This is a genomic window from Streptomyces sp. NPDC002573, assembly GCF_042889625.1.
Taxonomy (GTDB): domain Bacteria; phylum Actinomycetota; class Actinomycetes; order Streptomycetales; family Streptomycetaceae; genus Streptomyces; species Streptomyces gibsoniae.
This window is the reverse complement of sequence record NZ_JBIARC010000002.1, coordinates 288358-345529: the sequence shown is the minus strand read 5'-3', so window position 1 is coordinate 345529 and position 57172 is coordinate 288358. Positions and strand designations below refer to the sequence as shown.

49 protein-coding genes and 1 riboswitch (2 of these 50 running past the window's edge) are annotated in these 57172 nt (G+C 71.3%); of the genes, 23 read left to right on the top strand and 26 right to left on the bottom strand.

The window, feature by feature from the left end:
- A protein-coding gene (gene lipB, locus ACFYX0_RS03680) for a lipoyl(octanoyl) transferase LipB (protein ID WP_388965899.1) crosses the window boundary here: on the bottom strand, nt 1-576 show its 5' portion. Its footprint begins 222 nt before the window's first position; 576 of the gene's 798 nt are visible here — the first part of the coding sequence; it begins with the start codon at nt 574-576; the stop codon falls past the left edge of the window.
- 300 nt (nt 577-876) lie between these two features.
- Between lipB and ACFYX0_RS03675 the strand changes: the two genes are divergently transcribed.
- Nucleotides 877-2352, top strand: coding sequence for a regulator (locus ACFYX0_RS03675; RefSeq protein ID WP_355924201.1), 1476 nt, complete (start codon nt 877-879; stop codon nt 2350-2352).
- A gap of 89 nt (nt 2353-2441) precedes the next feature.
- Here ACFYX0_RS03675 and ACFYX0_RS03670 read toward each other — a convergent pair whose 3' ends face one another.
- Complete coding sequence (locus ACFYX0_RS03670) at nt 2442-3833, bottom strand: NAD(P)/FAD-dependent oxidoreductase (RefSeq protein ID WP_388965896.1); 1392 nt, start codon at nt 3831-3833, stop codon at nt 2442-2444.
- Between the two features lie 219 nt (nt 3834-4052).
- Nucleotides 4053-4955, bottom strand: coding sequence for a TIGR01777 family oxidoreductase (locus tag ACFYX0_RS03665; protein WP_388965893.1), 903 nt, complete (start codon nt 4953-4955; stop codon nt 4053-4055).
- A gap of 92 nt (nt 4956-5047) precedes the next feature.
- On the opposite strand from ACFYX0_RS03665, the gene ACFYX0_RS03660 reads away from it, so the two are divergent.
- Nucleotides 5048-5536 (top strand): GNAT family N-acetyltransferase, encoded by a 489-nt coding sequence (locus ACFYX0_RS03660; protein ID WP_388965890.1) that lies wholly within the window; start codon nt 5048-5050, stop codon nt 5534-5536.
- A gap of 53 nt (nt 5537-5589) precedes the next feature.
- Here the strand turns inward: ACFYX0_RS03660 and ACFYX0_RS03655 are convergent, their stop codons facing one another.
- The gene (locus ACFYX0_RS03655) at nt 5590-6774 is read right to left on the bottom strand and encodes a MarP family serine protease (protein WP_388965887.1); all 1185 of its coding nucleotides are present in this window, start codon (nt 6772-6774) and stop codon (nt 5590-5592) included.
- A gap of 308 nt (nt 6775-7082) precedes the next feature.
- Here ACFYX0_RS03655 and ACFYX0_RS03650 point away from each other — a divergent pair, with 308 nt between their 5' ends.
- The gene (locus ACFYX0_RS03650; RefSeq protein WP_388965934.1) at nt 7083-7775 is read left to right on the top strand and encodes a peptidoglycan recognition protein; all 693 of its coding nucleotides are present in this window, start codon (nt 7083-7085) and stop codon (nt 7773-7775) included.
- Between the two features lie 417 nt (nt 7776-8192).
- Here ACFYX0_RS03650 and ACFYX0_RS03645 read toward each other — a convergent pair whose 3' ends face one another.
- The 8 genes from ACFYX0_RS03645 to ACFYX0_RS03610 form a co-directional block, all read right to left on the bottom strand.
- Complete coding sequence (locus ACFYX0_RS03645; protein WP_311691037.1) at nt 8193-8711, bottom strand: DUF4240 domain-containing protein; 519 nt, start codon at nt 8709-8711, stop codon at nt 8193-8195.
- Nucleotides 8712-8768: 57 nt separating this feature from the next.
- Nucleotides 8769-9743, bottom strand: coding sequence for a helix-turn-helix transcriptional regulator (locus ACFYX0_RS03640; RefSeq protein WP_388965884.1), 975 nt, complete (start codon nt 9741-9743; stop codon nt 8769-8771).
- Nucleotides 9744-9836: 93 nt separating this feature from the next.
- Complete coding sequence (gene aceE / locus ACFYX0_RS03635) at nt 9837-12539, bottom strand: pyruvate dehydrogenase (acetyl-transferring), homodimeric type (RefSeq protein ID WP_388965881.1); 2703 nt, start codon at nt 12537-12539, stop codon at nt 9837-9839.
- Nucleotides 12540-12962: 423 nt separating this feature from the next.
- Nucleotides 12963-13586 carry a GntR family transcriptional regulator gene (locus tag ACFYX0_RS03630; RefSeq protein ID WP_311690679.1) on the bottom strand — a complete coding sequence of 208 codons (624 nt, stop codon included), beginning with the start codon at nt 13584-13586 and terminating at the stop codon, nt 12963-12965.
- A 196-nt stretch (nt 13587-13782) separates the two neighbouring features.
- Entirely contained in the window at nt 13783-15543 is a 1761-nt protein-coding gene (gene sucB, locus ACFYX0_RS03625; RefSeq protein WP_388965879.1) for a 2-oxoglutarate dehydrogenase, E2 component, dihydrolipoamide succinyltransferase, read from the bottom strand.
- A 60-nt stretch (nt 15544-15603) separates the two neighbouring features.
- Nucleotides 15604-16992: a dihydrolipoyl dehydrogenase gene (gene lpdA / locus ACFYX0_RS03620; protein WP_355919534.1), complete on the bottom strand. Its 1389-nt coding sequence runs from the start codon at nt 16990-16992 to the stop codon at nt 15604-15606.
- 346 nt (nt 16993-17338) lie between these two features.
- Nucleotides 17339-18868 (bottom strand): leucyl aminopeptidase, encoded by a 1530-nt coding sequence (locus tag ACFYX0_RS03615; RefSeq protein ID WP_355919532.1) that lies wholly within the window; start codon nt 18866-18868, stop codon nt 17339-17341.
- Between the two features lie 226 nt (nt 18869-19094).
- Complete coding sequence (locus ACFYX0_RS03610; RefSeq protein WP_388965875.1) at nt 19095-19877, bottom strand: adenosylcobinamide-GDP ribazoletransferase; 783 nt, start codon at nt 19875-19877, stop codon at nt 19095-19097.
- A gap of 90 nt (nt 19878-19967) precedes the next feature.
- Between ACFYX0_RS03610 and ACFYX0_RS03605 the strand changes: the two genes are divergently transcribed.
- Entirely contained in the window at nt 19968-20729 is a 762-nt protein-coding gene (locus ACFYX0_RS03605; protein WP_388965872.1) for a hypothetical protein, read from the top strand.
- Here the strand turns inward: ACFYX0_RS03605 and ACFYX0_RS03600 are convergent.
- The 3 genes from ACFYX0_RS03600 to cobT form a co-directional block, all read right to left on the bottom strand.
- Nucleotides 20669-21370: a hypothetical protein gene (locus ACFYX0_RS03600; protein ID WP_355919543.1), complete on the bottom strand. Its 702-nt coding sequence runs from the start codon at nt 21368-21370 to the stop codon at nt 20669-20671. The genes ACFYX0_RS03605 and ACFYX0_RS03600 overlap by 61 nt on opposite strands.
- 27 nt (nt 21371-21397) lie before the next feature.
- On the bottom strand, nt 21398-23191 hold the full coding sequence (locus ACFYX0_RS03595) for a phosphatidylglycerol lysyltransferase domain-containing protein (RefSeq protein ID WP_388965869.1): 1794 nt from the start codon (nt 23189-23191) through the stop codon (nt 21398-21400).
- Nucleotides 23192-23354: 163 nt separating this feature from the next.
- Nucleotides 23355-24422 carry a nicotinate-nucleotide--dimethylbenzimidazole phosphoribosyltransferase gene (gene cobT / locus ACFYX0_RS03590; protein WP_388965866.1) on the bottom strand — a complete coding sequence of 356 codons (1068 nt, stop codon included), beginning with the start codon at nt 24420-24422 and terminating at the stop codon, nt 23355-23357.
- A 201-nt stretch (nt 24423-24623) separates the two neighbouring features.
- Between cobT and ACFYX0_RS03585 the strand changes: the two genes are divergently transcribed.
- On the top strand, nt 24624-25694 hold the full coding sequence (locus tag ACFYX0_RS03585) for a class I SAM-dependent methyltransferase (RefSeq protein WP_388965864.1): 1071 nt from the start codon (nt 24624-24626) through the stop codon (nt 25692-25694).
- Here ACFYX0_RS03585 and ACFYX0_RS03580 read toward each other — a convergent pair.
- A complete protein-coding gene (locus ACFYX0_RS03580; protein ID WP_388965861.1) occupies nt 25683-26882 on the bottom strand; it encodes a bifunctional adenosylcobinamide kinase/adenosylcobinamide-phosphate guanylyltransferase in 1200 nt (399 codons plus the stop codon). The genes ACFYX0_RS03585 and ACFYX0_RS03580 overlap by 12 nt on opposite strands.
- Nucleotides 26883-26994: 112 nt before the next feature.
- Here ACFYX0_RS03580 and ACFYX0_RS03575 point away from each other — a divergent pair, with 112 nt between their 5' ends.
- Nucleotides 26995-27207 carry a hypothetical protein gene (locus tag ACFYX0_RS03575; RefSeq protein WP_355919514.1) on the top strand — a complete coding sequence of 71 codons (213 nt, stop codon included), beginning with the start codon at nt 26995-26997 and terminating at the stop codon, nt 27205-27207.
- A gap of 85 nt (nt 27208-27292) precedes the next feature.
- Here ACFYX0_RS03575 and ACFYX0_RS03570 read toward each other — a convergent pair whose 3' ends face one another.
- The 3 genes from ACFYX0_RS03570 to ACFYX0_RS03560 all read right to left on the bottom strand — a co-directional run bounded on the left by ACFYX0_RS03570 (nt 27293) and on the right by ACFYX0_RS03560 (nt 29838).
- The gene (locus ACFYX0_RS03570) at nt 27293-28357 is read right to left on the bottom strand and encodes a S1C family serine protease (RefSeq protein ID WP_388965858.1); all 1065 of its coding nucleotides are present in this window, start codon (nt 28355-28357) and stop codon (nt 27293-27295) included.
- Between the two features lie 69 nt (nt 28358-28426).
- Nucleotides 28427-29128, bottom strand: coding sequence for a class I SAM-dependent methyltransferase (locus ACFYX0_RS03565; protein WP_388965855.1), 702 nt, complete (start codon nt 29126-29128; stop codon nt 28427-28429).
- Between the two features lie 83 nt (nt 29129-29211).
- A complete protein-coding gene (locus tag ACFYX0_RS03560) occupies nt 29212-29838 on the bottom strand; it encodes a DUF3043 domain-containing protein (protein WP_388965852.1) in 627 nt (208 codons plus the stop codon).
- A gap of 298 nt (nt 29839-30136) precedes the next feature.
- Here ACFYX0_RS03560 and ACFYX0_RS03555 point away from each other — a divergent pair, with 298 nt between their 5' ends.
- The 5 genes from ACFYX0_RS03555 (at nt 30137) to ACFYX0_RS03535 (ending at nt 36832) form a co-directional block, all read left to right on the top strand.
- Nucleotides 30137-30934, top strand: a complete 798-nt coding sequence (locus tag ACFYX0_RS03555; protein ID WP_311690704.1) for a PspA/IM30 family protein — start codon at nt 30137-30139, stop codon at nt 30932-30934.
- A 65-nt stretch (nt 30935-30999) separates the two neighbouring features.
- Entirely contained in the window at nt 31000-31278 is a 279-nt protein-coding gene (locus ACFYX0_RS03550) for a hypothetical protein (RefSeq protein ID WP_311690706.1), read from the top strand.
- 181 nt (nt 31279-31459) lie between these two features.
- Nucleotides 31460-32728 (top strand): sensor histidine kinase, encoded by a 1269-nt coding sequence (locus tag ACFYX0_RS03545; protein ID WP_388965848.1) that lies wholly within the window; start codon nt 31460-31462, stop codon nt 32726-32728.
- Nucleotides 32729-32750: 22 nt separating this feature from the next.
- On the top strand, nt 32751-33428 hold the full coding sequence (locus ACFYX0_RS03540; protein ID WP_388965846.1) for a response regulator: 678 nt from the start codon (nt 32751-32753) through the stop codon (nt 33426-33428).
- Between the two features lie 278 nt (nt 33429-33706).
- Nucleotides 33707-36832: an efflux RND transporter permease subunit gene (locus ACFYX0_RS03535; RefSeq protein ID WP_388965843.1), complete on the top strand. Its 3126-nt coding sequence runs from the start codon at nt 33707-33709 to the stop codon at nt 36830-36832.
- 92 nt (nt 36833-36924) lie between these two features.
- On the opposite strand, the gene nadA is transcribed toward ACFYX0_RS03535, so the two are convergent.
- Nucleotides 36925-38109 carry a quinolinate synthase NadA gene (gene nadA, locus ACFYX0_RS03530; protein ID WP_388965840.1) on the bottom strand — a complete coding sequence of 395 codons (1185 nt, stop codon included), beginning with the start codon at nt 38107-38109 and terminating at the stop codon, nt 36925-36927.
- Between the two features lie 391 nt (nt 38110-38500).
- Between nadA and ACFYX0_RS03525 the strand changes: the two genes are divergently transcribed.
- The gene (locus tag ACFYX0_RS03525) at nt 38501-38857 is read left to right on the top strand and encodes an iron-sulfur cluster assembly accessory protein (RefSeq protein WP_311690716.1); all 357 of its coding nucleotides are present in this window, start codon (nt 38501-38503) and stop codon (nt 38855-38857) included.
- A 79-nt stretch (nt 38858-38936) separates the two neighbouring features.
- On the opposite strand, the gene ACFYX0_RS03520 is transcribed toward ACFYX0_RS03525, so the two are convergent.
- Nucleotides 38937-40481, bottom strand: a complete 1545-nt coding sequence (locus ACFYX0_RS03520) for a hypothetical protein (RefSeq protein WP_388965837.1) — start codon at nt 40479-40481, stop codon at nt 38937-38939.
- A 178-nt stretch (nt 40482-40659) separates the two neighbouring features.
- Nucleotides 40660-40869: a hypothetical protein gene (locus tag ACFYX0_RS03515; protein WP_355919487.1), complete on the bottom strand. Its 210-nt coding sequence runs from the start codon at nt 40867-40869 to the stop codon at nt 40660-40662.
- A 133-nt stretch (nt 40870-41002) separates the two neighbouring features.
- Between ACFYX0_RS03515 and ACFYX0_RS03510 the strand changes: the two genes are divergently transcribed.
- Nucleotides 41003-41977, top strand: a complete 975-nt coding sequence (locus ACFYX0_RS03510) for a carbohydrate kinase family protein (RefSeq protein ID WP_388965835.1) — start codon at nt 41003-41005, stop codon at nt 41975-41977.
- 21 nt (nt 41978-41998) lie between these two features.
- Here ACFYX0_RS03510 and ACFYX0_RS03505 read toward each other — a convergent pair whose 3' ends face one another.
- A complete protein-coding gene (locus tag ACFYX0_RS03505) occupies nt 41999-43375 on the bottom strand; it encodes a cysteine desulfurase/sulfurtransferase TusA family protein (RefSeq protein ID WP_388965832.1) in 1377 nt (458 codons plus the stop codon).
- Between the two features lie 258 nt (nt 43376-43633).
- Here ACFYX0_RS03505 and coxB point away from each other — a divergent pair, with 258 nt between their 5' ends.
- The 4 genes from coxB (at nt 43634) to ACFYX0_RS03485 (ending at nt 48121) form a co-directional block, all read left to right on the top strand.
- Entirely contained in the window at nt 43634-44593 is a 960-nt protein-coding gene (gene coxB / locus ACFYX0_RS03500; RefSeq protein ID WP_311690726.1) for a cytochrome c oxidase subunit II, read from the top strand.
- Nucleotides 44590-46326 carry a cytochrome c oxidase subunit I gene (gene ctaD, locus ACFYX0_RS03495; RefSeq protein ID WP_355919478.1) on the top strand — a complete coding sequence of 579 codons (1737 nt, stop codon included), beginning with the start codon at nt 44590-44592 and terminating at the stop codon, nt 46324-46326. Before coxB ends, ctaD begins: the two co-directional genes overlap by 4 nt.
- Entirely contained in the window at nt 46323-46721 is a 399-nt protein-coding gene (locus tag ACFYX0_RS03490) for a cytochrome c oxidase subunit 4 (protein ID WP_311690730.1), read from the top strand. The genes ctaD and ACFYX0_RS03490 overlap by 4 nt, the downstream gene beginning before the upstream one ends.
- A gap of 128 nt (nt 46722-46849) precedes the next feature.
- Nucleotides 46850-48121, top strand: coding sequence for an Ig-like domain-containing protein (locus ACFYX0_RS03485; RefSeq protein ID WP_355919475.1), 1272 nt, complete (start codon nt 46850-46852; stop codon nt 48119-48121).
- A 146-nt stretch (nt 48122-48267) separates the two neighbouring features.
- On the opposite strand, the gene ACFYX0_RS03480 is transcribed toward ACFYX0_RS03485, so the two are convergent.
- Nucleotides 48268-48669, bottom strand: a complete 402-nt coding sequence (locus ACFYX0_RS03480; RefSeq protein ID WP_388965829.1) for a hypothetical protein — start codon at nt 48667-48669, stop codon at nt 48268-48270.
- Between the two features lie 178 nt (nt 48670-48847).
- On the opposite strand from ACFYX0_RS03480, the gene ACFYX0_RS03475 reads away from it, so the two are divergent.
- The 6 genes from ACFYX0_RS03475 (at nt 48848) to ACFYX0_RS03450 (ending at nt 56095) form a co-directional block, all read left to right on the top strand.
- Nucleotides 48848-49468, top strand: coding sequence for a heme-copper oxidase subunit III (locus ACFYX0_RS03475; protein WP_311690736.1), 621 nt, complete (start codon nt 48848-48850; stop codon nt 49466-49468).
- Between the two features lie 113 nt (nt 49469-49581).
- Entirely contained in the window at nt 49582-50394 is an 813-nt protein-coding gene (locus tag ACFYX0_RS03470) for a c-type cytochrome (protein WP_388965827.1), read from the top strand.
- Nucleotides 50391-51449: a Rieske 2Fe-2S domain-containing protein gene (locus tag ACFYX0_RS03465; protein WP_388965824.1), complete on the top strand. Its 1059-nt coding sequence runs from the start codon at nt 50391-50393 to the stop codon at nt 51447-51449. The genes ACFYX0_RS03470 and ACFYX0_RS03465 overlap by 4 nt, the downstream gene beginning before the upstream one ends.
- Nucleotides 51446-53083, top strand: a complete 1638-nt coding sequence (locus tag ACFYX0_RS03460; protein WP_388965821.1) for a cytochrome bc complex cytochrome b subunit — start codon at nt 51446-51448, stop codon at nt 53081-53083. Before ACFYX0_RS03465 ends, ACFYX0_RS03460 begins: the two co-directional genes overlap by 4 nt.
- A gap of 134 nt (nt 53084-53217) precedes the next feature.
- Nucleotides 53218-54282 (top strand): anthranilate phosphoribosyltransferase, encoded by a 1065-nt coding sequence (gene trpD / locus ACFYX0_RS03455; RefSeq protein ID WP_388965819.1) that lies wholly within the window; start codon nt 53218-53220, stop codon nt 54280-54282.
- Between the two features lie 136 nt (nt 54283-54418).
- A riboswitch (SAM riboswitch) is annotated at nt 54419-54535 on the top strand.
- 198 nt (nt 54536-54733) lie between these two features.
- Nucleotides 54734-56095, top strand: a complete 1362-nt coding sequence (locus ACFYX0_RS03450; RefSeq protein WP_388965816.1) for an aminotransferase class V-fold PLP-dependent enzyme — start codon at nt 54734-54736, stop codon at nt 56093-56095.
- 21 nt (nt 56096-56116) lie between these two features.
- Here the strand turns inward: ACFYX0_RS03450 and ACFYX0_RS03445 are convergent, their stop codons facing one another.
- Both ACFYX0_RS03445 and ACFYX0_RS03440 read right to left on the bottom strand, forming a co-directional pair.
- Nucleotides 56117-56398, bottom strand: coding sequence for an Lrp/AsnC ligand binding domain-containing protein (locus ACFYX0_RS03445; protein ID WP_311690748.1), 282 nt, complete (start codon nt 56396-56398; stop codon nt 56117-56119).
- 133 nt (nt 56399-56531) lie between these two features.
- On the bottom strand, nt 56532-57172 hold the 3' portion of the coding sequence (locus ACFYX0_RS03440; RefSeq protein WP_355919457.1) for a rhomboid family intramembrane serine protease. 55 nt of this gene lie beyond the right edge of the window; the window shows 641 of its 696 coding nt (coding positions 56-696); the start codon falls outside the window, past its right edge — the gene reads right to left on this strand; it ends in the stop codon at nt 56532-56534.

Genomic DNA, 57172 nt, shown 5'->3' with positions numbered 1-57172 from the left:
GCCCTTGGCGACCCGGATGCCGATCTGGGCGAGCTTGCGGTCCTCCCGGCGCTGGCCGGCATTGGAGGGCGCGTACTCCGGGCCGTTCAGCCGCGGGTCGAACTCCTCGTCGGTCAGGCGCGGGTCGAAGTCGAGGGAGAGGCCGCCGAGGGCGGGGCGCTGGTCCACCGGGTCGCCGAGCACCCAGACGCCGCTGCGGCCCTCCACGCGGGTGGTCTCCACGCCGAACTCCGCGCAGGTGCGGATCAGGGCCTCTTCGAGACGGCGCACATGGGCGACGACGTCGACCGGGCGCGGGAGCTTCTGGATGGGGTAGCCCACCAGCTGGCCCGGGCCGTGCCAGGTGATCTTGCCGCCGCGGTCGACGTCGACGACCGGGGTGCCGTCCAGGGGGCGCTCGTCGGGGGCCGTGCGCCGTCCCGCGGTGTAGACCGGCGGGTGCTCCAGGAGCAGGCAGGTGTCGGGGACCTCGTCGGCGAAGCGTGCCGCGTGCACCCGACGCTGCTCGTCCCAGGCCTCCTGGTAGTCGACGGCCTCGGCACCGAACCCCATACGGACGAACCGCAACTCACTCACGGCAAGCGCCTCCCTAGAAGCTTCGTAAGGCGCGAAAGGCGCCCACGTCACTGTACGTCCAGCCCTGAGGTCGACAGGGCCCGGTGACCCGTCAGCCGGACGGGGCAATCCTCACACGATCGGATGAATGCATGCCGAACGCTGCGATCGGCCGCTCACTCTCAGCTACATTCACGCCGTTCACGAGGCCATAAGGGCTGCTCACCAAGGCGATACGGGTACCGCGGCGACCCGGGATGCAGGCATGCCATCCCGGGAGCTCCTGCGTCGGTGCCCGGGAGGCAGGAGACCGCACCGCAGATGACGGAACGACCCGCGCAGCGCACCCCCAACCGACAGCTCGCCGCGCTCATCGCAGAAGCGGGGTTCTCCAACGCCGGTCTCGCCCGTCGCGTCGACCAGCTGGGTCTCGAACACGGGCTCGATCTCAGATACGACAAGACATCCGTGACCCGCTGGTTGCGCGGGCAGCAGCCGCGCGGCACGACTCCCGCGCTCATCGCTGAGGTGTTCACCCGGCGGCTCGGCCGCCGGCTCACCGCGCAGGACCTCGGCCTCGACGCCTGCGCACCGGTGTACGCGGGCCTGGAGTTCGCCGCCACCCCGGAGGAGGCTGTGGACATCGTCAGCGGTCTGTGGCGCAAGGACTCCGGCAGCCATGCCGAGCTGCGCAAGATCGCGTTCACCCCGGCCGGTCTCGTGGTGCCGAGCCGGGACTGGCTGATCGGCCGGGCCGACGACCGGGTCGGCCGCGGCGAGACCCTCGCCCGGGTGCCCGCCCAGGGCCGCCCCGCGTCCCCCAAGTTCTCGACCGCGCCCGAACCGGGAGGGTCCGCGTCCCGGCAGCGCAGCCAGTCCGAGCGGGGCCCCGGCCAGAAGGTCACCGGCGGGGACATCGCCGCCCTCCGCTCGGTCGGCGAGCTGTTCCGGGCGCTCGACCACGCCTACGGCGGGGGTCACGCCCGCCAGGCCCTCGTGCGCTATCTGGAGCACGAGGCCGAGCCGATGCTCCGCGGCAGCTACGGCGAGCAGACCGGCCGCCGGCTGTTCGCCGCAGCCGCCGATCTGACCCGGCTCGCGGGCTGGACGTCGTACGACATCGGCGCGCACGGTCTGGCCCAGCGCTACTTCGTCCAGGCGCTGCGGCTCGCCCAGGCGGCCGGGGACCGGATCTACGGGGCCTACGTGCTGATCACCATGAGCCGGCAGGCCGTCTACCTCGGCCACGGCCGCGAGGCGGTGCAACTCGCGCGCGTGGCCCAGCAGGGCGTGGGCACGTCCGCGCCCCCCGTCATCCAGGCGCTGCTGCACTCCGTGGAGGCGCGCGGCCACGGCGTGCTCGGCGAGGTACGCGCGTGCACCGCCTCGCTGGTGCGGGCCGAGCGGGCGCTGGAATCCGCCCGGCCGGGCGACGAAGTCCCGTACTGGGCCCGGTTCTTCGACGAGGCACAGCTCGCCGACGAGTTCGGGCACTGCCACCGGGATCTGCAGCAGTACCGGGCCGCGGTGCAGCACGCCGAGCGCTCGCTCCAGCTGCGGGCCCCCGGCTACGCCCGCAGCCGGCTGTTCTGCCGGGTCGTGCTCGCCTCGGCGCGACTCGGCCTCGGCGAGCTGGACCTCGCCTGCCAGCTGGCGGCCGAGGCCGCCGGACAGGCGTCGGAGATGCGGTCGGTGCGGGCGGTGGAGTACGTACGGGACTTCGAGCGCCGGCTGGAGCCGTACCGGGACGCGGCACCGGTGCGCGGGTACCGCGACAAGGTGGCCGCGCTGAGCTAGGGCTGCGACCGGAAAGGGGCACCGGCTGGAGCTGCGAACGAAATGGGAGTCCGCGAGCCGGGCGCCCGTTTCGTTCGGAGCTCCCGGCCTCAGGCCGCCGTGGGCAATGGGTCCGCCAGCCGGGTCGGACCCGTGCCCAGGTCCGCGAGGAGGGCGGACGCGGCCCGGCGGCCCGAGTGCAGCGCGCCCTGGACCGTACTCGTGTCCCGGTGGTCGCCGCACACGTACAGCCCGGCCAGCAGCCGTACCGGCCGGCGCAGATCGTGCGGCGGCCGCATCGCCGGCACGGCCCGCGCGGTGTGGTGCACGGCCAGCGTCTCCCAGCGTGTGGTCGAGGTGCCGTACAGCCGTGCCAGATGGGCCCGTACGGCACCGTCCACGTCGTCGGGGGGTGTGTCGAGGACCGTGGAGGAGACCAGGGCGCGGCCCACGGGCGCCCGGGACGGGTCCACGAGGCTGACCACCGACGTGTGGGCCACCGGACCGTCGCGGTCCGCGTCCAGCAGCAGCGAGGTACCGGTCGACGGCGGCTCCTCCATGGTGTGGTGGACGACGGTGACGGGATGGAAGTCCGGCACGCGCAGCCCCGGCAGCAGCTCGGCGGCGGCGGACGCGTCGGTGGCCAGCAGCACGGCCTGGCACCGCAGTTCACCGTGTTCCGCGGTGGTCACCCTGGTCGTGGAGACGGAGGTGGCGCGCACCCCGGTGTGCACGGTGCCCGGCGGCAGTGCCCGGGCCAGCAGCTCCGGCAGGACGTCCGCGCCGCCCTCCGGCATGCACAGCCGGCCGGTCACGAAGGAGCGCAGCGCCAGATCGGCGCAGCGGCTCGACGTGGTCAGCTCCGGATCGCACAACAGGGCGGCGAGCAGGGGGCGGAGGAAACCGTCGACGGCACGGGCGGGGATCCCGCGCGCCGCGAGCGCGTGCCGGGCGGCGGACTCGGGCCGGGCCAGCAGCCGTTCCATGGGGGACGTGGCGATCCGGGCCAGCTCGGCGCGGAGCCGGAGGGGCGCGACGATGGCGGAGGTCCGTGATCCGCTCGCCAGCGAACGGGCCGTGCGGCCCAGGCCGGTTGCGCTCACCGGCCGGGGCGCGGACGCCGTACGGGGAACGGCCGCGAGGGCGCGCACGGCGCTCAGCGCCTTGCGTGCGCCCCCTGCGCCCCCGCCCCCCATGGGGGCACCCGCACGATGGTGGCGCCCCTCGCTGTGCACCAGGACACCTGGTGCGAAGGAGCGAAGGACGAGGGACTCGAGCCCCGGCGTCAGACGCAGTTCGGGGTACGCGGTGGACAGCAGCTGTCCGATCCGGTCGAGCCGGAAGCCGTCGACCTTCTCGGTCGACATGCGCCCGCCGACGTAAGGGGCGGCCTCCAGGACCGCGGTGGTGACTCCTGCGCTGGTCAGCCGATGGGCCGCCGCGAGGCCGGCGACCCCGGCGCCGACTATGACGACGTCCGCCTGATACACGGGCTGTAGCACGTGCCCCTCCTCGAGGTTGTGCGGCCGGTGGAGACGTCATGCCCCCGACTGGCTGGTGAAATACCCGAGTTCGGATCGAGCGTAGGTCCGTGAACGGTCAGGTGTAGTCGCGCATCAACAGAGCACGGTCGCACGGCGGTCGCATGCGGTCGAAATCGACGTTCTCCTGTCTCTCCCCGCCTCCCGCACCCCGCCGAACCGCCGCGGCCGCACCGTCCGCTACTGCTGCAGCGCGGCCCGCAGCGCCTCCTCGATCCCCGGGAACGCGAAGGAGAACCCCGACTCCAGCAGCCGCTCGGGCACCACCCGCGCACTGCCGAGCACATCCCCGGACATCTCACCGAGCGCCAGCCGCAGCGCGGGGGCGGGCACCTGGAAGAGGGTCGGCCGGTGGAGCACGCGCCCCATGGCGTCGGTGATCTGACGGTTCGTCAATGGTTCGGGGGCGGTCAGGTTGAACGGCCCGGACAGGTCCTCACGGTCGATGAGATGGCGGAGCGCCGCCACCTCGTCGTGCAACGCGATGTACGACCAGTACTGCCGTCCGTCCCCCATGCGCCCGCCGAGCCCCGCCTGGAACAGTGGGAACAACCGCCCCCAGGCCCCGCCCTCGCGGGCCACCACCAGCCCCGTCCGCGCGAACACCGTCCGCACGCCCGCCTCCTGAGCCGGGGCCGCGGCCTCCTCCCACTCCACGCACAGCGAGGGCAGAAAGCCGTCCCCGGGCGGTGCCGTCTCGTCGACCGCGCGGTCCCCGGTCTCGCCGTAGTAGCCGATGGCGCTGCCGCTCACGAACACCCGCGGCGGCTCGGGCAGTGAGGCGACCGCCTCCGCGAGCGCCGCCGTGCCCAGCACCCGGCTGTCGCGGAGCGTCTTCTTGTACGCGTCCGTCCAGCGATGGTCGCCGATGCCGGCCCCGGCCAGGTTCACCACGGCGTCGCACCCGATGAGTCCCGCCGCGTCGACGTACTGCTCCTCGGGGTCCCAGCACACCTCCTCCTCGCCCCGGGCCGAGCGCCGTACCAGACGCACCACCTCGTGTCCGTCCGCGGTCAGCGATCGCACCAGGGCACTGCCGATCAGACCGGACGCACCGGCCACGGCGATTCGGGAACGTTGCATGCGCCCATCCTGCCCCGTGCGTCACTCCCGACCCGTCCGGCACCCGGAAAAGCACAGGACGGATTGTCGTGGCCCGGCCGTACAGTGACCGCATGTCCGATCTCCGCATACGCCTCGCCACGTCCGACGACGAGGACGTACTCGGCCGTCTCGACCGTGCCATCTGGTCCCCGCTGCACTCCGTACAGCCGCGCCCCGAGCCGCCGTACGACCCCTTCTTCACCGAGCGGGTCCCGCCGAGCGGCCACCTCGTGGCCGAACTCGGCGGCGCCGTCGTCGGCTATCTCCGGCTCGGCTTTTCGACCCCGCTGGCGTGCAACACGCACGTCCTGCAGATCCGGGGGCTCGCCGTCGCCGACGAGGCCCGTGGCACCGGGGCCGGCCGGGCGCTGCTGCGAGCCGCTCAGGAGGAGGCGCGGCGGCGCGGAGCCCGGCGTCTCACCCTGCGGGTCCTCGGACACAACACCCCGGCCCGGCGGCTGTACAAGTCGGAGGGGTTCACGGTGGAGGGGATCCTGCCCGAGGAGTTCCTGCTCGACGGGAAGTACGTCGACGACGTGTTCATGGGCATGTTCCTGTGACCGCGCGCCCCGGCGGACGTGCCCGCCGGCCGGGGCCCTGAGATCCCGGGCTCCTACGGCGTGACGAGATCGCCCGTGTCCACCGGTGCGGTGGCATGCGCCGCGCGTCCGGCGTCGCCCGCGACCTCGTCCGCCGTCAGCACGTAGCCCGTCTCCGCGTTCGAGGTGGAGCGGGCGAAGACGACGCCGTAGACCCGGCCGTCCTTGGTGAGCAGCGGGCCGCCGGAGTTGCCGGGCAGCACGGTGGAGCGGATGGAGTAGATGTCCCGGGTGACGGTGTTCGAGCTGTAGATGTTCTGGCCCGTGGCCCGGATGCGGCTCGCGACAGTGGCGGCCCGCAGCGTCAGATCGCCGTCCTCCGGATAGCCCGCGACCACGGCCGAGTCACCGCGCTTGGCCTCGCCGTCGAAGCGCAGCACGGGCGCGCGCAGATCCGACACGTACAGCACGGCCACGTCCCGGTCCGGATCGAAGAGCACCACCCGGGCCCTGTACGACGGGCCGACACCGCCGACGCGGACCGTCGGGTGACCGATGCCCGCCACCACATGGGCGTTGGTCATGACATGCCCGGTCGCGTACACGAAGCCGCTGCCCTCACGGCCCTGGGTGCCGGCGGCACCCTCGATCTTCACCGTGCTGAACTTGGCGGCGTTCGTCGCGCTCGGGGTGACGTCGTCCCCCGACGGCTTGGGCACCCCGGCCGTCGGTTCGTTCTCGAACGGGTTGAAGACCTGGGGGAAGCCCGCCTGGGCGAGGGCGGTCGTGGCGCGCGAGAACCAGGCCGGGGTGGTGTCCGGCATCACGCTCTGTACGGAGCCCAGCAGCCGGGAGTCCCGGATCGAGTCCGTGACCAGCGGGGAGGAGGAGGCGCCCAGCACGCTCGCGGCCACCCACGCCACGATCAGCACGGCCAGCGTGTTGGCCGCCGCGCCGCCGATCCCGTCGGCCACCCGCAGGGGCCCGTGGTCCAGCTCGCGCCGCAGCTTCAGCGCGAGACGCCCCGCCAGCTCGTGGACCATCACGGCCGGGACCAGCACCGTGAACACCGCGGTGACCGTCGCCGCCGTCGTCCCCCGCGTCACCAGGTCCATGACCCACGGCAGGATCCACACACCGATGACGGCTCCGCCCACGAAGCCGGCCAGGGAGACGCAGCCGGCCACCAGCCCGCGCCGGTAGCCGGACGCCGCATAGGCCAGGATGACCAGCATCAGCAGGATGTCGAGCAGGTCCACGAAGCCGCCTTTCTCTAGGACCCCTTCAGTACGCGTAAGTACGCGCCACACGGGCCCAGTGATCAGCCGCGCGCGGGGGGCGCCCGAAAAGCAGCCACGCGCGTCGACCTGTTAAAACGTCCCGGACCGGGACAATGGTTCCGCCAGGTGGCACAGCGCACATCGCGCGGGCGGTGGGAGCGGCCGAGAGTGGGGCCATGCGTGTCTTGCCAAGAGCCGGTCTGGTGCGACCAGGGCGTGTACGGGTTCCGGGGACCACCCTGCTGCTGCTCGCCTGTGTGCCCGGGTTCGCCGCCTCCCTGACCCTGATGACGTGCGCGTCCCGGGTCGAGCAGACGGTGGCGCTTCAGCGCTCGTATCCGGTCGAGGCCCGGTCCGCCGCACTGCACCAGGCGCCCAGGCCGCGGATCGTGCCGCGGTCGGCCTGGACGGGCGGGGGCCTGCCGGGCCAGCCGTCGCCGCGCTACGACGACAAGGTCATCGCGGTGTTCGTGCACCACACCGACTCGCCCAACCGCTACGCCTGCGCCGACGTGCCCCGCATCATCAGGGCGCTGGACGCGGGCCAGATCGGCAACCGGCGGTGGGACGACATCGGCTACAACTTCCTCGTCGACCGCTGCGGCATTATCTACGAGGGCCGCGCGGGCGGCGTGGAACGTCCCGTCACCGGCGCGCACACCCTGGGCTTCAACCACCGCACGGCCGGCATCGCCGCGATCGGAACCTTCACGGCGGGCGTGCCCGTGCCCCGGGCCATGACCGACGCGATCGCCGCCCTGGCCGCCTGGAAGCTGGGCCTCGCGGACATCGACCCGCGCACCAAGGTCCGGCTCGTCTCCAGCAGCGGCAAGAGCCTCTACAAGGAGGGCGCCGCGGTGATGCTGCCCGCCCTCGCGGCCCACCGGGACGGCTATGCGACCAGTTGCCCGGGCGCGGCCCTCAGCGCCCTCCTCCCGGCGATCCGGGAACGGGCGGCGCATCTGCAGGGCAGACGGTGACCGCCCGGGCCAGGCGGCCCGGGGACCCACCTTGAGGGCGCCGCACGGCCCAAGGGTGTGCCCCGTGCCACCGGGAGGCCTATAGGCCCCTCACAGGCCAGGCGGAGAGTGCTCCGATCTTTGCGCCCTACGGTCGTGCGCGGAAGCCGGCCGGAGGTGGGGATCATGAGCAGCGTCAGCCGTACGGAGACGAAGAGGACACGCACCTGGGCCGGGGCCGTGCCCAACCCCTGGACGGCGGTCTGCGCGGTGGCGACGGTCGTCCTGGGTCCGGCCGCGGCCACGGCCTCCGCCCTAGGCCCTGTCGTCAAACTCCCGCCTGCCCTGCGGGCGGACGACGGGAGTTTGACGACAGGACCTGGACCAGGCCAACCGGGCGCCGCTGCACCACGCGGCCGAGACCGGCCGGGAGCCGGTTCAGTCCTTGAAGCGGTCCCACAGTCTCGGGTAGCGCTCGGCGAGCGCGGACTCGTTCTCCAGGTCGAACGGTGTCCCCTCCGGCTCGGAGGCCGTCGGCGGGATGCCCAGATCGGGCGCCACGGTCCCGGTGAGCTGCTCGTACGCCTCGTCCGCCGCGTAGCCGAGCTCCTCGCCGTCCCCGTCGACCTCCTCGTCGAAGTCCCCGAGCAGACCGGCCAGCGCGTCGGGGTCGTGCAGGGCTCCCTCGTAGACCTCCCGGCCCTGGCCGATCAGCCAGCAGCGGAAGAAGTCGAACGCGTCGTCGCTCGCCCCGTCCAGCAGCACCCAGGCGGCGCCCCACAGGTCCCAGCGGTAGGCGCGGTTGTAGCGGCCCTCGAAGTGACGGGCGAAGTCCAGCACGGTCTCCGGGTCCAGCTGGAGCAGCCGTTCGACGAGCTGGTCGGCCTGCTCCTCGGGGTCGCCCCCGGCAGCCTCCCGGCTCGCGTCCACCAGCTCCCAGAACTCCGTCTCGTCCATCACGGGAACCAGCATCGGCCCTCGGCGGGTGCGGCGCACGCGGAGTGCGCCGGTATCTCAGGGGGCGTAGAGCCGGGCGATCCGCTGTGCGTCCCGGGCGAACAGGGCGCGCAGCCCCGGGGGCGAGAGCACCTCGACCTCCGGGCCCAGCGCCGTGAGTTGTGCGTGCGCGACCTCCTCGGACTCCACCGGCAGGGTCACCGCCACCCACCCCTGCCCGTCCGGGGCGTCCGCGGCCGCAAGCGCCGCACGGGCCGACACGGGATCCACGGCGTACGGCAGTCTGCGCACGCCCTCCCCGGACAGCCGCACCACCACCTCGGCCAGCAGGAGGGACCGTGCGAACCGCTCGGCCTGCTCCGCCCAGAAGGCCGGCAGATCGAACTCCTCGTCCCGTTCGAACCGCTCCTCGTGGAGGTCCACGGCCGTGCAGCGGTCGACGCGGTACACCCGGAAGACCCCGGCCCGCGTCGCCCGCGCGCACAGGTACCACACACCCGCCTTGAGCACGAGCCCGTAGGGTTCCAGCTCCCGCTCCACCTCCTGCCCGCCGCGCCGGTACCGCGCGGTGATCCGCCGGTCGTCCCAGACCGCCTCCGCGACCTCGGGCAGCAGCGGCGGGGTCTCCGGGTCCGTGAACCAGGCGGGGGCGTCCAGATGGAACCGCTGCGCCGCCGTACGGGAGGCGTCGCGCAGGGAGGGCAGCAGGGCCGCGGACACCTTCAGCCGGGCCGCGAAGGCCGCGTCCGCCAGACCCATCTCGCGCAGCGCGCCCGGCACCCCGCTGAGGAACAGCGCCTCGGCCTCGCCGCGCGCGAGCCCGGTCAGCCGGGTGCGGTAGCCGCCCAGGAGCCGGTAGCCCCCGGCCCGCCCGCGGTCCGCGTACACCGGGACCCCCGCCTCGGCGAGGGCCTGCGCGTCCCGGGTGACGGTCCGCTCGGACACCTCCAGCTCCCGGGCCAGCTCGGCCGCCGTCATCGAGGTCCGGGACTGGAGCAGCAGCACCATGGTGATCAGACGAGCGGCACGCATACGGCCATCATGCCGTCGCCCACCGACAGCGAGGGGTACGACGAAGGGGTACGGCAGCCGCCGTACCCCTTCGTCTCACCGCATCACGAGCCCTTACAGGCCGTACTTGTCCCGGGCCTCCTTGACGGCCGTCGCCTTGACCTCGCCGCGCCGGGCGAGCTGGGCGAGGGCCGCGACCACGATCGACGGGGCGTCGACACCGAAGTGGCGGCGGGCCGCCTCACGGGTGTCCGAGAGGCCGAAGCCGTCGGCGCCCAGCGAGGAGTAGTCCTGCTCCACCCACTGCGCGATCTGGTCGGGGACCTGGCGCATGTAGTCGGACACCGCGAGGACCGGGCCCTCGGCGCCCTGGAGCGCCTGCCGGATGTACGGCACCCGCTCCTCGCCGCGCAGCAGCGCGGCGTCCGCCTCCAGGGCGTCCCGGCGCAGCTCGCCCCAGGACGTCGCCGACCACACGTCCGCCGCGACGCCCCACTCCTCGGCGAGGAGCTTCTGCGCGTCGAGCGCCCAGTGGATCGCGGTGCCGGAGCCCAGCAGCTGGATGCGCGGGGCGTTGGCCGCGGGGGACAGGCCCGCCGACTCCGCCGTGTTGTATCGGTACAGGCCCTTGACGATGGCCTCGTCGATACCGAGGCCGGACGGCTTCGCCGGCTGCGGCAGCGGCTCGTTGTAGACCGTGAGGTAGTAGAAGACGTTCGGGTCCTCACCCGGCGCCGTCTCGCCGTACATACGGCGCAGACCGTCCTTGACGATCACGGCGATCTCGTACGCGAAGGCCGGGTCGTAGGTCAGCGCGGCCGGGTTGGTGGCCGCGATCACCGGGGAGTGGCCGTCGGCGTGCTGCAGGCCCTCGCCCGTCAGCGTCGTACGGCCGGCCGTGGCGCCGACGAGGAAGCCGCGGCCCAGCTGGTCGCCGAGCTGCCACATCTGGTCGGCGGTGCGCTGCCAGCCGAACATCGAGTAGAAGATGTAGAACGGGATCATCGCCTCGCCGTGCGTCGCGTACGACGACGATGCGGCGATGAAGTCGGCCATCGAACCGGCCTCGGTGATCCCCTCGTTGAGGATCTGGCCGTTCTTGGCCTCCTTGTAGTACATCAGCTGGTCACGGTCGACCGGCTCGTACGTCTGGCCCTTCGGCGAGTAGATGCCGAGGGACGGGAAGAGCGACTCCATACCGAAGGTGCGCGCCTCGTCCGGGACGATCGGCACCCAGCGCTTGCCCGTCTCCTTGTCGCGGACCAGGTCCTTGACCAGGCGGACGAAGGCCATGGTGGTCGCCATGTTCTGCGAGCCGGAGCCCTTGTCGAAGGCGGCGAAGGCCTTGTCGGCGGGCGCGGGCAGCGGCGCGAGCGGGTGGACACGGCGGGCCGGGGCCGGACCGCCGAGGGCCGCGCGGCGCTCCTGGAGGTAGCGGACCTCGGGGGAGTCGGCGCCCGGGTGGCCGTAGGGCACCACGCCGTCGGCGAACTGAGCGTCGGAGATCGGCAGCTCCAGGCGGTCGCGCATCGCCTTGAACTCGTCCACCGTCAGCTTCTTCATCTGGTGGTTGGCGTTCTTCGAGGCGAAGCCCGTGCCGAGGGTGTGGCCCTTGACCGTCTGCGCCAGGATCACCGTCGGGGCGCCCTTGTGGGCCAGGGCAGCCTTGTACGCGGCGTACACCTTGCGCGACTCGTGACCGCCGCGGGAGAAGTGGAAGCAGTCGAGGATCTTGTCGTCGCTCAGCAGCTTCGCCATCTCGACGAGCGCCGGGTCCTTGCCGAAGAAGTCCTGGCGGATGTAGGCGGCGTCGCGGGTCTGGTAGGTCTGGACCTGCGCGTCCGGTACCTCGCGCAGCCGGCGTACCAGCGCGCCCGTGGTGTCAAGGGCGAACAGCTCGTCCCAGGCGCTGCCCCACAGCGTCTTGACGACGTTCCAGCCGGCACCGCGGAACTGGGCCTCCAGCTCCTGCACGATCTTGAAGTTGGCGCGGACCGGGCCGTCGAGGCGCTGCAGGTTGCAGTTGATGACGAAGGTCAGGTTGTCCAGCTGCTCACGGGCGGCCAGCGCGAGTGCGGCCGTCGACTCCGGCTCGTCCATCTCGCCGTCGCCGAGGAAGGCCCAGACGTGGGACGCCGAGACGTCCTTGATGCCGCGGTTGGTGAGGTAGCGGTTGAAGCGCGCCTGGTAGATCGCCGACAGCGGGCCGAGACCCATGGAGACGGTGGGGAACTCCCACAGCCAGGGCAGCCGGCGCGGGTGCGGGTAGGAGGGCAGGCCGTTGCCGCCGGCCTCCTGGCGGAAGTTGTCGAGGTGGTGCTCGCTCAGCCGGCCGTCGAGGAAGGCGCGGGCGTAGATGCCGGGGGAGGCGTGGCCCTGGATGTACAGCTGGTCGCCCGAACCATCGCCCTCCTTGCCGTGGAAGAAGTGGTTGAAGCCCGTCTCGTAGAGCCAGGCCGCGGAGGCGAAGGTGGCGATGTGACCGCCGACGCCGTGCTTGCTGCCACGGGTCACCATCGCGGCCGCGTTCCAGCGGTTCCACGCGGTGATCCGGGCCTCCATGGCCTCGTCACCGGGAACGGCCGGCTCGGCGGCGGTCGGGATGGTGTTGACGTAGTCCGTCTCGAGGAGCTTCGGCAGCGCGACGCCGGTGCCCTCGGCTCGTTCCAGTGTGCGGCGCATCAGGTACGCGGCACGGTGCGGCCCGGCCGCCTTGGTGACGGCGTCCAGGGAGGCCTGCCATTCGGCGGTCTCCTCGGGGTCGCGGTCCGGGAGCTGGTCGAGCTCGCTCGGCTGGATGGCCTTGGGGTCGGTCATGTCGCCGCCTTCCTCAGTCGAAGGGGGTTCCCTCATCGGTAAGGGTCAGGGGGTGCCCTTGTGTCTTTGGCAGGACAGGGCGATGGACTTCGGTGGAAGTCCATCGGCGACTGTAACTCCCTGATCGATGATCGATCAAAGGATCGACGGCCAAAACCTCTCGATTTCGAGAAAGTCGGCACGCGGTGCCTTCGAACGAGACACCGAGTGTCGCGTTTTCCTGCGGTTTTCGCAGGTCCGCGTGCGTCTGAGCGGGGGAATGCTCGGGTGACGCGGGCCCGCTTTCGCGGGAGCGAACGGGCCTGGCCTCCGGGTCCGGGGGGCCCGGCTTCCCGGGGCCGTGAGGTCCGGCTTCCCGGGGCCGTGAGGTCCGGCTTCCCGGGTCCGCGGGGTCCGGTCTTCCGGGTCCGCGGGAACCGCTTCCTAGGCGCGTGGGGCGCATCCCAGGACGTGTGCCTTCACGATCTCCGCGATCCGGGGGTCGCGCCGCTGGAACGCGGCCACCAGCTCCTCGTGCTCCTCCGCGTACGACTGCTGCACCGTGCCCAGCCAGCGGATCGACAGGGCCGTGAACACCTCGATGCCCAGGCCCTCCCAGGTGTGCAGCAGCACCGAGTTCCCGGCCGCCCGCACCAGTTCCCGGTGGAAGGCCACCGTGTGCCGCACCTGCGCCGTGCCGTCCGCCCTGCGGTCCGCCTCGTAGAGGGCCGTGACGTGCGGTTCCAGGGCCGAACAGTCCTCCGCCAGTCGGCCGGCCGCCAGCTCCGCCGCGATGGCCTCCAGGCCGGCTCGGACGGGGTAGCTCTCCTCCAGGTCGGCGGCCGTCAGATTCCGCACCCGTACGCCCTTGTTGGGCGCCGACTCGATGAGCCGCAGCGACTCCAGCTCCCGCAGCGCCTCCCGGACCGGGGTCTGGCTGACCTCCAGCTCGGTGGCGATCCGCCGCTCCACGATCCGCTCGCCCGGCTTCCAGCGCCCGCTGACGATCCCCTCCACGATGTGCTCGCGGATCTGCTCGCGCAGCGAGTGGACGACGGGCGCGGTCATGGGGGCTCCTCAGTCGGGGCGTTCGACGCTTAGACAATACGGCCGAGAGCCCAGGAGGGAAGGGCGCATGCGGGGGCTTTCCCGCAGGTGAGACGAGGCTTACACGTCGCTGTAAAGGGCAAACACGACGCCCCCGCCCGGAACGTCCGGACGGGGGCGCCGTGGATCAGGCCGGCTGTCGGTGGCCCGGAGAGGATCAGAGGCCGAGCTCGACCTCGAACTCGCCGGCCTCCAGGATCGCCTTGACCGCGGTCAGGTAGCGGGCGGCGTCGGCGCCGTCCACCAGACGGTGGTCGTAGGAGAGGGTCAGGTAGGTCATGTCGCGGACGCCGATGACCGTGCCCTCCTCGGTCTCGATGACCGCCGGGCGCTTGACCGTGGCACCGATGCCGAGGATCGCGACCTGGCCCGGCGGCACGATGATCGTGTCGAACAGGGCGCCGCGCGAACCGGTGTTGCTGATGGTGAAGGTCGCGCCGGACAGCTCGTCCGGGGTGATCTTGCTGGCCCGGACCTTGCCCGCCAGCTCGGCCGTGGCCTTGGCGATGCCCGCGATGTTGAGGTCGCCGGCGTGCTTGATGACCGGGGTCATCAGGCCCTTCTCGGAGTCCACCGCGATACCGACGTTCTCGGTGTCGAAGTAGGTGATGGTGCCCTCGGCCTCGTTGATCTTGGCGTTGATGACGGGGTGGGCCTTCAGCGCCTGGGCCGCCGCCTTCACGAAGAACGGCATCGGGGAGAGCTTGACGCCCTCGCGGGCCGCGAACGTGTCCTTGGCCTGGGCGCGCAGACGCATCAGGCGGGTCACGTCGACCTCGACCACCGAGGACAGCTGGGCCTGCTCGTGCAGGGCCTTGACCATGTTGTCGCCGATGACCTTGCGGATCCGCGGCATCTTCACGGTCTGGCCGCGCAGCGGGGAGACCTCCAGGACCGGAGCCTTCTTCGCGGCCGGGGCGGCGGCGGGAGCGGCGGCCGGAGCCGGAACCGCGGCCTTCGCGGCCTCGGCGGCGGCGATGACGTCCTGCTTGCGGATGCGGCCGCCGACGCCGGTGCCCTTGACGGTGGACAGGTCGACGCCGTTCTCGGCGGCGAGCTTGCGCACCAGCGGGGTCACGTACGCGCCCTCGTCGGTCGCCTGGGCGGCGGCCGGGACCGGGGTGACCGGGGCGGGCGCCGGGGCGGCCGGAGCCGGAGCGGCAGCGACGGGAGCCGCCGGAGCCGGAGCCGGAGCGGGGGCCGGGGCCGGAGGCGCGACCGGAGCCGCGGGGGCGGCGGGAGCCGGGGCGGCAGCGGCGGGAGCCGGAGCCGGGGCGGCCGGGGCCGGAGCGGCGGCGGGGGCGGCACCCGGCTGGCCGATGACGGCGAGCTTGGCGCCGACCTCGGCGGTCTCGTCCTCGCCGACCACGATCTCCAGGAGCACGCCGGAGGCGGGCGCCGGGATCTCGGTGTCGACCTTGTCCGTGGAGACCTCGAGCAGCGGCTCGTCGGCGTCGACGGAGTCGCCGACCGCCTTCAGCCAGCGGGTGACGGTGCCCTCGGTGACCGACTCACCGAGCGCGGGCAGGACCACGTCCGTGCCCTGGGCGGCACCGGCCGGAGCGGCGGGGGCGGCGGCAGGGGCCGGGGCGGGAGCGGCCGGGGCCTCGGCGACCGGCGCCGGGGCGGGCTCGGCGGCCGGGGCCTCGGCGGCGGCCGGGGCCGCGGCGGGGGCGCCCGTGCCGTCGTCGATGACGGCCAGCTCGGCGCCGACCTCGACGGTCTCGTCCTCGGCGACCTTGATCGAGGTCAGCACGCCGGAGGCGGGGGCGGGGATCTCGGTGTCGACCTTGTCGGTGGAGACCTCGAGCAGCGGCTCGTCGGCCTCGACGCGTTCGCCCTCGGCCTTCAGCCAGCGGGTGACGGTGCCCTCGGTGACGCTCTCACCGAGCGCCGGAAGGGTTACGGAAACCGGCATGGTTTCGGTTGCTCCTTACGAAGTGCGGAAGTCTGTGTCGTCGCGTTCGTCGACCGAGGGTCAGTCGTGCATGTGGAGAGGCTTGCCGGCCAGGGCCAGGTGGGCCTCGCCGAGCGCCTCGTTCTGCGTCGGGTGGGCGTGGATCAGCTGGGCCACCTCGGACGGCAGGGCCTCCCAGTTGTAGATCAGCTGGGCCTCGCCCACCTGCTCGCCCATGCGGTCGCCGACCATGTGGACGCCGACCACGGCACCGTCCTTGACCTGGACGAGCTTGATCTCGCCCGCGGTCTTCAGGATCCGGCTCTTGCCGTTGCCACCGAGGGGGAACTTGATGGAGACGACCTTGTCCGCGCCGTAGATCTCCTTGGCCTTGGCCTCGGTGATGCCGACGGAGGCGACCTCGGGGTGGCAGTACGTCACCCGCGGCACGCCGTCGTAGTCGATCGGGACGGTCTTCAGGCCGGCCAGGCGCTCCGCCACCAGGATGCCCTCGGCGAAGCCGACGTGCGCGAGCTGGAGCGTGGGGACCAGGTCGCCGACGGCGGAGATGGTCGGCACGTTGGTGCGCATGTACTCGTCGACGAGGACGTAGCCGCGGTCCATGGCGACGCCGGCCTCCTCGTAGCCCAGGTTCTGGGAGACCGGGCCGCGGCCGACCGCGACGAGGAGGAGCTCGGCCTCGAACTCCTTGCCGTCGGCGAGGGTGACCTTGACACCGTCCTGGGTGTACTCGGCCTTCTGGAAGAAGGTGCCCAGGTTGAACTTGATGCCGCGCTTGCGGAAGGCGCGCTCGAGAAGCTTGGAGGAGTTCTCGTCCTCGACCGGGACGAGGTGCTTCAGACCCTCGATGACGGTGACGTCGGCACCGAAGGACTTCCAGGCGGAGGCGAACTCGACGCCGATGACGCCGCCGCCGAGGATGATCGCGGACTTCGGCACACGGTCCAGGACGAGGGCGTGGTCCGAGGAGATGACGCGGTTGCCGTCGATCTGCAGGCCGGGCAGCGACTTCGGCACGGAACCGGTCGCCAGGAGGATGTGGCGGCCCTGGATCCGCTGACCGTTGACGTCGACGGAGGTGGGGGAGGACAGCCGGCCCTCACCCTCGATGTAGGTCACCTTGCGGGAGGCGATCAGGCCCTGCAGACCCTTGTACAGGCCCGAGATGACCTCGTCCTTGTACTTGTGGACTGCCGGGACGTCGATGCCCTCGAAGCTGGTCTTGACACCGAACTGCTCGCTCTCGCGGGCCTGGTCGGCGATCTCGCCCGCGTGGAGCAGAGCCTTGGTGGGGATGCAACCCTTGTGCAGGCAGGTGCCGCCGACCTTGTCCTTCTCGATCAGGGCGACGTCCAGACCCAGCTGCGCCCCGCGCAGGGCCGCGGCGTAACCACCGCTACCACCGCCGAGGATCACTAGGTCGAAAACGGTGCTGGCGTCGTTCGCCACGTCACGTCCTCCATGCATGTGCGCCGTGCGCCGGTCTCCGATGACCGGCAGGCGGCTGGTGTCCGGCCGCTTGATGCTTCGGCCCTTCGGTGGGGGCCCTGTCCTGCCGAGACCCCATCTTTGCACTTGTCGGCAGCCGAGGAGACGCCGGGCCGCTGTCTGGGACGTCTGATCCATCACGTCGGGAGGTCGTGGCCGCCCGGCCCGTACGGATTTCGTCGAGGGCGTAACGACCCTGCGGCCGGAGCGCGGTCCGGGGCGTTCCCGGTGTGCGCCGACGAGGGCGGCCCCGGATGCCGTGGCATCCGGGGCCGCCCTCGTGTGGTGCGTCGTCTACGCGCAGACGTCAGCCGAGGTCGCCCGCGGCGGTCAGCTCCGCGAGCCGCACCAGGGTGCGGACCGCCGAACCGGTGCCGCCCTTCGGGGTGTAGCCGAAGGGGGCCTGCTCGTTGAAGGCCGGGCCGGCGATGTCGAGGTGGGCCCAGGTGATGCCCTCGCCCACGAACTCCTTCAGGAACAGACCGGCGACCAGGCCGCCGCCCATCCGCTCGCCCATGTTGGCGATGTCGGCCGTCGGCGAGTCCATGCCCTTGCGCAGGTGCTCGGGCAGCGGCATCGGCCAGGCCTCCTCGCCGACCTCCTCGGCGGCCTCGTGGATCGCGCCGCGGAACGCGTCGTCGTTGGCCATGATCCCGAAGGTGCGGCTGCCGAGCGCCAGCATCATCGCGCCGGTCAGGGTCGCGACGTCCACGATCGCGTCCGGGTTCTCCTCCGAGGCCGCCCACAGCGCGTCGGCGAGCACCAGACGGCCCTCGGCGTCCGTGTTGAGGACCTCCACGGTCTTGCCGCTGTACATGCGCAGCACGTCGCCCGGACGGGTGGCCGAACCGGACGGCATGTTCTCGGCCAGGGCGAGCCAGGCGGTCACGTTGACCTCGAGGCCCAGCCGGGCGGCGGCCACGACCGCGGCGAAGACCGCCGCCGCGCCGCTCATGTCGCACTTCATGGTCTCGTTGTGGCCGGCCGGCTTGAGCGAGATGCCGCCCGAGTCGTAGGTGATGCCCTTGCCGACCAGCGCCAGGTGCTTGCTCGCCTCGGGGTGCGTGTACGACACCTTCACCAGGCGGGGACCGGAGGCCGAGCCCGCGCCGACGCCGAGGATGCCGCCGTAGCCGCCCTTGGTCAGCGCCTTCTCGTCGAGCACCTGGACCTTGAGGCCGTGCTCCTTGCCCGCGGTCTGCGCGATGGACGCGAAGGCCGCCGGGTTCAGGTCGTTGGGCGGCATGTTGATCAGGTCGCGGGCGCGGTTGAGCTCCTCGGTGACCGCGACGGCGCGCTCGACGGCCGCCTTGTAGGCCTTGTCGCGGGGCTTGCCGCCGAGCAGGACGATCTCGGCGAGGGGAGCCTTGCCGTTCTTGGCGTTCTTGGAGTTCCTGCCGTTCTCCTTGTACGCGTCGAAGGAGTACGCGCCGAGCAGCGCGCCCTCCGCGACGACACCGGCGTCCGCGGCGTCCGCGACCGGCAGCGCGAAGACGGCCTTCTTGGAACCGGCGAGCGCGCGGGCGGCGGCGCCGGCGGCCCGGCGCAGCGACTCGGCGGCGTAGGTCTCGTCCTTCTCCGGGGCGGCACCGAGCCCCACGGCCACGACGACGGGAGCCTTGAAGCCGGAGGGTGCGGGCAGCTTCGTCACCTCGCCCTCGGCACCCGAAGCGCCCAGGGTCTCCAGAACGACGGCGAGCCTGCCGTCGTACGCCTGGTCCACGGCCTCGGCGCCCGGCGCGACGACCGGGCCCTCGGCGCCCTTCGCGACACCGACCACGATCGCGTCGGCGCGCAGGCCGGCCGCCGCAGCGGTGCTGAGAGTGAGAGCAGTCACGGTGGTGAAATCTCGCTTCCGATTGAGTTTCGGTGGCCGAACAGGATGGGGTCGACCGCCCCGGGACCCGACCCTAGATTGCTCCGATCGTTCGGTCTTCACCTGGGCAGGGAAACACCCGGCACGAGCCTACGCTCGGTGGCCGACCCACCGAGTCCTGTGGGTGTTCACCTCTTCGTGGTGCCTCGGCCTTCTGCCGCCCCCTGTCCCGGTGGTCCGGGGGCGGTCAGCCCAGGGTCAGCACGACGAGCGCGGTCGTCGCGGCCGTTTCGGCGAGGCAGCCGAAGACATCACCCGTCACCCCGCCGAACCGCCGGACGCAGTGGCGCAGCAGCAGTTCCGCGGCGGCCACCGCGAGCACCACCGAGGCCGCCGTGCGGACGGCGCCGTAGGGGCCGAACAGCGCGCCCCCGCCCGCCGCCGCCGCGGTCACGGCCAGCCCCACGGCGAGGGCGGCGCCCACCGGGACCACCCCCGCGACCGCGGCCCCCAGTCCCTCGGGCCGTGCGGCCGGCACCCCCGCCCGCGAGGCCAGGGTGAGGGCGAGCCGCGCGGCCGCCGCCGAGACGACGGCGGCGAGCAGGCCCCGGGTCCAGGAGGCGTCGTAGGCCCGCGCGAGGGCCGCGACCTGGGCCAGCAGCACCAGGACCAGAGTGATCACGCCGAAGGGGCCGATGTCCGACTGCTTCATGATCCGCAGCGCGTCCTCGGCGGGCTTCCCGCTGCCGAGTCCGTCGGCGGTGTCGGCGAGCCCGTCCAGATGCAGGCCCCGGGTCAGCACGGCCGGTACGGCGGCAGCGGCGACGGCGGCGGTCAGCGGGCCCGCGCCCAGCAGGAGCAGGGCCGCGCCGAGCAGCCCTGCGAGGACCCCGACCACCACTCCGGCCAGCGGCGCGCACGCCATGCCGCCGCGTGCGGCCTCCCGGTCCCAGCGGGTCACCCTGACCGGCAGGACGGTGAGGGTGCCGAAGGCGAAGCGGAGGCCGTGCAGCTGCGGGGTCCTGGACACGGGCGAAGGGTACGTGAGCGGTGCGGCCGTCCTTCCGAGGGGGCGGCCGTGAGCAGGCAGTACGGGGCCGTCACGGGCACACTTTTGCCCATGGGCCAATGGCTGGAGCGCAACATCGTCGAGCCGGGCAAGCTGCCGCTGCTGCTCGCGCTGGCCTCGTTCGTGCTGACGTTCGTGGTCACCCGGGTCGTCACCCGTCTCATCCGCGCGGGCAGAGGCCCGTTCGGCAATGTGAGCGCCGGGGGTGTGCACATCCACCATGTCGTCCCCGGTGTCGTCCTCGTCGTGGTGGGCGGCTTCGGCGCGCTCGCCAGCCGCCACGGTCCGGGCTCGGGCGTGTGCGCGGTCCTCTTCGGCGTCGGGGCGGGTCTGGTCCTGGACGAGTTCGCCCTGATCCTGCACCTCGCCGACGTCTACTGGACGGAGGACGGCCGCAAGAGCGTCGAGGTCGTGGTGGTCACGGCGGCCCTGGTCGGCCTGGTACTCGCGGGCTTCGCGCCGTTCGGCGTCAACGACGTCTCCACGGACGAACTGCACGACCGCGCCGCCGTCGCCGTGAGCGTCGCCGCGAACTTCCTCTTCTCGCTGCTCGCCCTGAGCAAGGGCAAGGCGCGCACCGCGCTCTTCGGGGTGATCGTCCCGCTGGTCGCCGTGATCGGCGCCGTGCGGCTGGCCCGCCCCGGCTCCCCGTGGGCCAGACGGTTCTACCGCCGCCGGCCGCGCGCCCGGGCCAGGGCGGGCCTGCGCGTCTACCGCCACGACCGCCGCTGGGCGGTCCCCAGCCGCAGACTTCAGGACTGGATCGGCGGCAGGCCCGACTCGCAGGACACCCGGGTGCCCCAGCGCCAGTAGCGGCCGAGCGCGGACATCCCGCACAGCACCAGCACCGCGGCGATCGCGGCGAGGTGCTCCTTGCCCGCGAGGTTCTGCTTGACCAGGAGTTCGCCGACCATCGCCGCGACCACCACGCCACCGGTGACATAGGCCTGATAGCGCCAGCACAGGTACAGGGCCAGCCCGATCACCGCCGCCGACGGACCGGTGTCGACGACCTGCGCGTCCGTTGCGGGCAGCCCCAGCGGATGGTGCGCCCCCAGCTGGATGCCCACGCGCGCGTAGAGCGTGCCGGCCAGGGTGGCGGCGTACGCGATGCCGAGCGTGCGCCACCAGCCGAGACAGATCTCGGCGATCCCGAACACGAACAGGATCTGCAGCAGCGCTCCCCACACCGGCAGATCGAGCGCCGGTACGAACAGGGAGAGCGGGGTGCGCAGCAGGGCCAGGGAGAGCGGCTCCTCCGCCCGTACGGATCCGATGTGCTGCACGAACCCGAAGCCCCACGACTGGTTCTGCACGAACTGCAGGACCGAGGTCAGGCACACGGCCGTCAGCGTCATCGGGACCGCCCGCCGGTTCCGTCGCGCGAGGTCCTGACGCACGGTGACGTACAGCAGTTCCCATTCGGCGCGGGCCAGGCGGGCGAGCGCGTTCATCCAGCGTTCCTCATCGTCCACCGTTCCTCATCGGTGCGATTCCAGGTGCTTGCGGTGCAGCCACTTCGGCAGTCCCGGAGCCTCCAGGAACCCCTCGGCGCGCGCCGAGGCGACGCCGATGCGCAGCAGGTCCGCGCTCTTCTCGAAGAGCAGGAACCGGGGCTCCCAGATGGGCCGGTACTTCGCGTTGGCCCGGTACAGCGACTCGATCTGCCACCAGCGCGAGAAGAAGCTGAGCAGCGAACGCCACAGCCTGAGCACCGGTCCGGCACCGAGGCGCGCACCACGTTCGAAGACGGAACGGAACATGGCGAAGTTGAGCGAAACCTGGGTGATCTCGATCTCCCGGGCGCGGCGCAGGAGTTCGATGACCATGAACTCCATCAGCCCGTTGTCCGAGTCGCGGTCACGCCGCATCAGATCGAGCGAGAGTCCGTGCGGTCCCCACGGCACGAAGGACAGCAGCGCCCTCAGCCGGCCGTCGGAGTCCAGGCACTCCAGCATCATGCACCGGCCGTCCCGCGGGTCGCCGAGCCGCCCCAGCGCCATGCTGAACCCGCGCTCGGTGGCCCCGTCCCGCCAGTCGTCGGCCTTCTCCAGCAGCTGTGCCATCTCGCCCACGGGGATGTCCTCGTGGCGCCGGATGCGCACCGTGTACCCGGCGCGCCGCACCCGGTTGTGGGCCTGGCGGACGGTGCGCATGGCCCGCCCCTCGAGGGTGAACTCGCCGATCTCCACGATGGCTTCGTCACCGAGTTCGAGCGCGTCCATCCCGTGCCGCGCGTACACGGTGCCGGCCTCCTCGCTCGCGCCCATGACGGCCGGGATCCAGCCGTGCGCACGGGCCTCGGCGAGCCAGGGCTCGATGGCGCCGGGCCAGGCCTCGGGGTCGCCGATCGGGTCGCCGGAGGCGAGCGAGACCCCGCCGACGACCCGGTAGGCGACCGCGGCCTTGCCGGTGGGCGACCAGATCACGCTCTTCTCCCGGCGCAGCGCGAAGTACCCGAGCGAGTCCCGCTCGCCGTGCCGGGCGAGCAGCGTCCGCAGCCGCTTCTCGTCGTCCTCGGTGAGCGGGTCGACCGCGCGCCGGGAGCGGAAGGCCGCGTACAGCACGGCGAGCACCAGCAGCGTGCTGAACACGTTGATGGCGACGTTGACCCAGTTCGGCGTGGAGATGCCGGGGTAGTGCGACTCGTCGGCGGCGACCGAGACCAGCCGCAGGGTGCCGTAGCGCCAACGGTCCAGGAAGGTCGAGCGATGCGGGTCGTGCGCGGTGTTGGTGACGGTCACCAGGAGCGCCGCGAGCAGCGAGGAGGCGAGCAGGCCGCCGACCGCGACCACGGCGGCGAGCCGCGGGTTGGAGCGGTCGCCCTTGGCGTAGAACTCACGCCGCCCGACGAGGAGGGCACCGGCGAAGCCCGCGGTGAGCACCAGGGAGACCCAGTTCTGCGCGTACTGCCGGATCTCCGGGAAGCTCATGGCGAAGGCGAACAGCAGCAGGAACGGCCCGCTGAGCGCCAGGTTGAGGATCCACGCGGCCCGCTTGCGCCGCCGCATGGTGACGGCGAGGAACATCGTGAAGACGCCCGAGGCGAAGCCCGCCGTCAGCAGGTACGGGGTGAAGAGGTTCTCCTGGTTGTGCCTCCGTACGTCCTGCCCCAGCGAGACCCACGCGGCGGAGAGGAAGTTGATGAAGGTGACGGCGCGCAGGTACCAGACGGCGCTCGCGGCGGCCCGCCGGGAGGCCCGACCGGACGACCGCGCCTGGCCTCCCGGCCGAACCGTGCGCTCCTGTTCCATGGTGAAACGGGCATCTCCCATGAAGGGCGATGATATGGGGCGTCCGGGTGCGCGCGGGGGAGCGGTGCGAGGCGGAATCGAGTGGAATCGATCACGCGTCACATACGGCCGCCCTCAAGCTACCTGACTGGACGTCAACTCCGCGTGCCCGGACGTGTGTCGCCCGGGCCCTTCCCGCCCTCGGCTACTCGTCGCCCTCGGCCTTCGCGGGCGTCTCCGGAAGTTCCGCCGCCAGTGCGGCCGCGGCCTGGACCAGCGGCAGCGCCAGCAGGGCACCGGCCCCCTCGCCGACGGTCACACCGTGGTCGAGGAGCGGCTCCAGCGCCATCCGGTCCAGCGCCTTGGCCTGCGCGGGCTCCCCGCTGTTCTGCCCGGCCAGCCACCAGTCCGGCGCGCGGAAGGCGATCCGCTGCGCGACCAGCGCGCACGCCGCCGACACGACCCCGTCCAGGATCACCGGGGTCTTGCGCACCGCGCACTGCAGGAGGAAGCCCGTCATCGCGGCCAGATCGGCCCCGCCGACCGTGGCGAGCAGCTGCAACTGGTCGCCCAGCACCGGCCGGGCCCGCCGCAGCGCGTCCCGTACGGCCGCGCACTTGCGCATCCATGCGAGGTCGTCGATGGCGAGACCCCCGCGCCCGGTCACCACGGACGCGTCCGTGCCGCACAGCGCGGCGATCAGCACGGCCGCCGGCGTGGTCCCGCCGACGCTCACGTCACCGAGGACCACCAGGTCGGTCCCGGCGTCCGCCTCCTCGTCCGCGACCGCGACCCCCGCCAGGAACGCAGCCTCCGTCTCCTGGGCCGTCAGCGCGTCCTCGACGTCGATGCGTCCGCTGCCGCGCCGCACCCGGTGCCGTACGACGTCCCCGGGCAGTTCGTCCGGGTCGCAGTCGAGGGCCATGTCGACCACGCGCACGGGCACGTCGAGCTGCCGCGCCAGGATCGACGCCGGGCTCGCGCCCTCCAGCACCGCCCGCACCAGCCGGTCCGCGCTGCCCGCCGGCCGCGCGGACACCTCCAGCGAGGCGATGCCGTGGTCGCCCGCGAACAGCACCACGCGCGGTCGCTCGATCGGCCGCACCGGCACGGCGGACTGCGCTGCCGCCAGCCACTCACCCAGGTCGTCCAGCCTGCCCAGTGCCCCGGGCGGCACGATCTGACGCTCCCTGCGCGCCTCGGCGTCGCGGCGCACCCCGCCGTCGGGGCGCTCGATCAGATCGGTGAAGTCGTCGAGATTAAGCGAGCTCATTCGCCGAACAGTACCGGCCCTGAACGAACGCCGAGGCGCCACGTCGACGGCACGTCATTGCACCTCCGAGCGGTGTCCCGTACGTACCTTTTGGGCATGTATGGTCACGCGCCCCGTGCGTACGGCCGTACTCCCTGTCGCCGCGGTCGTCCGTCGTCCCGCCCACCCCAGCCGCCACCCCCGTCGCCACAGGAGCCGCCCATGCGCCGTACCCCACGGACGGCCGCCGCGCGCCGCGCCGAGCGCCGCGGTCACGCCGTCCCGGACCCCGCCCGGTCGCAGGAGCCGCGCCGCGAGGACTGCCCGTGGTGCGGCTCCGCGCGGCTGCGCACCCGGGTCCAGGCCCGGAGAAGCGCCCCGGAGGCGGTCCGGCCGGGCGCCTTCGGCGTCGACGAGTGCCGGGACTGCGCCCATGTCTTCCGCAACCCCTGCCCCGCCGCCGAGGAGAGCGCCCGTCGCGGCCACCACGACGCCCCCGACGGCCGCCCCGCGTACGACCGGTTCACCGAACGCCTCCTCGGCGCCCGCGAGAGCGCCCGGCGCCACCGGGCCGCGGCCCGCGCGCTCGGGCCCCACCAGGAGCCGGAGAGCTGGCTCGACGTCGGCACCGGGCACGGCCACTTCCCCGAAGCGGCCAAGGAGATCCACCCGTACACCTCCTTCGACGGACTGGACCCCACCCGGCGTGTCCACCAGGCACGGGCCGCGGGCCGCGTCGAGGAGGCCCACCGCGGCCACCTCACCGACCCGGCGGTCCTCGCGCGGCTGCGCTCCCGTTACGACGTCCTCAGCATGGTCCACCACCTGGAGCGCACCCCCGACCCGCGCGCGGAACTGCGCGCCGCCCTGGCCGTGCTGCGCCCCGGCGGCCATCTGCTCATCGAGGCCGCCGACCCCGGCTGCGCGTTCGGCCGGCTGCTCGGCAGGCGATGGGTCCCCCACGGGAGCCCGCACCACCTCCACCTCGTGCCGCCGGCCAACCTGCTGACCGAACTCGAGGCGCTGGGCTGCGCGATCGTCGCCACGGACCACCGCGAGCCGCATCTGCCGTACGACCTGGCGGGCGCCCTCGCCCTGACCCTGGCCCGTGCCCTGCCGACGCCGGACACCCGGGGGCGCACCGCACCCCTGCGCACGGCCCTGGCGAGGGCCGCCGTCCCGCTCGCGGCCACGGCCACGGCGGCGGACCACGTACTGGCACCGCTGCTGCGGCGCACCCGCTTCGCCAACGCCTACCGGGTCATCGCGCGCACGCCGCCGTCATCCGCGTAGCGTCAGCGCCTGCCCGGCCACCACCAGCAGCACATGCTCGCACTCCGCCGCGAACGCCGCGTTCAGACGGCCGAGTTCGTCGCGGTAGCGGCGCCCCGACGCTGTCGCCGGGACGATCCCGGAGCCGACCTCGTTCGAGACGGCGACGACCGTCCGGCGGGTCTCCCGCACCGCCGCCGCCAGCTCCTGCACCCGTGCCCGCAGGGCCCGTTCGCCGCCGCTCGCCCACTCCGCGTCGTCCCACGCGTCCACCGCGTCCATCGCGTCGGTCAGCCACAGCGACAGACAGTCGATCAGCAGCGGGGGCCCCTCCTCCTTCAGCAGCGGTACGAGGTCACAGGTCTCGGTGGTCTGCCAGGACCCGGGCCGTCGCTCCCGGTGCGCGGCCACCCGCGCCGCCCACTCCGTGTCCCCGCCCCGCGTTCCGCCCGTCGCGACGTACAGCACGTCCGGGAACGCCTCCAGCCGCCGTTCGGCCTCCACCGACTTGCCCGAGCGCGCCCCGCCCAGCACCAGCGTGCGCCGGGGTACATCCGGCACCTCGTCGTACGCGCCCACGGCCAGCGTCGTCCCGTCCGGCACGGCTCGCGCCCCCGCGGCCGCGAGCCGGCGCCGCAGCTCGGCGCCCGGTGCCACCTCGTGGTCGAGGTGCACGGCGACCACATCGGTGGCCGGCCCGAGCGCCCCCACCGCCCGCAGCCGCGCGACCGCGTCCGGCCGCCCCATCACATCGGCGACCACCATGTCGTACGGCTCCACCGGCCCCGCGAGGCCCGCGGGCGCCCCGCCCGGCGGCAGATACAGCAGCCGCATCCCGTCCGGGCCCGTCACCGCGTAGCCCGTGCCCGGCGCGTCCATCGCCAGGGCCCGTACCCGGTGCCCGGTCAGCAGCGCCAGCTCCCGCCCGTCCGGCACCCGAGCGGGCTGCGGCAGACCCGCGGGGACCTCCACCGGGGGCCCCTCGTGCGGGTGGGTGAGGAGCACCTGGCGCACCCCGGCCAGCGAGTGCCCGGCGCGCGCCGCCGCGAACGCCGCACCCGGCGTCAGATCCAGCAGCAGCGTGCCGTCCACCAGCAACGAGGTCGCCGCGCGCGCCTCGGGCCCGAGCGCACGCGCGCAGACCGCACAGGGACAGTCGAGGCGGGGAAGTCCCGCGGGGGCACCGGTGCCGAGCAGAGTCAGTTCCACGGACCCGATTTTCCCGGGTCGCCGCAGGTCTTGCGCGTCCGGTTAGGCTCGGAACAATGGCTGGACCAAGATCCGGCCGGTGCTCTGCATGTGCTCACATTGGGAGGCGTACATGGCGGCATGGACGTGGCGGTTCGAGAAGGCCGACGGGGCGGAGGTCCAGCCCGCGGTCGTGCCCGAGGAGTTCACCACGCAGGGGGACGCCGAGTCCTGGATCGGGGAGCACTGGAGGGACCTGCTCGACGGCGGCGCCGACCAGGTGCGGCTGTACGAGGACTCGACGGAGATCTACGGGCCCATGAGCCTGCGCGCCGACGAGTCGTAGCCGAAAGAGGCACCCGCGTACGCGCGCGGGCGGGGCGGGCGAGGGCCGTACGGTCGTCACCCGCCCCTCGTCCGGCTCACCCGCGCTACTGCTCGCCCAGGGTGACGTCGACCGTCCGCCGGCTGCCGTTGCGGGTGTAGGTCACGGTCGTGCGCTGTCCCGGCTTGTCGCCGGCGAGCGCCTCGGCGAGCGAGGTGATCGTGGTGATGTCCTGGCCGCCCAGCTCGGTGATGACGTCCCCGGCCTTCAGGCCCGCGCGGTCGGCCGCGCCGCCCCGTACGACCTCGACCACCGCGACCCCGGCCGGCTGATAGGCGCCGTTCACCACCGTGCGGCCGGTGATGCCGAGCGCGGCCCGCCCCGAGTCGGTGACCCGGCCGGTCTTGATGATCTGGTCGGCGATCGTCTTCACGAGGGACGCCGGGATGGCGAACCCGATGCCGGGCGCCGCGCCGTTGCCGAGCTCCGGGTCGACGGCGGCGAGCGTGGGGATGCCGATGACCTGGCCGTTCAGATCGACCAGCGCGCCCCCGCTGTTGCCGGGGTTGATGTCCGCCGAGGTCTGCACCATGTTCGCGATGGTGGCGCCCGTGCCGCCCTCGCTGTTCCCCTCGCTGACGGTCCGCCCGGTCGCCGAGACGATCCCCTCGGTCACGCTCGACGACAGCCCGAGCGGTGAGCCCATGGCGAGGACGATCTGCCCCACCTCGACCTTGGCCGAGTCGCCGAAGACGGCCGGCCGCAGACCCCGCGGCGTCCGGTCCAGGCGGATGACGGCGAGGTCCTGCTGCGGGTACGAGAAGACGAGGCCGGCGGTGAGCACATCCTGGCTGTTGGCGGTGGTCACCTTGAACCTTTTGCCGCTGCCCACCACGTGGGCGTTGGTGACGATGTGCCCCTTGTCGTCGTAGACCACCCCGGACCCGAGGGCCTCACCGGCCTGGATCTGCACCACCGACGGCAGCACGTTCTTGATGACCCGCTGGTAGTCGCTCTGCAGATCGTTGGCCGTCGTGGGGGAGGGGGCCCGGGCGCTGGTCGGGCTCTTGGCCCGGGCCGGCTGCCCGGAGCCGGTGCATCCGGGCAGGACCAGACACCACAGGAGAAACGGAACGCACCGCCGAACGGTACGGGCACGGGTAGCGTCCATGCCCCGAGTCTCTCCTCGGGAGGGACTCCCGGCGCTTCCTGCGCGTCCGAACGAGGGGCAGGCCCCGATTCAGCCGCGCACTCCGCACAGATGCAGCAACGCGGCCACACCCCGGTACGGATCCGTCCGCCCCGCCCGTTCCTCCGCGGCCAGCAGCCGCTCCACGTCCTCGGGGACCGGAGCGTCGTCGGGCGCCGTGTCCGTGAAGACCCGCACCCCGTACCAGGTGTGCAGCGGCGCCCCGATCCCGGCGAGCGTCGCGGTCAGCGTCGCCAGCCGGTCGGCGCGCACGGCCAGGCCCAGACGGTTGGTGTAGGCGGTGGTGTCGAAGGAGGCGAGCGCCGTGTCCCAGTCCCCGGACAGCCCCGGCCGCAGCGCCAGCGCGTCCCCGTTCCGTACGAGCAGCGACAGCAGTCCCCCGGGCGCGAGCATCCGCGCCAGCCCCGCCAGCAGCGGATCGGGCTCGTCCACGTACATGAGCACCCCGTGGCACAGCACCACGTCGAAGCTGCCCGGCAGGAAGTGCACCCCCGTGTCGCGCCCGTCCCCCTCGATGATCCGCATCCGCTCCCGGATGCCCTCGGGTTCCCCCGACAGGGCCCTGCGGGCCACCTCGATCATCGTCGGGTTCTGTTCGAGCCCGGTGACCCGGTGCCCGGCCCGGGCCAGGCGCAGCGCCTGGGTGCCCTGGCCCATCCCCACGTCCAGCACCCGCAGCCGCTGCCCGACCGGGAACCGCCCGGCTATCTGCTCGTCGAGCTGCCGGGCCACCAGCTCCTGCCGTACGACGTCACGCAGGCGGCCCAGCCGGTCCAGCCACGCTCCGGCCGCATCCCTGGAGAAGGAATCCGCGCTCAGGGCCGCTCTCCGCGCTTGACCTGCGCCTTAGGCAGCCGGAATCGGCGCATCTGCAGGGAGCGCATGAGCGCGTAGGCGACCGCGCCCTTCTTGTTCTGGTCGGGGAAGCGCTCGTTCAGCCGCTTGCGCAGGCGGAACCCGGAGAGGATCGAGTCGAGCACGATCATCACGATGACCACGAGCCACAGCAGCAGCGCGATGTTCTGCAGCGAGGTCGTCTTCACCAGGCTCAGCGCCAGGATGATCACGGCCATCGGCAGGAAGAACTCCGCCACGTTGAAGCGCGCGTCGACGTGGTCGCGGGCGAACTTGCGGACCGGGCCCTTGTCCCGCGCCGGCAGGTACCGCTCGTCACCGCCGGCCAGCGCCTGGCGCTGGCGCTCCATCTGGACGCGGCGCTCGTCGCGCTGGCGCTTGGAGGCGTCCTTGCGCGTCATGGGCGTGTTGGCGACGCTGCGGCGCTGGGACTGGGCCTCACTGCGCTTGGGCGTGGGCCGGCCCTTCTTGGCCTGCGGGTCACGGGTCTGCTTGGAGTCGGTCACCGGCGCCTTGTCGGCGGGGGCCTTCTCTTCCTTGGCACGGCTACGGAACACAAAACCCAAGGGTACGGGGTTCCCCCGCATGGACCCCAGCCGAGTGGGGAACGATCCGGCAACACCGGTCGTCTGTAGTGGGACAGAGGGCCTCAAAAGGAGGACCACCGGCGTTCTTCCGCAGGCCGGCTGAGGGAATCCCGGAGTCACCCCGTACGTAACCTCGGGGGACACCTACTCCCTACGCCGGAGCGGGACCGTACGCAGTCGTCCTTGGGGATGACCGCATCCGTCCCCGAACAGTGCGGTAATGGATGCAGGGCCCGTACTGTGGGTCCTGTCGCAGACCTGTGAGCTGGAGTCCGTCAGAAGGGGGCGCGCGAAGCCCATGAGCGGTGTCATGAAGCGTATGGGGATGATCTTCCGCGCGAAGGCGAACAAGGCCCTTGACAGGGCCGAGGACCCGCGCGAGACCCTCGATTACTCGTACCAGAAGCAGCTGGAGCTGCTACAGAAGGTGCGTCGCGGAGTCGCGGACGTGGCGACCAGCCGCAAGCGCCTGGAGCTCCAGCTCAACCAGCTGCAGCAGCAGTCCACCAAACTGGAGGACCAGGGCCGCAAGGCGCTGGCGCTCGGTCGGGAGGACCTGGCCCGCGAGGCGCTGTCCCGGCGCGCCGCGCTCCAGCAGCAGGTGACGGACCTGGAGTCCCAGCACCAGACCCTGCAGGGCGAGGAGGAGAAGCTGACCCTGGCGGCCCAGCGCCTCCAGGCCAAGGTGGACGCCTTCCGCACCAAGAAGGAGACCATCAAGGCGACGTACACGGCGGCCCAGGCGCAGACCCGGATCGGCGAGGCGTTCTCCGGCATCTCCGAGGAGATGGGCGACGTCGGCCTGGCGATCCAGCGCGCCGAGGACAAGACGGCCCAGCTCCAGGCCCGCGCGGGCGCGATCGACGAGCTGCTGGCCTCCGGCGCCCTGGACGACCCCTCCGGCATGGCCAAGGACGACATCCAGGCGGAGCTGGACCGGCTCTCCGGCGGCACGGACGTCGAGCTGGAGCTGCAGCGCATGAAGGCGGAGCTGGCGGGAGGCACCTCCGACCAGCGGCAGGCACTGGAGGGCGGCACGGGCCAGGGGCAGTCCCAGTCCCAGCCGCAGGACACCCCGCGCTTCGACAAGCAGTGACGCTCGGCAGGCCGTAACCTCACGTAACGCTGTCATCCACCGGGTCCCACGTACAGGAGGGCCACATGATCGTGCGGATCATGGGGGAGGGGCAGGTGAAGCTGGACGACGCCCACTTCACCGAACTCAACAAGCTGGACGACGAGCTGCTCCAGGAGATGCAGAGGGACGACGAGGAGGGCTTCCGGCGCACGCTGAACGCCCTCCTGGACGCGGTGCGCCGGCTGGGCACCCCGCTGCCGGACGAGTCCCTGGAGCCGTCGGAGCTGATCCTGCCGTCGCCGGACGCGAGCCTCGCGGAGGTCCGCGAGATGCTGAACGACGACGGCCTGATCCCTGGCTGACGGCGGCCCGCTCCCGGGCCGGAGGGGGCCGGCACCTCAGGTGCCGGCCCCTCTCGTACATCGCGGGGCCCTCCTTCGGCGGGCCCCGCGTCTTCCGGGTGCCCCCATCAGGGCCCCGCGTCTCCGGGGTACCCCCACCACCCTGGTTCCGCCTGCCGCGGGCCCCCCGTACCGTGAATCCGTGAGCACCCTTGAACGCACCTGGTGCCGGATCAGCGCCCATCCCCTCGCGCTGGACGCCGCCATCGCCTTCGGCGTCCTGGTCTCCATGGTGGCCAGTTCCTTCGTGGACCCCCATGGCGAGCACGGCGCCCACTGGGGCGCGCGCAGTCCGGGTGTGCTCAGCCTCGCCCTGATGGTGCTCGGGGCGGCGGCGCTCGTCCTGCGCCGCCGGCGTCCGCTGGCCGTCCTCGCGGCCACGGTCGCCCTCTCCCTCGTGGAACTCGTCGTCGCCGACCCGCGTGCCCCCGTCTCGATGTCCGCGGTCGTCGCCCTCTACACCGTCGCCTCCACCACCGACCGCCCCACCACCTGGCGGGTCGGCCTGCTCACCATGACGGTGCTCACCGGCGCGGCCATGCTCACCGGTCCCCTGCCGTGGTACGACCAGGAGAACCTCGGCCTCTTCGCCTGGACGGGCATGGCCGCCGCCGCGGGCGACGCCGTCCGCAGCCGTCGTGCCTTCGTGCACGCCATCAGGGAGCGCGCCGAACGCGCGGAGCGCACCCGCGAGGAGGAGGCCCGCCGCCGGGTCGCCGAGGAGCGCCTGCGCATCGCCAGGGATCTGCACGATGTGGTCGCCCACCACATCGCCCTGGTCAATGTGCAGGCCGGGGTGGCCGCGCACATCATGGACAAGCGTCCCGACCAGGCGAAGGAAGCCCTCGCCCATGTCCGCGAGGCCAGCCGCAGCGCGCTCAACGAACTGCGCGCCACCGTCGGTCTGCTGCGGCAGTCCGGGGACCCCGAGGCACCCACCGAGCCCGCCCCCGGTCTCGCCCGTCTCGACGAACTCGCCGACACCTTCCGCAACGCCGGGCTCCCCGTGGAGGTCGCCCGCGCCGACCACGGCACGGCCCTGCCCGCGGCCGTCGACCTGGCCGCGTACCGGGTGATCCAGGAAGCCCTCACCAATGTGCAGAAGCACGCGGGCCGGACGGCGAAGGCCGAGGTCAGCGTGGTCCGGGTGGGGCCCCATGTGGAGATCACGGTCCTCGACGACGGCAGCGGCGAGGACACCGGGCCCGGGCACGACGACGGACGCGACGGACCTGACGGGCGCGGCGAACACGACGGGCACGGCGGGCACGGACTGCTGGGCATGCGGGAGCGGGTCACCGCCCTCAGCGGGGCCCTCACCACCGGTCCCCGGTACGGCGGCGGGTTCCGGGTCCATGCGATCCTGCCGGTCGAGACGCGCACGACGACCGCGGCCGGGGAGAACGTGTGACCGCCGCCCAGAAAGGGCCCGTATGACCATCCGTGTCCTGCTCGCCGACGACCAGGCACTGCTGCGCAGCGCCTTCCGGGTGCTTGTCGACTCGGAGCCGGACATGGAGGTGGTGGGCGAGGCGTCCGACGGCGCGGAGGCGGTCCGGCTGGCCGGGGAGCGGCGCGCCGACCTGGTCCTCATGGACATCCGGATGCCCGGCACGGACGGCCTCGCCGCGACCCGGCTGATCAGCGCCGACCCCGCTCTCGCGAACGTCCGTGTGGTCATACTGACGACCTTCGAGGTCGACGACTACGTCGTGCAGTCGCTGCGCGCCGGGGCGTCCGGGTTCCTCGGCAAGGGGTCCGAGCCGGAGGAGCTGCTGAACGCCATCCGGGTCGCCGCGGGCGGCGAGGCGCTGCTGTCACCCGCCGCCACCAAGGGACTGATCGCCCGCTTCCTCGCCCAGGGCGACGACGACGGACGCGACCCGGCCCGCTCCGACCGGCTCGACACCCTGACCGGCCGGGAACGCGAGGTGCTCGTCCAGGTCGCCGGCGGCCACTCCAACGACGAGATCGCCGAACGCCTCCAGGTCAGCCCGCTGACGGTCAAGACGCATGTCAACCGGGCCATGGCCAAGCTGGGCGCACGCGACCGGGCGCAACTCGTCGTCATCGCCTATGAGTCGGGGCTGGTGCGGCCGAGGGTGGAGTGAGCCAGTGGGGGCACCGCCCGCGCGAGCGAAGCCGAGCGTGGGGGAGCGTGCCGGGCGTCGCGCCGGGGCGAACGTTGCCTGCCGGGGCGCTGGGTCGAGGCCGCTACGTCCAAGGGTGGAGCGGGCTCCATCGGGCCGTACTGCGCCCGCAGTAGGCGTACTCACAAGGAACAGGACCTCGGGGCGACGGAACCACTTCCTCGCATGCCTCAGTGTGTAGTGGGGCGCTTCTGTGCGTCCCGAACCTTCCGCTCAGCCACAGAGAGAGACGCCGACCCATGTCCTGGCTGTCACGATTCAGCCTCGCGCAACGGGCCCTGATAGCGCTGATGTCCATCGTCGCGCTCGTCTTCGGGGCGATCGCGATCCCACAGCTCAAGCAGCAGCTCCTGCCCACCATCAACCTGCCCGTCGTGTCCGTCCTGGCCCCGTACCAGGGGGCGTCCCCCGACGTGGTCGAGAAGCAGGTCGTCGAGCCCCTCGAGGACACCCTGCAGGCAGTGTCCGGCATCAAGGGCGTCACCTCCACGGCGAGCGAGGGCAACGCCGTCATCATGGCGTCCTTCGACTACGGCAACGACACCAAGCAGCTCGTCGCCGACGTCCAGCAGGCCGTCAACCGGGCCCGCATCAAGCTCCCGGACTCGGTCGACCCGCAGGTCATCGCCGGTTCGACGGACGACATCCCGACCGTCGTCCTCGCCGTCACCTCGGACAAGGACCAGCAGGCCCTGTCCGACCAGCTCGACAAGACCGTCGTGCCCACGCTGAAGGACATCTCCGGCGTCGGCCAGGTCACCGTCAACGGCGTGCGGGACCTCCAGGTCACGGTCACGCCCGACAACGCCAAGCTCGCGCAGGCGGGGCTGACCCCGGCCGCGTTGGGCCAGGCCCTGCAGACGGGCGGCGTGACCGTCCCCGCGGGCTCCTTCGACGAGGACGGCAGCAACCGCACGGTCCAGGTCGGCGGCGGGTTCACCTCGCTGCAGCAGATCGAGGACCTGATGGTCACCGGCGCGCCCGGCAAGAAGCCCGTACGCCTCGGTGACATCGCCACGGTCCGGCAGCAGGAGGCCAAGGCCGACTCGATCACCCGTACCGACGGCAAGCCGAGCCTCGCCGTGGCCGTCACCATGGACCACGACGGCAGCGCGGTCGCCATCTCCAAGGCCGTCAAGGACAAGCTGCCGGACCTGCGCAAGGACCTCGGCTCCGGCTCCACCGTCACCGTGGTCAGCGATCAGGGCCCGGCGGTCTCCAAGTCCATCGACGGTCTGACGACCGAGGGCGCGCTGGGTCTGCTCTTCGCGGTCCTGGTGATCCTGGTCTTCCTGGCGTCGGTGCGCTCGACCCTCGTCACGGCGGTCTCCATCCCGCTGTCGGTGGTCCTGGCCCTGATCGTGCTGTGGACGCGCGACGTGTCGCTGAACGTGCTCACGCTCGGCGCGCTGACCATCGCCATCGGCCGGGTCGTCGACGACTCGATCGTGGTTCTGGAGAACATCAAGCGGCACCTCGGCTACGGCGAGGAGCGGCAGTCGGCGATCCTCACCGCGGTCCGCGAGGTGGCCGGCGCGGTGACCTCGTCCACCCTGACGACGGTGGCGGTCTTCCTGCCGATCGGTCTGGTCGGCGGCATGGTGGGCGAGCTGTTCGGCTCGTTCTCCCTCACCGTGACGGCGGCCCTGCTGGCCTCGCTGGTGGTGTCGCTGACGGTCGTGCCGGTCCTGTCGTACTGGTTCCTGCGCGCCCCGAAGACCATGCCGGAGGACGCGGCCGAGGCCCGCCGGGTCGCCGAGGAGAAGGAGGCGAAGAGCCGGCTCCAGCGTTTCTACGTGCCGGTGCTGCGCTTCGCGACCCGTCGCCGTCTCACCAGTGTGGCCATCGCGGTGGTCGTGCTGATCGGCACCTTCGGCATGGCGCCCCTGCTGAAGACGAACTTCTTCGACCAGGGCGAGCAGCAGGTGCTCACCGTCAAGCAGAAGCTGAAGCCGGGCACGAGCCTGGCGGCGACGGACGCCCAGGCCCAGAAGATCGAGAAGATGCTCTCCGGTGTGAAGGGCGTCAAGGACTACCAGGTCACCGTCGGTTCGTCCGGCTTCATGGCCGCCTTCGGCGGTGGCACCGGCAGCAACCAGGCCTCGTACACGGTCATGCTGGACGACTCCGCCAAGTACAAGGACGTCCAGACCCGCGTCGAGGACGGCCTGGCCAAGCTCTCCGGGATCGGTACGACCACGGTGTCGGCCGGTGACGGGTTCGGCAGCCAGGACCTGAGCGTGGTCGTGAAGGCGGCCGACGCGAACGTGCTGCGCACGGCGTCGGAGCAGGTGCGTGCCGAGGTGGCCAAGCTCAAGGACGTCACGGACGTGTCGAGCGACCTGTCGCAGAGCGTGCCGCGTATCTCGGTCACGGCCGACTCCCGTGCCGCGGCGGCCGGTTTCAACGACCAGACGCTCGGCGCCGCGGTCGCCCAGGCCGTCGAGGGCACCAGGACGGGCAAGGCGATCCTGGACGACACCGAGCGCGACATCGTCATCAAGGCGGAGAAGCCGGCGCAGACGCTGGACCAGCTGAAGCAGCTGCGGCTCGGCCCGGTGAAGCTCGGTGACATCGCGACGGTCAAGCTGGTGGACGGCCCGGTGTCGATGACCCGGATCGACGGCCAGCGCGCGGCCACGATCACGGCGCGCCCGACCGGTGACAACACGGGTGCGGTGAGCGCGGACCTCCAGGCGAAGATCAAGGCGCTGAAGCTCCCGGCGGGCGCGAAGGCCGAGATCGGCGGTGTCTCGCAGGACCAGAGCGACGCGTTCAAGAACCTGGGCCTGGCGATGCTGGCCGCGGTGGCGATCGTGTTCATGCTGCTGGTGGCGACGTTCCGCAGCCTGGCCCAGCCGCTGATCCTGCTGGTGTCCATCCCGTTCGCGGCGACCGGCGCGATCGGCCTGCTGATCGCCACGGGCACCCCGATGGGCGTCCCGGCGATGATCGGCATGCTGATGCTGATCGGCATCGTGGTGACGAACGCGATCGTGCTGATCGACCTGATCAACCAGTACCGCAAGCAGGGTTACGGCGTGGTGGAGGCCGTGGTCGAGGGTGGCCGCCACCGTCTGCGCCCGATCCTGATGACGGCCCTGGCCACCATCTTCGCGCTGCTGCCGATGGCGCTGGGTGTCACGGGCGAGGGCGGTTTCATCGCCCAGCCGCTCGCGGTCGTGGTGATCGGCGGTCTCGTCACGTCGACCCTGCTGACCCTGCTGCTGGTCCCGACTCTCTACGCGATGCTGGAGCTCCGCAAGGAGCGCCGCGCCAAGAAGAGGGCGGCGAAGCGGGCGAAGAAGGGGGGGACGCCGGTCGAGCCGGCGGAGTCCGGCGAGCCGGAGCCCGCGGGCGTGTAGTCCTCCGGGTATGACCAAAGGCCCGGTCCGCACGAAGGTGCGGGCCGGGCCTCGTCGTGCACGGGCCGGACGGGTGCCGGCCGGGCGTGCGGCTACGGCAGGGCGAGCATCCGCTCCAGCGCCAGCTTCGCGAACGCCTCGGTCTCCTTGTCCACCTCGATGCGGTTGACCAGGTTGCCCTCGGCCAGCGACTCCAGCGCCCACACCAGGTGGGGCAGGTCGATGCGGTTCATCGTCGAGCAGAAGCAGACCGTCTTGTCGAGGAAGACGATCTCCTTGCCCTCCGGAGCGAAACGGTTCGCCAGGCGCCGGACGAGGTTCAGCTCCGTGCCTATGGCCCACTTGGAGCCCGCCGGGGCGGCCTCCAGCGCCTTGATGATGTACTCCGTCGAGCCGACGTAGTCCGCGGCGGCCACGACCTCGTGGCGGCACTCCGGGTGCACCAGCACGTTCACCCCGGGGATCCGCTCCCGGACGTCGTTCACCGAGTCCAGGCTGAAGCGGCCGTGCACCGAGCAGTGACCGCGCCACAGGATCATCTTCGCGGCGCGCAGCTCCTCGACGGTCAGCCCGCCGTTCGGCTTGTGCGGGTTGTAGACCACGCAGTCGTCCAGCGACATGCCCATGTCCCGCACCGCCGTGTTGCGGCCCAGGTGCTGGTCCGGCAGGAAGAGGACCTTCTCCCCCTGCTGGAACGCCCACTCCAGGGCCCGCTGCGCGTTGGACGACGTGCAGATGGTGCCGCCGTGCTTGCCCGTGAACGCCTTGATGTCCGCGGACGAGTTCATGTACGAGACGGGGACGACCTGCTCCGCGACGCCCGCCTCGGTCAGCACGTCCCAGCACTCGGCGACCTGCTCGGCGGTGGCCATGTCGGCCATGGAGCAGCCGGCCGCCAGGTCGGGCAGGACGACCTTCTGGTCGTCGGACGTCAGGATGTCCGCCGACTCCGCCATGAAGTGCACACCGCAGAACACGATGTACTCGGCCTCCGGGCGGGCCGCCGCGTCCCGGGCCAGCTTGAAGGAGTCGCCGGTGACGTCGGCGAACTGGATGACCTCGTCGCGCTGGTAGTGGTGGCCCAGCACGAAGACCTTGTCGCCGAGCTTCTCCTTGGCGGCGCGGGCCCGCGCGACCAGGTCCGGGTCGGACGGGGAGGGCAGGTCGCCGGGACACTCGACGCCCCGCTCGCTCTTCGGGTCGGCCTCACGGCCGAGCAGCAGGAGGGCGAGGGGCGTCGGCTGTACGTCGAGCTCCTGGGTCTGGGCGGTGGTCACCTCACGCACCCTTTCTGTTCTGCGGCTCGCCGGCCCGAAAGGGGTCGGCGGGACATGCGGGACAAGCCTTTTCGTCGAAATGACGCTATCTATCATAACCGCTTCACGTCAGTTTGACGATGGCCATAGTGTCGATGTGACGTGAATCCCGGAGCGGTCCGGCCCGTCGCACAGCGGCCGTCCGGGCGTCGTACGGCGGCGGTCCGCAGGTCGTACGGCACATGGCGCGGCGGTGTCACCCGGGTCGTCCACAGGCCGGTGTCCGTGTTCCGGCGTATGTGCGAGCATGAAGAGGGAGCGAAAAGAAACGCGCTCGGCCCGGAATGAATCCGCGGCCACGCCGGTTGCACTCGTCGGCAAGCAGTCTCCGTACACACCGGGAGAGATGTAGATGTCCGTACAGGACGAGACCACCACCGTCACCGACGGCATCATCCTGACCGACGCCGCCGCGGCCAAGGTCAAGGCCCTGCTCGACCAGGAAGGCCGTGACGACCTGGCGCTCCGCGTCGCCGTCCAGCCCGGCGGCTGCTCTGGCCTGCGCTACCAGCTCTTCTTCGACGAGCGCGCGCTCGACGGCGACGTGAAGAAGGACTTCGGCGGGGTCGCGGTCGTCACCGACCGCATGAGCGCCCCGTACCTGGGTGGCGCCACCATCGACTTCGTCGACACGATCGAGAAGCAGGGCTTCACCATCGACAACCCGAACGCAACGGGCTCCTGCGCCTGCGGCGACTCCTTCAGCTGAGCCGGCACCTCGCCGGTGACCACGAAGGCGGCGTCCCCCTCCACGGGGGACGCCGCCTTCGTGCTGTCACGGACCGCCGTCAGCGGGACGAGTCCGTCCCGCCCGAGGACGCCCTCGGCAGCGTGTCCGTCGTGTCCTTGGGGATCGGCTTTCCGTCCGAGCCCACCACCTGGCGGTCGCCCAGCGGCGCCTTCAGCCGCAGCGTGGCGTGGTAGACCTTGGCGATCATGGCGCAGACCCTGCCCTGCCAGGGCGTCTCGGTCACGGTCACCGTCACCCGCTCGGAGTCCTCGCGCACGGATGCCGCGTAGTCGGCGCACACCCCGCCCTCGTAGGCGACGGTCAGGTTCCGGCCGTCGGCGGTGTAGCCCAGCACCTTCACTTCGTGGCGCGCGGGCGAGGGCCGGGTGCCCGGTCCGCTCGCCGACGGGCTCGGCCGCGGGGCCGGCGTCCCGCTCGGCTCGCCCGGCGGCCTGGGCGCGACCAGATACCGCGGCTCGACCGCGGGATACGTCACCGTGAAGGTGTCGCCGCCCGAGGCCCCCGTCCCCCGCACCTCGAACAGCCACGACGGCACCAGCACCGCCTTCCCGTCCACCGCGTGCACGGCCAGTCCGAACACCGCGCCCTCCACGGACGCCGACGTCCGCTGCGGCGAGGCCGGGCCCGCCGTGCACGGCTTCTCGTCCCGGTCCTTCACCGGTACGGGTCCGGGGCAGCCGCCGATGCCCTTGCGGCCGTACGACGACGGCGCGCCGTTCATCAGGTCCAGCGTCTTCCGCGCGCCGAGCACGGGATAGACGGCGCCCTTCACCGGCGCCGCGAGGTTGCCGCTGCCGCCGATGACCTTGCCCTCGGGGCTGATCCGCAGCCCGGTCGTCCAGCCGTGCGTGGGCAGCCCGCCCACCACCGGTTCGGCGTTCACCACCCGCACCCGGTCCATGAGCTGGGACGCGTCCAGCTTCGCGTCGTCCTGGCCGACCGCCTTGAGCGCTGGAGCGGCCGCCTGCCGTGCCGCCTGCTCGCTCACCGGGCCCGGCCCGGCCCCCGCCGGCCCGGACCCGCCGGGCCGGCACGCCTTGCCCCGCGCGCAGTTGTCGGTGCCGGGCACATAGGAGCTGAACGTCCAGGTGCCCGGCGCGTCCCGGTTGACCCGCAGATTCGGCTCGGCGCTGTCCTTCACCGCCCCCACCTGCCAGGCGTCGCCGACGAGCCTCGGTGTGCCGCTCAGATCCAGGGCCTTGGCGAGCCGGGCCACCTCGTCCTGGGTAACCCGCCCCTTCGCCCAGTACACCGGCGCCGACCTCGGCCCGTCGGGTAGGGAGCCCCGGACGGTGTACGTGGTGCCGTAGGGGTTGGGCTCACCTACCGCGATACCCGGGGCGCCCTCGCCGGCGCCGTCGAGGGCGAGCGCCGGGGGAGTGCTGTCGCCGCGCGACGCGGGGGAGCCGCCCGATCCGCCGGACGCGCTCGCGGCGAGAAAGGCCCCGCCGCCACCGACGAGCAGAACCGCGGCCGCGACCGAGGCGACCACCACGGGGGAGCGCCGCCGCGGCGTGGCACCGTCCGTGTCCTCGGTGACGTCGGGGGCGCCGTTCGTGTCGTCGGGTCGCTCGGTGCTCACCGCATCGCTCCTTCGGCTCCACTGCTGTCCCGGAAGACCCCGCCGTACCCGAAAGGAGCACCCAGGGGTCGTATCCCGCCTCCTCATCAAGGAGGACGGCGATGGGACGCACAGGGGGAGCGCACGGTTCCCTCGTGACGCGCCCGGGGTTCCGGGCCCGGAACCCCGTGAGGACCGGTCAGTCCCCGTAGTCGGACATCGCGTCCAGCAGCCGTGCCGACGCGGGCGGCACGCTCACGCCGTGGATCCGGGAGGGGGAGACCGGCCGGGAGGCGCTCTTCTCGGGCGGGGCCCAGTGCGGGACCATCCGGGCGCAGTCGCCGCGCAGCGCCGCGAGGCCTCCGTCGGGGTCGAGCGGGCCGGTGCCGTGGAACTCGGGCTTCGTCATAGCGGAACCGTAGGCACGCTGAAGTCGAAGGCGAAAGATCTACTATTGGGTAGTTTCGCCTGCTTCAGTGGGACGGGCCGACCGGGTAGCGTGAACTGTCAATCCCCCACCTCCACAGGAGCGTGTCCTCGCCGTGCGTATCGCTGTCACCGGCTCCATCGCCACCGACCACCTCATGACCTTCCCCGGTCGTTTCGCCGATCAGTTCGTCGCGGACCAGCTGCACACGGTCTCGCTGTCCTTCCTGGTCGACCGTCTCGACGTACGCCGGGGCGGGGTGGGCGCGAACATCGCCTTCGGAATGGGTCAGCTCGGCACCCGGCCGGTCCTGGTCGGCGCGGCGGGCTCGGACTTCGACGAGTACCGCGCCTGGCTGGACCGGCACGGGGTGGACACGGCCTCCGTGCGGATCTCCGACACCCAGCACACGGCCCGCTTCGTCTGCACCACCGACGCCGACCACAACCAGATCGGCTCCTTCTACACCGGTGCGATGAGCGAGGCCCGGCTCATCGAGCTCAAGACGGTCGCCGACCGGGTGGGCGGCCTGGACCTGGTCCTGATCGGCGCGGACGACCCGGAGGCGATGCTGCGCCACACGGAGGAGTGCCGCTCCCGGGCCATCCCCTTCGCCGCGGACTTCTCGCAGCAGATCGCCCGGATGAACGGCGACGAGATCCGGATACTGCTGGACGGGGCGACCTTCCTCTTCTCCAACGAGTACGAGAAGGGGCTCATCGAGAGCAAGACCGGCTGGAGCGACGCCGAGATCCTGGGCCGGGTCGGCCACCGGGTGACCACGCTCGGCTCGCGGGGCGTGCGCATCGAGCGGTCCGGCGACGACCCGATCGAGGTCGGCGTGCCCGAGGAGACCGCCAAGGTCGACCCGACCGGCGTCGGCGACGCCTTCCGCGCGGGCTTCCTGTCGGGCCTCGCCTGGGGCGTCTCCATGGAGCGCGCGGCCCAGGTCGGCTGCATGCTCGCGACCCTGGTCATCGAGACGCTGGGCACCCAGGAGTACCAGCTGCGCCGGGCCCACTTCATGGACCGCTTCACCAAGGCCTACGGCGACGAGGCCGCGATGGAGGTCCAGGACCACATGGTCTGACCGCGCACCCGCGGACGTACGTCAGGAGAGCCGGCGGACCAGGTAGGCGGAGCCCCGCTCCGCCGGCTCCTCGCCCATGTACTGCTGCCCCCGCATCTCGCACCACGCGGGGATGTCCAGCCGGGCCGCCTCGTCGTCCGCGAGGACGCGCACGGTGCCGCCCACCGGGACGTCCCCGATGACCTTCGCCAGCTCGATCACCGGGATCGGGCAGACCTTGCCGAGAGCGTCCACGACGAGCGCGTCCTCGTGCACGGCCGTCCGCGGCGCCGGCGCGCCGAGCTTCTCGCGCACCGTCGCCACCACGTCCGGCAGCACCGAAAGGAATCGGTCGATCTCGTCGGCCTCGACTCCCGGTGGCAGCGACACCCGGACGTTGCCCTCGCTCAGCACCCCCATCGCCTTCAGCACATGGCTCGGGGTCAGCGTGCTGCTCGTACAGGACGAGCCCGACGAGACGGAGAAGCCCGCACGGTCCAGCTCGTGCAGCACCGTCTCCCCGTCGACATAGAGACAGGAGAAGGTGACGATCCCCGGCAGCCGCCGGACCGGATCGCCCACCACCTCCACATCGGGGACCAGTTCCGGCACCCGCGTCCGGATCCGCTCCGTCAGCTCCCGCAGCCGGCCCGCCTCCTGGGCCGCCTCGGCCCGCACCGCGCGCAGCGACGCCGCGGCCGCCACGATCGCCGGGATGTTCTGGAACCCGGCCGCCCGCCCCGACTCCCGCTCGTCCAGGGGCCCTTGTGGCGCGAACCGCACCCCCTTGCGGACGACGAGCAGCCCGACACCCGAGGGTCCGCCCCATTTGTGGGCACTCGCCGTCAGCAGCGACCAGTCGCCCTCCACCGGGCCCCAGCCCAGCGACTGCGCCGCGTCCACCAACAACGGCACCCCGGCCGCCCGGCACGCCTCGGCCACCTCGGCCACCGGCTGCACCGTGCCCACCTCGTGGTTGGCCGACTGCAGACAGGCCAGCGCGGTGTCCGGGCGCAGCGCCGCCGCGTACGCCTCGGTCTCGGCCCTGCCCGCCCGGGTGACCGGCACCCGCGTCACCGTTCCTCCCGCGGCCTCGAACGCCTCCGCCGAATGGAGGACAGAGGAGTGCTCGACGGCAGACACGATCAGGTGACGTCCGACCCGGCGGCGGCCGGCCAGCGCCCCCTCGATCCCGGAGTGCACCGCCCGGGTGCCGGAGGCGGTGAACACCAGCTCGTCCGGGCGGCAGCCCACGGCCTCGGCGGCCGCCTCGCGCGCCGCGTCCAGCAGCCTGCGGGCCCGCCGTCCCTCGCGGTACAGCCGGGCGGGGTCGGCCCACCCCTCGTCCACGGAGGCCAGCAGGGCCTGACGTGCGACGGGGTGCAGGGGAGCGGCGGAGGCGGCGTCGAAGTAGGACACACCGCAACGCTAACTCCTGCGAACCGCGAGGCCTCTCGCGGCGGCCGAAGGGCCCGTCAGGAGGGGCCCACAACCGGGCATTCCCTCCCTTCGGGGTGTCCGGCGGCGCGTTGGGCACCCTCCCCGCGCGGCCCCAAATGGCGTCCAGTAGGGTTTGGTCCGCATAAACATCCAAACCCCTGCCCGACGCAGGGCGGCGACCGACCAGCGAGAAGGCGGCAGCCGACCGCGCGGGCGAGACTCTCGGGAAGGCGCTACGTGAGTCCCAACGGCTCCGACCGCTCGCCGCGGCGCCCGATGCGGCGGAAGCTGCTGCAGGCACTGACCGCGGGCCTGGTCCTGGCGACCGCCACCGGTTGCACATACAAGGACTTCCCCCGCCTTGGTATGCCCACCCCGGCCACGGAAGAGGCTCCGCGGATCCTCTCCCTGTGGCAGGGCTCCTGGGCTGCCGCGCTCGCCACCGGCGTGCTGGTCTGGGGCCTGATCCTGTGGAGCGCCATGTTCCACCGGCGCAGCCGCACCAAGATCGAAGTTCCTGCGCAGACCCGGTACAACATGCCCATCGAGGCGCTGTACACCGTGGTCCCGCTGATCATCGTCTCGGTGCTCTTCTACTTCACGGCTCGCGACGAGTCGAAGCTCCTCAGCCTCGACAAGAAGCCCGACGTCACCATCAACGTCGTCGGCTACCAGTGGAGCTGGGGCTTCAACTACGTCACCCCTGTCAGCGGGGTGACCGGTGACGCCAAGACCGATCCGAACCTGAGCGCGATCCCGGACCGGTTCAAGAAGGACTTCCCGGCGAACGCCGGCGGTGTCTACGACTTCGGTACGCCGGCCACGCGGAACCCGCAGACCAACAACCCCGGTCCGACCCTCTGGCTCCCCAAGGGCAAGACGGTCCGCTTCGTCCTGACCTCGCGCGACGTCATCCACTCCTTCTGGGTGCTGCCGTTCCTGATGAAGCAGGACGTCATTCCGGGCCACACCAATGCCTTCCAGGTGACCCCCAACATGGAGGGCACCTACCGCGGCAAGTGCGCCGAGCTCTGCGGCGTCGACCACTCCCGGATGCTGTTCAACGTGAAGATCGTCTCGCCCGAGCGTTACGAGCAGCACCTGAAGGACCTGGCGAAGAAGGGGCAGACCGGTTACATCCCCGCGGGCATCGCGCAGACGAGCCACGAGAAGAACCGGGAGACGAACAACCTGTGAGCATCCTCAACGAACCCCAGGGTGCCGCCGCAGTTACGGGCTCATACGAGAACGAGCTGCCGGTCAGGCGCAAGAATCCCGGCAATGTCGTCGTCAAGTGGCTGACCACCACTGACCACAAGACGATCGGCACGCTGTATCTGGTCACGTCGTTCGCGTTCTTCTGCATCGGCGGCGTCATGGCGCTCCTCATGCGCGCCGAACTCGCCCGGCCTGGTCTGCAGATCATGTCGAACGAGCAGTTCAACCAGGCGTTCACGATGCACGGCACGATCATGCTGCTGATGTTCGCGACGCCGCTGTTCGCCGGCTTCACGAACTGGATCATGCCGCTGCAGATCGGCGCGCCCGATGTGGCGTTCCCGCGGCTGAACATGTTCGCCTACTGGCTCTACCTGTTCGGCTCGCTCATCGCGGTCGGTGGCTTCCTCACCCCGCAGGGCGCCGCCGACTTCGGCTGGTTCGCCTACAGCCCGTTGTCGGACGCGGTCCGCTCGCCGGGTATCGGCTCCGACATGTGGATCATGGGTCTGGCCTTCTCCGGCTTCGGCACGATCCTCGGTGCGGTCAACTTCATCACCACCATCATCTGCATGCGCGCACCCGGTATGACCATGTTCCGCATGCCGATCTTCGTGTGGAACGTGCTGCTGACCGCCGTTCTGGTCCTGCTGGCCTTCCCGGTCCTCGCGGCCGCGCTGTTCGCCCTGGAGGCGGACCGCAAGTTCGGTGCGCATGTGTTCGATGCGACAAATGGCGGCGCTCTACTCTGGCAACACCTCTTCTGGTTCTTCGGCCATCCAGAGGTGTACATCATCGCGCTACCGTTCTTCGGCATCATCTCCGAGATCATCCCGGTGTTCTCCCGTAAGCCGATGTTCGGTTACATGGGCCTGGTCGGCGCGACCATCGCGATCGCCGGTCTGTCCGTGACGGTGTGGGCGCACCACATGTACGTCACCGGTGGCGTACTGCTCCCGTTCTTCTCCTTCATGACGTTCCTCATCGCCGTCCCGACCGGTGTGAAGTTCTTCAACTGGATCGGCACGATGTGGAAGGGCTCGCTGTCCTTCGAGACACCGATGCTCTGGGCGACCGGCTTCCTGATCACCTTCGTGTTCGGTGGTCTGACCGGTGTCATCCTGGCCTCGCCGCCGCTGGACTTCCACGTCTCCGACTCGTACTTCGTGGTGGCCCACTTCCACTACGTGGTCTTCGGTACGGTCGTGTTCGCCATGTTCGCCGGCTTCCACTTCTGGTGGCCGAAGTTCACGGGCAAGATGCTCGACGAGCGCCTCGGCAAGATCACGTTCTGGACGCTGTTCGTCGGCTTCCACGGCACGTTCCTGGTGCAGCACTGGCTGGGCGCCGAGGGTATGCCGCGACGCTACGCGGACTACCTCGCGGCCGACGGCTTCACCGCCCTGAACACGATCTCGACGATCTGCTCGTTCCTGCTCGGTCTGTCGATACTGCCGTTCTTCTACAACGTGTGGAAGACGGCGAAGTACGGCAAGCCGGTCGGCGTGGACGACCCGTGGGGCTACGGCCGTTCGCTGGAGTGGGCGACCTCCTGCCCGCCGCCGCGGCACAACTTCCTCACGCTGCCGCGGATCCGTTCCGAATCCCCCGCCTTCGACCTGCACCACCCGGAGATCGCCGCGCTCGAGCAGCTCGAGCACGCGGGTGCCGGTAGCAAGGCCGTCTCCGGTGGCAAGGAGGCCGGCAAGTGAAGATCCAGGGCAAGATGTTCCTCTGGCTGGCCGTCTTCCTCCTGATCATGGCCATCGTGTATGGCCTGTGGTCGAAGGAACCGGCCGGTACCACCGCGCTCTTCCTGGCCTTCGGCCTGAGCGTGATGATCGGCTACTACCTGGCCTTCACGGCCCGGCGGGTCGACGCGGGCGCCCAGGACAACCTGGAGGCCGACGTCGCGGACGACGCCGGTGAGGTCGGCTTCTTCAGCCCGCACAGCTGGCAGCCGCTCGCCCTCGGTGTCGGTGGCGCGCTGGCCTTCCTGTCGATCGCGATCGGCTGGTGGCTGATGTACTTCTCCGCCCCGCTGATCCTGGTGGGCCTGTGGGGCTGGGTCTTCGAGTACTACCGCGGTGAGAACCGCACCCAGTAACACGCGTTCAACGCACGGGAGCCCGGACACTCTCCGAAGTGTCCGGGCTCCCTCTTTTGGCGCGCTTCACGTCCCCCGCACGGCTCTCCCGGCGCGCCGCGGCCCAGCGGGGTTCATAGCGTGAGCTCATGAGCCACTCAGTCTTCTTCCGGGGGCCACGACACCGCACGGTCGTCGGCTGCACCCTGCTGCTGATATCCCTTGCCGTGGGCCCTGTCGCCTGCGGCGTCGACGGCGACCCGCTCGCCGCGCATCCGTTCGACGCGGCGGACCAGATCGCCTACAACGCGCCTGCCGACAACGACAAGAAGGCCGATCCCGACAAGCCTCTGGAGATCACCGCGGACTCGGACGGACGCATCACCGACGTCACGGCCGTGGACGCCCGAGGGCGCTATCTGGCCGGTGAACTCAACGCCGACGGCAGCCGTTGGCACAGCACCTCACCGCTGGCCGCCGGCACCCACTACACGGTGCAGGTGAGCACGGAGGACGAGGACGGCGCACCCGGCCGCAAGGTCCTTGAGTTCGACACGGCCGTCCCGAAGACCAAGAAGATGCTGAACGTCGCCCTCGGCCCCGACGCCGGGACCTACGGCGTCGGCCAGCCCGTCACGGCCGCACTCAGCGAGCCCGTCAAGGACAAGGCGTCCCGCGCGATCGTCGAACGCGCCCTCAAGGTGGACACGGTGCCCGCGGTCGACGGCTCCTGGTACTGGGTGGACGACAAGACGCTGCACTACCGCCCCAAGGACTACTGGCCCGCGCACGCCACCGTCACGGTGCACAGCAACCTTGCGGGCGTGAAGGTCTCGGACCGCCTGTGGGGCGCCGACAGCAAACCCGTGCAACTGACCACGGGTGACCGCCTCATCGCCGTCACGGACGCCGCCGCGCACCGGATGACGGTCTACAAGAACGACCAGGTGCTCCGACAGATCGCCGTCACCACCGGCAGGCCCGGCTACGACACCCGCAACGGCATCAAGGTCATCATCGCCAAGCAGTCCGCCGTACGGATGCGCGGGACGACCATCGGCATCTCCACGAACTCCAGCGACTCCTTCGATCTGATGGTCTATTGGGCCGCCCAGGTGACCTGGAGCGGCGAATACGTCCACGCCGCGCCCTGGTCCGTCGACTACCAGGGGTACGCCAACGTCAGCCACGGCTGCACCGGCATGACCACCGGCAACGCCCACTGGTTCTTCGACACCGTGCGGCTGGGCGACATCGTCCAGGTCGTCAACTCCCGGGGCAAGCAGATGGACCCCTTCGGCAACGGCTTCGGCGACTGGAACCTCGACTGGGCCAAGTGGGCCAAGGGCAGCGCCCTGACCCCGGACGAGCCCGGCCCGAGCCCGACGGACATCGCGAGACTGCGACCGCAGGCGGTGTGAGAGAGGCGCCCGGCCCCGGCGAGACGCGCGGGGCCGGGTGAGGCCGTACGAGACGCCTGCGCGGCCCTGGAAGGCCGCCAGGGCGCCCCCTGGCGCCGCGTCAGGCCGTGGTCACGGCCGACGGCTCCGGGGCGCCCACGGCGCCGTCACGCACTCGCGAGGGCCCGCCGCCGCAACAGCGAGGCCAGCGCGGAGGCCAGTTCCACCGGCTCCACCGGCAGCGCCACGGCGGCGTCGGCCCGGCTCCACGTGGCCAGCCACGCGTCCTGCGGGCGTGCGATGAGCACCAGGACCGGAGGGCAGTGGAAGATCTCGTCCTTGATCTGCCGGCATACGCCCATGCCGCCCATCGGCACGGCCTCGCCGTCCAGGACGCACACGTCGATGCCGCCCTTGTCCAGTTCGCTGACGACCGCGGCGGGCGTCGCGCACTCCACGAACCGGACCTCGGGGACGTCCGGCGCCGGCTTGCGCCCGGCTGCGAGCCGCACCTGCTCGCGTGTGCGTGAGTCGTCGCTGTAGACCAGCACCGTGGCGGTCGGCTGCATGCTTCCTCCGGGACGTCAGCGTCGTACGGAACGGACCGTTGGGGCGGATGCTACTCCCTCGGACACCCGGTCAACAGCGGTCCGCACACGGCTTCGATGGGCCATACGGGCACTCCAGACGGTGCGGACACTCCGAACGGCACCCCCCGGAGTGAGGGCGGGATAAGCGCCCGACATAATGTCGGTCGTGGCGACAGCAACGACAGTAGAAACCGGGCACGCGCACCCGTCGGTCAACCGGCCGAACCTCACCAGCGTCGGAACCATCATCTGGTTGAGTTCCGAGCTGATGTTCTTCGCGGCCCTCTTCGCGATGTACTTCACCCTGCGATCGGTGACGGGTCCGACGCACTGGAAGGAGATGGCCAGCCATCTCAACCTTCCGTTCTCGGCGACCAACACCACGATCCTGGTGCTTTCCTCGCTGACCTGCCAGCTCGGCGTGTTCGCGGCCGAGCGCGGTGACGTGAAGAAGCTCCGCGGCTGGTTCATCCTGACCTTCATCATGGGTGCGATCTTCGTCGGCGGTCAGATCTTCGAGTACACCGAGCTGGTCAAGAAGGACGGCCTCTCGCTGTCCTCCGACCCGTACGGCTCGGTGTTCTACCTGACCACCGGCTTCCACGGTCTGCACGTGACGGGTGGTCTCATCGCCTTCCTGCTGGTCCTCGGCCGCACCTACGCGGCCAAGAGGTTCACTCACGAGCAGGCGACCGCCGCCATCGTCGTGTCCTACTACTGGCACTTCGTCGATGTCGTCTGGATCGGCCTCTTCGCCACGATCTACCTGATCAGGTAATCAGCGATCGGCCGCGGCGGACGTTCACCCCATCGGGGTGAAGACCTCGCCCGCGACGATCCGATCCATTTCCAGAAGCATCGACGCAGAAGATCCTGACACCGGGGTAATCCGTGAAAAAGCTCTCCGCACGACGACGCCATCCGCTGGCGGCTGTCGTCGTCCTACTCCTCGCGCTGGCGGCCACCGGGGGGCTGTACGCCGCGTTCGCGCCCGCGAGCAAGGCGCAGGCCGATGAAACCTCCCAGTCCCTCGCCATCGAGGAGGGCAAGAAGCTCTACCAGGTGGGCTGCGCCAGCTGCCACGGCACCGGCGGTCAGGGCGGCTCAGACGGTCCGAGCCTGATCGGCGTCGGCGCCGCGGCCGTGGACTTCCAGGTGGGCACCGGCCGTATGCCGGCCGCCACCTCCCAGGGCCCCCAGGTGACGAAGAAGAAGAACATCTACTCGCAGGCCCAGATCGACCAGCTCGCGGCGTACATCTCCTCGCTCGGCGCCGGCCCGGCCGTGCCGACGACGAACGACTACAGCCCCGAGGGTGCCGACATCGCCAAGGGCGGCGAGATCTTCCGCACCAACTGCGCGCAGTGCCACAACATCACGGGCGAGGGCGGTGCCCTGACGCACGGCAAGTTCGCGCCGGGCCTCGAGGGCGTCGACCCGAAGCACATCTACGAGGCCATGCAGACCGGCCCGCAGAACATGCCGTCCTTCCCCGACACCACGCTGTCGCAGCAGAACAAGAAGGACATCATCGCCTACGTCAAGGCGGTCAACGGTGACCAGACCGAGAACCCCGGCGGTCTCGACCTGGGCGGTCTCGGCCCTGTCTCCGAGGGCCTCTTCGCCTGGATCTTCGGACTGGGCGCGCTGATCGCGGTCGCCGTCTGGGTCGCCGCTCGGACCGCAAAGGCCAAGAAGTCATGAGTAGCCAAGACATTCCCGAAGAGAACCTGCCCGCTGAGCAGGACACCGAGCACGGTGCCGTAGCGGTCGCGGACGAGGAGAACCCGTTCGCCGACCCGGGGCTGCCGCCCCACGAGCACCGGATCCAGGACATCGACGCGCGAGCCGCCAAGCGCTCCGAGCGCACGGTCGCCCTGCTGTTCACCGTGTCGATGCTGGCCACCCTCGGCTTCATCGCCTCGTACGTCACGATCCCGAACGACCGGTCGATCTACGTCTTCCCGATCGGGCACATCAGCGCGATGAACTTCGCGCTGGGCCTGACGCTGGGCGTGGCGCTGTTCACGATCGGCGCGGGCGCGGTCCACTGGGCCCGCACCCTGATGTCCGACGTCGAGGTCGCCGACGAGCGTCACCCGATCGAGGCGGCGCCGGAGGTCAAGGCGAAGGTGCTCGCCGACTTCCAGGCGGGTGCCAAGGAGTCGCAGCTCGGCCGTCGCTCGCTGATCCGGAACACGATGTTCGGCGCGCTGGCCATGGTGCCGCTCTCCGGTGTGTTCCTGCTGCGCGACCTCGGCACGCTGCCCGGCACCAAGCTGCGACACACGCTGTGGTCCCAGGGCAAGCTCCTCGTCAACATGAACACGAACCAGCCGATGCGTCCCTCGGACATCGCGGTCGGTTCGCTCACCTTCGCCAAGCCCGAGGGCCTGGAGGAGACCAACGAGGACTTCCAGAAGCAGATCGCGAAGGCCGCCCTGATGCTCGTCCGGCTCCAGCCGGAGAACATCAAGGACAAGCGGGAACTCTCGTGGTCCCACGAGGGAATCGTGGCCTACTCGAAGATCTGCACCCACGTCGGTTGCCCGATCTCCCTGTACGAGCAGCAGACGCACCACGTCCTCTGCCCGTGCCACCAGTCCACCTTCGACCTCTCCGACGGTGGCCGGGTCATCTTCGGCCCGGCTGGTCACGCTCTGCCGCAGCTGCACATCGGCGTCAACGCGGACGGCTACCTCGAGGCGCTCGGCGACTTCGAAGAGCCCGTCGGTCCTGCTTTCTGGGAGCGCGGATGAGCACTTCATCGACCACTGAGTCCGCTTCGCGCGGAAGGGCACCGGCCGGCGAGCGCGTCGCCGACTGGGCCGACGGACGCCTGGGGATCTACTCCCTGGCCAAGTCGAACATGCGCAAGATCTTCCCCGACCACTGGTCGTTCATGTTGGGTGAGGTCTGCCTCTACAGCTTCATCATCATCATCCTCACGGGTGTGTATCTGACGCTGTTCTTCCACCCCTCGATGAACGAGGTGGTGTACCACGGCAGTTACGTGCCGCTGCAGGGCCAGCTGATGAGCGAGGCGTTCAACTCCGCGCTGCACATCAGCTTCGACGTCCGCGGCGGTCTGCTGATCCGGCAGATCCACCACTGGGCGGCGCTGGTCTTCCTCGCCGGCATGTTCGTGCACATGATGCGCGTGTTCTTCACGGGCGCGTTCCGCAAGCCGCGTGAGGTCAACTGGCTGTTCGGCTTCCTGCTGTTCGTCCTGGGCATGTTCACCGGCTTCACCGGTTACTCGCTCCCGGACGACCTGCTCTCCGGCACCGGTGTCCGCTTCATGGAGGGCGCGATCCTGTCCGTGCCGATCGTCGGCACGTACCTGGCGTTCTTCCTCTTCGGCGGTGAGTTCCCGGGTGGCGACTTCGTGGCCCGGTTCTACTCGATCCACATCCTGCTGCTGCCGGGCATCATGCTCGGTCTGGTGGTCGGCCACCTGATCCTGGTCTTCTACCACAAGCACACGCAGTTCGCGGGTCCTGGAAAGACGAACAACAACGTCGTCGGCATGCCGCTGCTGCCGGTCTACATGGCCAAGGCCGGAGGTTTCTTCTTCCTGGTCTTCGGTGCCATCGCGGCCATCGCGGCGATCGCGCAGATCAACCCGATCTGGGCCATCGGCCCCTACCGTCCGGACCAGGTCTCCACGGGCGCCCAGCCCGACTGGTACATGGGCTTCTCCGAGGGCCTCATCCGTACGATGCCGGGCTGGGAGATCAACGTCTGGGGCCACACGCTCGTCCTGGGTGTGTTCATCCCGCTGGTGATCTTCCCGCTGGTCCTGGTCGCGATCGCGGTCTACCCGTTCATCGAGTCCTGGGTCACGGGCGACAAGCGCGAGCACCACATCCTGGACCGCCCGCGCAACGCGCCGACGCGTACGGCCTTCGGTGCCGCGTGGATCTCCTGGTACTTCGTGATGCTGCTGGGCGGTGGCAACGACATCTGGGCCACGCACTTCCACCTGTCGATCAACGCGATCACCTGGTTCGTCCGCATCGCCTTCTTCGTGGTGCCGGTGCTCGTGTTCATCGTCACCAAGCGGATCTGCCTCGGCCTCCAGCGCCGCGACCGCGACAAGGTGCTGCACGGCCGCGAGTCGGGCATCATCAAGCGGCTGCCGCACGGTGAGTTCATCGAGGTCCACGAGCCGCTCAGCCAGGAGCAGCTGCACACGCTCACGGCGCACGAGCAGTACAAGCCGGCCGAGATCGGCCCGACGGTCGACGAGAACGGCGTCGAGCGGAAGGTCAAGGGCTCGGAGAAGCTGCGTGCCCGCCTGAGCAACGCCTACTACGGGGAGGACAACCAGATCCCCAAGCCCACGGTCGAGGAGTACAAGGAGATCACGAGCGGCCACGGCCACCACTGATCGCTGCGCGCGCCACGCCACGGTCGAAGGGCCCCGTCCACATCCGGACGGGGCCCTTTGCCGTGCCCGGGGCTGGATAGGGTGGACCTGTTCGAGAAACGTGTCCCGGCCGGACACCGACCCAGGAGCGGCTTATGAGCGCTGTGAACCCCGCTGGAGGCGACACCGCGGCGGGCCGTTCCTGGCCCCGGGTGCTGAACGCCCTGCTGGACGGCCAGGACCAGAGCGTGGACGACACGGCCTGGGCGATGGACCGGATCATGCGCGGCGAGGCGACGGACGCGCAGATCGCCGCCTTCGTCGTGGCGCTGCGGGCGAAGGGCGAGACGGTCGAGGAGATCACCGGGCTCGTCCGGGCGATGTACGAGCACGCGAACGTGATCGAGGTACCGGGTCCGGCGGTCGACATCGTCGGTACGGGCGGCGACGGCGCGAAGACGGTCAACATCTCCACGATGTCGTCGATCGTGGTGGCCGGCACGGGCACGAAGGTCGTCAAGCACGGCAACCGGGCCGCGTCGTCCGCGTCCGGCTCCTCGGACGTGCTGGAGAAGCTCGGCATCAATCTGGACCTCACCCCGAGGCGGACGGCCGAGGTGGCCGAGGAGGCCGGCATCACCATCTGCTTCGCGGTGAAGTTCCACCCGGCGCTGCGGCATGTGGCCGCGGCGCGCGGCCAGCTCGGGATCCGCACGACGTTCAACGTGCTGGGCCCGCTGACCAACCCGGCGCGGGTGAAGGCCCAGGCCGTGGGGGTCGCCGACCCGCGGATGGCGCCCATCGTGGCGGGAGTCCTCGCCGAGCGCGGGAACTCGTCCCTGGTCTTCCGCGGTGACGACGGACTGGACGAGCTCACGACGACCTCGACGTCCCGGGTCTGGGTCGTCCGCGACGGAAAGGTCGCCGAGGAGACCTTCGATCCCCGGGACGTCGGCCTGGACCTGGTGCCGGTGGAGGCGCTGCGCGGCGCCGACGCCTCCTACAACGCCGACGTGGCGCGGCGTCTGCTGGACGGGGAGACCGGGCCGGTGCGGGAGGCGGTGCTGCTGAACTCGGCGGCGGCGCTGGTGGCCCTGGAGCCCGCCGGGGCGCCCCTGGCCGAGCAGCTGCGGGCCGGGATGGCGAGGGCGGAGGAGTCGATCGACTCGGGCGCCGCGAAGCGGTCCCTGGAGCGTTGGGTGGCCGCGAGCCACCGCTGAGCCCCGGGGCGAAGGGGGAGCGCGGCACGGCCGGGCTCCCCCTTCGCATGCAGTCGCCTGTGCGACGGAGGGGGTATGTCCCGGCATCCGGACAGATGTTGCGGCCGCCCGATCATGTCACGTAGCGTCCTGCCCAGGTCATGAGCGACAGCCACTCGGCCCCGGCCGGCTGTCCGGCAACCCTCCGTCCGTGGCGGGGTGCCCCGGGTGAAGACCAGGTCGTAGGCAGTGAGGTCTACGGCAAGCGCGGACCCCTCACACGCCGGTGAGCGTGGGGCCAGGGGTCCTGGTCGTTCGAGGGAGCCGTTCCGTGAGCAAGCGAATGCGCTAGGGCCGCAGAGCCCCGCCTCCGCATCCCCTTTTCACCTTTTCCCGTGCCGTCGAGGCAGTCGCGCGCCCCTGCGCCCGCCCTCCGGTGCGGTGATCCCTCTGCCTTCACGGGAGTGCACCCATGTCTGTCTCCACCCTTGCCGCCGACCAGTCCGTTTGTGCCCCGCTGCCCGTTCTGGGCAGGGATGTCAGCGTCCCGCTCGTCACGGGCGGCACCGTCACCTACGCCGCGCTCGACTACGCGGCCAGCGCCCCTGCGCTCCAGCGCGTCTGGGACGACGTGGCGGCGTACGCGCCGTACTACGGCAGCGTCCACCGGGGCGCCGGGTATCTGTCGCAGCTGTCCACCGACCTCTTCGAGAACGCTCGGAAGACCGTCGCCGCCTTCCTGGACTGCCGCGGGGAGGACCAGGTGATCTTCACCCGGTCCACCACCGACTCGCTCAACCTCCTCGCCGCCGCCCTGCCGGCCGACTGCCAGGTCTTCGTCTTCGAGACCGAGCACCACGCCTCGCTGCTGCCCTGGCGGGACGCCCGGGTCACCGTCCTCGACGCCCCGCGCACCCCGCAGCAGGCCGTACGGACCCTGGAGCGCGCCCTCGCGGACCGCGACCCCCACGGACCGGCCCTGGTCTGCGTCACCGGTGCCTCCAACGTCACCGGCGAGCTGTGGCCCGTACGCGAGCTGGCGGAGGCCGCCCATGCGCACGGCGCCCGTATCGTCCTGGACGCCGCCCAGCTGGCCCCGCACCACCCCGTGTCGGTCAGGGACCTCGGGGTGGACTGGGTCGCCTTCTCCGGCCACAAGCTCTACGCCCCCTTCGGCTCGGGCGTGCTCGCGGGCCGCGCCGACTGGCTGCGCGCGGCCGAGCCCTACCTCGCGGGCGGCGGAGCCAGCCGCAGGGTCAACCGGCGGACGGACGGGGGAGTGGACGTCGACTGGCACGAGAGCGCCGCGCGGCACGAGGCCGGTTCGCCCAACGTGATCGGCGCCTACTCCATCGCCTCGGCCTGCAAGGCCCTCACCGAGGCGGGCTTCGACACGCTCGTCGCCCGTGAGCAGTTCCTCGTCCGCAGGGTCCGGGACGGACTCGCCGGGATCCCGGAGGTCAAGGTGCTCTCCCTCTTCGGCGACGACGCGCCCCGTGTCGGCGTCCTCTCGTTCGTCGTCGAGGGCTGGAACAGCTCCCACTTCGCCGCCGCGCTCTCCGCCGAGTACGGCATCGGCGTGCGCGACGGCCTGTTCTGCGCCCATCCGCTGGTGCGCACCCTGCTGGGCGGCGACCCGGGGACCCAGGGCGAGTGCGGCGCCCCCGAGGCCGCGCCCGGCGAGCGGTCCCTGAACGCCATCCGCGTCAGCTTCGGCGCGGGCACGCCCGACGAGCATGTGGAGCGGTTCGTCCGGGCGGTCGGGGAACTCGTCCGGGACGGTGCGCGGTGGACGTACCGCACGGAGGACGGACGCTGCGTCCCGGCGGTCTGACGCCGCTGACCGGCCGACGCCCTAGTTGTCGAGCCCGATCGCGAACGCCGCCTCCAGGTCGTGCTGGGAGTACGTGCGGAAGGCGACATGCGTGTCCGTGGCCAGCACGCCCGGGATCTTGCTGATCCGGCCGGGGATGACGTCCGCCAGGTCGTCATGGGCCTGTACCCGGACCATGGCGATGAGGTCGTACGTGCCGGTGACGGAGAAGACCTCGCTGACGGAGTCCAGCGCGGCGATCGACTCGGCGATCTCGGGGATCCGGTCCACGCTGGTCTTGATGAGCACGATCGCAGTGATCACGGCTGGCTGTCTCCCTAGGTGCACGCTCGGACTGTCACTCTAAGACCTGCTCCATCGCACACCAACAGACGTACTCCGGCGGCGCGGGAAGTGCCTGCCGGAGTACGTCCGTGTCCCGTCGCGGCGCGGGAGCTCACGGGGGCGCCACCAGCAGGGGCCTGCGCACCCAGGCGTAGAGGAAGCCCAGTGCGAACCCCACCACGTGGGCCAGATAGGCGACGCCCGGGCCCTGGGCGGCGCGGCCCGCCGCGATCCACTGCAGTGTCGCCCAGAAGGGCAGTACCACCCAGGCGGGGAAGCGCAGGGGCAGGAAGAAGAGGAACGGGAAGAGACTGGTCACCCGGGCCCCGGGGAACAGGAAGAGAAACGCGCCGAGCACCGCGGAGATCGACCCCGAGGCGCCGACCAGCGTCTGTGTCGACTGCGCGTGGGCAGCCGCGTACCCGAGGAGCGCCAGATAGCCGCAGCCCCCGTAGAACAGGGCGAACTGCAGATGCCCCATCCGCTCCTCGGTCATCGCCCCGAAGACGTAGAGGAACAGCATGTTGCCGAGCAGATGGACCCAGCTGCCGTGCACGAAGAGTGCCGTGGCGGGGGTGAGCGCGGCCCGTGGCGCCCCGCTGAACAGCTCCGCGGGCACCACGCCCCAGCGGGCGAAGTAGGTCCGCTGGGCGGCGAGCAGCGCCTCGCCCCGGCCGTAGGCGGGATTCAGGCCCGAGGCCGGCCCCAGCACGAAGATCAGACAGCACAGCGCGATCAGTCCGTACGTCACGG

Coding starts and splice junctions, on each gene's coding strand:
- ACFYX0_RS03460 (WP_388965821.1), top strand. CDS start 51,446: ATGAGCACTTCATCGACCACTGAGTCCGCTTCGCGCGGAAGGGCACCG.
- ACFYX0_RS03630 (WP_311690679.1), bottom strand. CDS start 13,586: ATGACCGCGCCCGTCGTCCACTCGCTGCGCGAGCAGATCCGCGAGCAC.
- ACFYX0_RS03560 (WP_388965852.1), bottom strand. CDS start 29,838: ATGCGGGGGAACCCCGTACCCTTGGGTTTTGTGTTCCGTAGCCGTGCC.
- ACFYX0_RS03515 (WP_355919487.1), bottom strand. CDS start 40,869: ATGACGAAGCCCGAGTTCCACGGCACCGGCCCGCTCGACCCCGACGGA.
- sucB (WP_388965879.1), bottom strand. CDS start 15,543: ATGCCGGTTTCCGTAACCCTTCCGGCGCTCGGTGAGAGCGTCACCGAG.
- ACFYX0_RS03480 (WP_388965829.1), bottom strand. CDS start 48,669: ATGCAGCCGACCGCCACGGTGCTGGTCTACAGCGACGACTCACGCACA.
- trpD (WP_388965819.1), top strand. CDS start 53,218: ATGAGCGCTGTGAACCCCGCTGGAGGCGACACCGCGGCGGGCCGTTCC.
- ACFYX0_RS03600 (WP_355919543.1), bottom strand. CDS start 21,370: ATGAACGCGCTCGCCCGCCTGGCCCGCGCCGAATGGGAACTGCTGTAC.
- ACFYX0_RS03665 (WP_388965893.1), bottom strand. CDS start 4,955: ATGCAACGTTCCCGAATCGCCGTGGCCGGTGCGTCCGGTCTGATCGGC.
- ACFYX0_RS03575 (WP_355919514.1), top strand. CDS start 26,995: ATGGCGGCATGGACGTGGCGGTTCGAGAAGGCCGACGGGGCGGAGGTC.
- ACFYX0_RS03485 (WP_355919475.1), top strand. CDS start 46,850: ATGAGCCACTCAGTCTTCTTCCGGGGGCCACGACACCGCACGGTCGTC.
- ACFYX0_RS03535 (WP_388965843.1), top strand. CDS start 33,707: ATGTCCTGGCTGTCACGATTCAGCCTCGCGCAACGGGCCCTGATAGCG.
- ACFYX0_RS03660 (WP_388965890.1), top strand. CDS start 5,048: ATGTCCGATCTCCGCATACGCCTCGCCACGTCCGACGACGAGGACGTA.
- ACFYX0_RS03475 (WP_311690736.1), top strand. CDS start 48,848: ATGTCGGTCGTGGCGACAGCAACGACAGTAGAAACCGGGCACGCGCAC.
- ACFYX0_RS03525 (WP_311690716.1), top strand. CDS start 38,501: ATGTCCGTACAGGACGAGACCACCACCGTCACCGACGGCATCATCCTG.
- ACFYX0_RS03555 (WP_311690704.1), top strand. CDS start 30,137: ATGAGCGGTGTCATGAAGCGTATGGGGATGATCTTCCGCGCGAAGGCG.
- aceE (WP_388965881.1), bottom strand. CDS start 12,539: ATGACCGACCCCAAGGCCATCCAGCCGAGCGAGCTCGACCAGCTCCCG.
- ACFYX0_RS03465 (WP_388965824.1), top strand. CDS start 50,391: ATGAGTAGCCAAGACATTCCCGAAGAGAACCTGCCCGCTGAGCAGGAC.
- ACFYX0_RS03640 (WP_388965884.1), bottom strand. CDS start 9,743: ATGCGTGCCGCTCGTCTGATCACCATGGTGCTGCTGCTCCAGTCCCGG.
- cobT (WP_388965866.1), bottom strand. CDS start 24,422: ATGAGCTCGCTTAATCTCGACGACTTCACCGATCTGATCGAGCGCCCC.
- ACFYX0_RS03585 (WP_388965864.1), top strand. CDS start 24,624: ATGCGCCGTACCCCACGGACGGCCGCCGCGCGCCGCGCCGAGCGCCGC.
- ACFYX0_RS03570 (WP_388965858.1), bottom strand. CDS start 28,357: ATGGACGCTACCCGTGCCCGTACCGTTCGGCGGTGCGTTCCGTTTCTC.
- ACFYX0_RS03650 (WP_388965934.1), top strand. CDS start 7,083: ATGACGTGCGCGTCCCGGGTCGAGCAGACGGTGGCGCTTCAGCGCTCG.
- ACFYX0_RS03540 (WP_388965846.1), top strand. CDS start 32,751: ATGACCATCCGTGTCCTGCTCGCCGACGACCAGGCACTGCTGCGCAGC.
- ACFYX0_RS03605 (WP_388965872.1), top strand. CDS start 19,968: ATGGGCCAATGGCTGGAGCGCAACATCGTCGAGCCGGGCAAGCTGCCG.
- ACFYX0_RS03595 (WP_388965869.1), bottom strand. CDS start 23,191: ATGGGAGATGCCCGTTTCACCATGGAACAGGAGCGCACGGTTCGGCCG.
- ACFYX0_RS03675 (WP_355924201.1), top strand. CDS start 877: ATGACGGAACGACCCGCGCAGCGCACCCCCAACCGACAGCTCGCCGCG.
- ACFYX0_RS03645 (WP_311691037.1), bottom strand. CDS start 8,711: ATGGACGAGACGGAGTTCTGGGAGCTGGTGGACGCGAGCCGGGAGGCT.
- ACFYX0_RS03450 (WP_388965816.1), top strand. CDS start 54,734: ATGTCTGTCTCCACCCTTGCCGCCGACCAGTCCGTTTGTGCCCCGCTG.
- ACFYX0_RS03550 (WP_311690706.1), top strand. CDS start 31,000: ATGATCGTGCGGATCATGGGGGAGGGGCAGGTGAAGCTGGACGACGCC.